We start from the raw sequence: 56,505 nt of genomic DNA, 5'->3' as shown, positions 1-56,505 counted from the left end.
GCCGTTCTGCCGGCAGATGCCAGGTCTGGGCCTCGTCTTCCTCTATACGCCAATGGATTACTGCGCTCGCTCCCCTCCTTTCGATCTCTGCTGCCAGATGTCTTGCCGGATCCGAAAAGCTGCGCGGCCCGTCGCCCCTTGCATGCAGGACACTCCCCACGGCTCGTGCCGGATCGCCGGTTCCCTCTGCGACCGGTTCACCCAGATCTACCCAGTCTTCGGCCAGGGTCCGGGCAGACGGTTCGAAACCGGCGCCGGCTATGACGCTGTGCAGCCGCCGGTCCGGAGGGGCGGTGCCTGTCAGGAGGCAAATGGGGCGGACCGTTTCGGGGGCTTTCAAGGCGCGTTGGCGGTTGTTCCGCACGATTGCTTCTTCAAGAGCATCCTCAGTCACTTCGAGGAACCGCATCAATTCGCGCACCTGCGTTACCGTCCGGTCCAGGCTGGCAGGGCGCGGAATCTTCGCGATGTCGAAGATCAGCGGCCGTGGTCCGCCGAGTAGGCCCCGCCGCTGCAGTTCGCAACAATAGTAATACAGCCGCTGCGACGTATCTTCCGCTCTGCTGAACAGGACATGGTCGAGATGATCATATTCGCCGCCCAGCCAGGCTTCGAGCACAGGGGGTGCCCAAGGCGCGAATTTCGTTTCGAGCCACTGCCGTGCCCGCGGCGAATCCCGATCGGGATCGAAGCCAAGCGGCCCGGCCCCGCGCTGCGAGGCAGTGATGACATCATGTGGAAGGTTGGGTCCGGCTAGTGCGATCACGGTATCAGTTCCCAAGAAGTCGTGGCAGCCACAGAACCATGGCCGGGAAGAGGATCAGCAGGAGGAGATGCAGCACGTCGCTGGCCAGGAACGGCATCACGCCGCGAAAGATATTGGCGATGGAAATATCCTTGGCCACGCCCTGCATGACATAGAGATTGATGCCGAGCGGCGGAGTGAGAAAACCCACCTCCATCGCCCTGACGAGGAAGATTCCGAACCAGATCGCCGTCATCCCGCTTGCTTCGACAATCGGCAGCAGGATCGGCGTCATGAGCAGCATCAGCCCCAGCCCGTCGAGAACGGTGCCGAGCAGCAGAAGTACGAGGCCGATAAGGAGCAGGGTCACGAATGTGCCCGCCCCCAATCCCAGCACCACCTCCCCGATGGCATCGGACAGCCCGGTAACCCCCACGAAGACGGAAAATATCAATGCGCCGATCACGATCAGGAAGATCAGCCCCGTGGTGCGAAGCGTTTCGGCAAAGGCAGTGAACAGGGTTTCGCGGCTTAGCTTGCCGCGTATCGCCGCAATGGCCAGCGCCCCGGCTGCCCCTACGGCGGCGGCTTCCGGCGGACTGATCCAGCCCAGGGCTATGCCGCCGATCACCAGCAGCATCAGCAGGCCGATTTCCCAGATGCGGCCAAGCGCCTGCCAGCGCTCTGCCCACGAAACCCGGTCACCGGCCGGCGCAAATTGCGGACGCGCCCGAACCAGCAGGAAGACAACCGCAGCATAGAGAAGCGCCTGGGTAATCCCGGGGATGATCGCGGCGGTGAACAGCCGGCCGATCGATTGTTCGGCGATGATGCCATAGACGATCAGCGCGCCCGATGGCGGGATCATTTGCCCCAGCGTGCCGCCTGCCGCGATGGTGGCAGTGGAAAGGCGATCATCATATCCGCGCTGCTTCATCTCCGGATAGGCGACGAGGCCGACCGTGGCCGTGGTGGCGAGGCTCGACCCGTTGATCGCGCCGAAGCCCGCGCAACCGGCAATCGAGGCGTAGGCGAGCCCGCCGCGCCGATGCCCGACCAGCTTCGCCGCCGCATCGAAAAGATCCCGGCTGACATCGACCGAAAAGAAGATATGCGCCATGAAGAGGAACAGGGGCAGCGTTCCCAGTTCATATTTGGTGAGCGTGTCCACCACCACCACGCCACCCTTTATCAGCGCAGCCTCCGGGCCGAGGACCAGGGCCAGGCCGCCCAGCCCCACAATGCCCAGAACAGCGCCGATCCGCCCTCCTGCAAACAGCAGGGCGAAGAGGACAAGAAGGCCGATCAGCCCGGTGCCGGGAGTATCGATCATGACCGGCCTTTCCGGAAAATTCGTCCGGCCAGGGTCAGGCAGACCACCAGCAGGGCACCATTCGCAAACAGGCGCAGGACGCGCCATGGAACGCCCAGGATTTCGCTTGTTTCATGCGCATCCCAGAGATCGATGGAAAGCCAGACCGACCCGGCCAGCAATGACGCGCAGAACAGCAAAGTTATCGTGTCGGAGAGGCGATCGGCCATCTGGCGTAGTGGGCCGCCCAGCCGCTCCACCAGAAGGTGCACCCGCGCATGTGCTTGTGCCGCCGTGGCGACAATGATGCCGATGGAACCAGACACGAGAACGGCCGCCTGCATCAGTTCGATCGAACCGGTCAGCGGCACGCCTATATGGCGGCCGATCACTGCGGCTGTATCAATGGCGGTCGCGAACAGGAGGGCAATCCCGCCGACCCAGACGGCAAGCTTGGTAGCGCGGTTCATGAGATCGCTTCGATCCGCCCGTCGTCCTGAATCCGGATCGGCGGCAGGCCAGCCTTGAGAGTGATCCCTTCCACATAATCCGCAATTTCCCGCGCGCGCCGGCCCTTTGCCAGCACCGGGCGGCCAGGTGGCAACACATCCACGGGGATCAGGCCGGCTGCGATGTCCCCGTCCGGCCCTATGGCAAGAGTGCCGATAAAGGCGTTGACCGCCTCCGGATGGAAAGGAGCCAGAGTGTAGCGCGGATCGGGCTCGAACCCGAACATCTCGCGGCGCTTTTGCGCCCATTCGCGGCGTTGCGGGTGATCCTGCGAAGGGCTGAGCGCCCGTGTCACCACGCATCCATTGCCGAGCCCGTGAAATATCGGCTTGCCGGCATGAAATTCGATGCCGCGAACGATATGCGCGTGATGGGACAGGACGGCATCAGCCCCCGCCTCTATCGCGGCGTGGGCTATTGGCCGCTCGTAAGGTGCAAGCTTTGCGGGCGTGTGAACGACGCCCTTGTGCAAGGCCACCAGCACCACCTCCGCCGCTTCACGCGCCTGGCCCATATCTTCCTCCAAGATCTCGAGAGCGGATGGGAGTACGCTCTCGAGATCTGCCCGGGGAGAAACGGGTGACCCGTCCCTGGTCCCGAGTGGGAGGAAGGCGCAGCCCGCGGAACGTTCATCCGCCCAGGCAAATTCCGGCCCGACGCAATTGTAACTGAGCATCGCGATCGTGACGCCCCGCACTTCCATTATGGCTGGCGCCCGCGCCTGCCGCAGATTGGCGCCGCACCCGGCCTGACGGATGCCGTGCAGCCGCAGGCCTTCCAGCGTATCATCTATGCCCTCGGCGCCGCAGTCGCCGATATGATTACCGGCAGTGCTCACCAATCCTATGCCAGCACGCGCGATCGCACCCAGATTTTCCGGCGGCGCACCGGGAGCCGGGACATCGCCGGCCCGTTCCTGCGAACAGGCCGTGTGGGGAACCTCCAGATGGCCAATCGCCAGATCCGCCGACTGCAATGCAGGTGCAATCCCCGCCAGCCAGTAATCCGCGTCCGGTTCGTCCAGAACCAGATCCCCCACCAGGGCTATGCTGACTTTGTTATTCTTCATGCGACCCCTCGTACCCCGCGATCAAAAGCGAATACGCGCTCCGATCGCGAACTGGCGGCCGACCGGATTGGCAGCAGTAGCGTCATAGCCGCCGCTGCCATTGCCGTTTGGCGCCAGATTGACATAGGGCGGGTCGGCATCGAACAGATTGCGCACTTCCCCGATCAGTTCGAGCCCTTCCATCAGCGAACCGTCAAAAGTTTCGCCCACGCGCCAGGTCAGCGTCAGGTCCACGGGGGTGAAGGATTCAACGTCTTCCACCGGCGTCACGAGATTGTTCTTGTACCCGCCAACATGCGTTGCAAGCACGCGCGCGGTCAACGGGCCGTGGTCCCACGATACCGAAGCCCGTGCCTTGAAGCGCAGGGGCTGGAAGATGATGTTGAGCTGGTCGAGCACCGGCGCCGCAGGGGCGACGGAAACCTTATATTCGGTGAGATAGGTGCCGGAAGCGTTCAGGGTCAGGCTGTCATTCGGCCCGAGATCCATGAAATAACCGACATTGAAATCTATCCCCCGCGTTATCGATTTTCCAAGGTTGAGCGATCGGCCGTCGATGAACAATGTCACATTGTCCACGCTGCCGCCGGGCAGCACGCCCAGCACCCGCTTGCCATCGGCAATCAGTTCCGCCACGCGATCGCGCGCCGCCGTCCCGCGCAGTATCACGCCCGTTCCGGCATATTGGTCTTCCTGTCCCAGGATCGTCAGGTTCGACAGGTTGCCGGCGATCTGATCGTCATATTCGACATCGAAATATGTGATCGAAAGGCGCAGGTTCTCTGTGGGTTCAAGATCGGCCCCGACAGACCATGTGGTTGCCGTTTCCGGACCCAGATCCAGGTTCGGTCCCGACCCATAGGCCACGCCGATAATGGGCGCTCCGCCTTGCGGGTTCTGATAGTTCTGGACGTAGAGATTGGAGCCGTTGCCATAGATTTCGGGGATGGTCGGCGCGCGGAAGGAAGTGCCGTAACTCCCGCGAAGCTTCACCCCTTCCACCGGCGTCCAGTTGACGCCGAATTGCGGATTGGTCGTCTTGCCGGCGTCGCTGTAGCTATCGTGACGGACTGCCGCAGTCAGTTCCAGCGCCTGAAATCCGGGCATCGCATTGCCTGGGCCGAAGATGGGTAGCAGCAATTCGGCATAGACTGAATCCACGCTGCGGTCGAACGACCGGAACGACATCGGCGTATCCGGCGCGCCTCTGGCCACACCGAGATCGACATCGAATTCCTGCCGTTCATAGCCTGCAGCCATCCGCACCTCGCCGCCGGGCAGGTCGAAAAGCGGACCGCTGGCCCCCGCTTCGTAGAAGGTAAGCTGGCCATCCGTCGGAGCGAGGAATATCTGGTTGAAGATACCATCGATCACGCCCTGCTGCGTTCGCCCGAGGCCGTAGGGATCGAAGGCGGCGGAGGGATCGCTGCTGGCAAGTGCCGCGTTGAGCGCGGCATTGTTCACGCCGTCATAGGCCCCCGAAAAATCATGGGTTTCGCCATAGGCTGCCAGAGCTTCCAGCTCCCAGCCGAATGGCAGTTGAAAACGCACACCCGGCGATATCTGCCAACTTTCGGCATAGCCATTCGTGCCGGTAAGCGGGATCTCGTTCTCGAAGCTGTAATCGATCTGGTAACTGCTTCCCGTGAAGCCCGAAGGACGAACGAAGAAGGCGTTGGTTTCGGGCACGGTCAGCCGGGCGGACGGCTGGGCGCTCAACCTCCTGAACTTCCGTTTGGAATAGAAACCGTCGACAAACAGTTCGGCCCAGTCGGTAATCTCGAATGACCCGGTGGCGTTGACCGAATTGTATTTCTGTTCGGGAAACAGATCCTGACCGGTCAGATTGTCGCACAGATTGGCTGTTCCGGCAGTGATCGCATCCGCGTTTGCCTGCGTGTATTCGGCAGGCAATGCGTAGTTCACGCCATCGATTACCAGCGTGCCCGGCGCGCATCGGGCCGTCCGGTAATCCTCGCCGCCAAACGGGCGCTGATCGGAAACGAAGAAATCCCGGTCATCCCCGCTGAGATTGGACCGTTCGACATGCTCGAACGCCACCATTACCTGGCCGCGGCTGAATGTCTTGCCGATGGCAGCGCCCGCTGACCATTCATCGAACGCGCCGTCTTCGGCAAAGCCGTAGCGGGCAAAGGCCTCCACGCCGTCAAGATTGCGGCGGGGGATGAGATTCACCACGCCCGCCACAGCATCCGACCCGTAAATGGCGGAGGCGCCGTTGGCCACGATTTCCACCCGTTCGACGCCCAGTGTAGGCAGAACGGACGGGTCGGTTGAGCGGCTGTTGTTCACTACCCGATGCCCGTCGATCAGCACCAGCGTGGCATAAGGCCCGATACCGCGAAGGTTGACGCTGTTGCCGTAAGTGATGTTGCCGGAACCGCCTGCCTGGCCGCGCGAATTCTCCGATACGCCCAGGTCGAAATTCTGCGGCAGTTCCTTGATCACCCTGTCGATGGTGACGGCGCCTGATTCAACGATCTCGTCCCGGCCGAGCACGGTTGCGGTGGCGCCCACTGGCGCCTCGCCCATGCTCACCCGGCTGCCGGTGACGATAATGGTATTCCGGGTGCCGGTTTCTTCTTCGGCATTGTCCTGCGCCATCGCAGGTTGAAACATGACCATGCTGGCCGCCGCCATGGCGGAGGCTGAACCGGTACGCAGAAGCTTCGCGGATTGCTTCGAAATCGCTGTACGCGACATAGGTGACCTCTCCCCTCGCCGGCCTTTGTGGCCGTTCTCCGCAGGGAGGCATCCTGCAAGCGATACAGCTCCGCAACCAAAAACTCGATAACGATATTGTTGACGATTTTGCTGTTCACCTTCACACTCATGAAATGACCGATGCAGCTGATGAACTGGCCCGCAGGGGGCCGAGCGGGACCGAAATTGCGGACTGGATACGCGCCCAGATCCGGAACAGCCGCCTTGTCCCGGGCCAACGGCTGGTAGAGGTGGACATCATCAGGCAGACCGGGGGCAGCCGCTTCAAGGTCCGCGAAGCCTTTCAGCGGCTCGCCGCAGAAGGCCTCGTCGATATAGAGGAATATCGCGGCGCTTCCGTTCGCGAAGCCTCAATGGAAGAAGTGCGCCAGCTTTATCGCGCGCGCGCCGCTCTTGAAGGCCTATGCGCGGCGGATTTCACGCTTCATGCAAGCGAAGCGGACAAGCAGAAATTGCAGGAAATCGAACAGGAGATGGAAAATTGCGTCGATAGCGGCGCGTCGGAGCGGTTCGGACAGTTGAACCACACGTGGCACACTCTGCTGATGAGAGGTGCCAGCAACAATGTGATCGAGGGGCTGGTCAAGCGGTTGAATACTCCGGTCCATCACCTCCTGTTCGAAACCTTTTACAGGAGCGACCGCTTGCGAGAAGCGATCGCAGACCATCGTGCGATCCTCGATGCAGTCATGTGCGGCGATGCGCCCGGCGCGGAGGCCGCCATGCGCCGCCATGTGGAGAACGGGCACAGGTTCCTCTCTGAACTCGACCGGGCGATGCATTATCGGGAATAGGCGGACACTATCCGCCGCTGAACAGGCTGGGCAGACAACCAGGCAGCAGGGCTACACACGGATCTTCCAGCCCCCACGCCCGATGACCGGCCCTTTCATTCCCTCCTTCCATGCCGCCTGAATGCCGGTGTGATTCACCTGCCCCCCTCTCAAGCACCTCCCCAGGTGGAACGATTTGCCGCCTCGCGTTATTGGACCCAGCATGTTGCACGCCGCAATCAGTGTAAGAAGCCTGCTTGTCGCCATCCTCCTGATGATGACCGGGGCGGGCTATCTGGCGACACTGATCACCTTGCGGTTGCAGGATTCCGGCGCCGGCGCGCTGATGATCGCACTGGTCACGACCGCCTATTTCGGCGGGCTCACCATCGGTTCGCTGCGGGCGCCGCGGATCATCAACCGGGTCGGGCATATCCGGGCCTTTTCCGCCTTCGTGTCGCTCTTTTCCGCCACGGCGCTGATATATACCCTGGTGGATGAACCTGTTTTCTGGGTCCTGCTACGTTTCATTGACGGGCTCAGCGTCGCCGCCGTTTTCATCTGCCTGGAAAGCTGGCTTAACGAACGGGCGGAAGACCGGACGCGTGGCACGGTTCTGTCCGCCTACATGATCGCGCTCTATCTGGGCCAGGCAGCGGGCCAGCAATTGCTGAACCTCTCGCCCGGGGCCCCGGCCCTGCCTTTCCTGATCGCCTCGATTCCGATTTCGCTGGCGGTCATCCCTATCGCGCTTACCCGTCTGACAGGCCCCACCGTGCAGGAACACCTGCCGATCTCGCTAAGACGGCTCTATCATGTCTCGCCGCTGGGATCGGTCGGTGCCGTCGCCAGCGGGGTGATGCTCGGCTCCTTCTACGGGCTGGGCGCCGCATATGGCCGCCGACTTGGCATGTCGGTCAGCGATACGGCCGCATTCATGAGCGTAGTGATCGTGGGCGGCGTGGCGCTGCAATGGCCGCTGGGCCTGCTGTCGGACCGTTTCGATCGGCGCCGGGTGATCGTGGCCACGGCGGCCGGCTGCGTTGTTGCCACGCTGCTTCTCGGCTTCTTCACTGAACATGCCATCGTCTATCCGATCGGCGCGCTGTTCGGGGGGCTGAGCTTCGCGCTCTACCCCCTGTCGGTTGCTCATACGAATGACCATCTGGATGCCGCCGGACGCCTTTCCGCAAGCGGCGGGCTTATTCTCATCTATTCCGTCGGTGCCGCATGCGGGCCATTGGTGGCCGGGGTTGCGATGGAGGCGGTGGGACCGGGCGGACTGTTCCTGTGGCTGGCCGTCTGCAGCCTGGGCGTCCTGGGTTTCGCCTTGTGGAGGCAGATCACCAGCGAGCCGGTTCCGGCCGACCAGCAGCAATCCTATCAGATCCTTCCCCGCACGACACCGGCCACGGCGAAGCTGGATGTTGCCGCCGCAGCGGAACAACTGGACGAGGCAGGCAGCGACCCGGCCTGACCGGGCCGCCGCCCCACCCTGCCCGGTCAGAACCGGGCGCGCGCCCCGAAGGTGTAGTAACGCCCGATCGTGTCAAAATAGACCGGGTTCGTCGGGAACTGGAATTCCGGCACGATCGGCGGATCCTTGTCGAGCAGATTGTTGATCCTGAAGAACAGTTCGAAGCCATTGCCGTTTTCCCAGTCCGGGCCGATCTTCATCGTGCCGAACAGGTTGAGGTAGAAGCGGCTGGGCACGCTGTTGTCGTTGATGCTGTTCGGCAATGTCGGATCATATCCTGGATCGCTCGGATCGCTGTAAAGCGCATCCAGAACCCCGCTATCGATATACCGGCCCTGCAACGTCGCGGTGAAGCGCGGATTGACGAAGGTCAGGAAGCCATTGGCGCTCCATTTCGGGGCGGAGATGCTGCCGGCAATGCCGGTCTGCCCGGCCCGGTCGATCTCCTGCCCGAAGGCAACTGTCGTCAGTTCGTCAGTATAGGTGGCAAGGCCGCGCAGCAGCAGCTGGTTCTCACCGCCAAGCTCGAAGCGATAATCGGCTTCAAAATCTATCCCGCTGGTGCGCAATTCTTCCAGATTGAGCGAAACACTGCGGATTTCGGTGATATCCTCTCCCGCAGCGATCGATCCGTCATTGATCAGATCGCAGGCGGCCTGGCGCCCGCCGTAACATTCGTTGATGATGTTCTGGAACCCGCCCGGCGGCGTGCCGATATAGTCCTTCACCTTGATGTCGTAATAATCGACCGAGAGGCGGAATCCGTCGAGGAAACCGCTAGGCTGCAGGATCATCCCCACACCCCATGTATCCGCCTTTTCCGGATCGATGAACGGGCTGCCGCCATTCCGCAGATCCGGATTTTCAGTCTGGCCGGGATTGAAGGGATTGGCCACAGTGGTGAAGGAGCTGGCGGAGGACAGGAACAATTCGGCGAAGTTGGGCGCGCGAATATCGCGGGACCGGCTGACGCGGAAACGCAGCCAGTCGGTCGGTTCCCAATTGGCGCTCAGTTTCCAGGCGGTCGCGTCGAAGGAATTTTCCACCTGCGTGCGCAGATAACTGCCGAAACCCGTGACCTTGTAATGGGTTTGCCGGATCGCACCATTGACCGTCAGCGCCTGGGCGAAGGGCTGGTCCGACAGAAGCGGCACCTCCACTTCGGCATAGCCTTCCACCACTTCGGTCTTGCCGTTGTAGTCGGCGCCGAAATTCTGGAAATAGGCATAGAGGTTGGAAAGATCGTCATGCACGACATCGATCTTGTCCACGCGATATTCAGCGCCGAATGCCAGGCCCACCGGGCCGCCGGGAGCATCGAACAGATCGCCGGCGAGATTGGCCGCAAGGACATGCTGCTCCAGCTTGATGTCCTCGATCAGCGTACCGTAGATGTAATCCTTGGCGGCGGGATCGTAATTATTCTCGCCAAACAGATTGACCGGCACGCATCCCTGCGCGGCGGCGACCAGCGCGGGATCGTCGCTCAGCAAAGCGCGACAGGTGGGCTGGCCGGTGGACGGATCCACGACAGCATCGGCCGCGAAATAGAAATAGGCGTTGCTCTGCGCGATCGTGGCAGGGTTGCTGACCGGATATATCGCGGCGCCGACAACAAGGTTGTCCTCCACCCTCTGGAGGCGGTCGGTCCGGCTATATTGGTAGTAACCATCCCAATTCCAGTTCGAACCGAGCTTGCCCTCTATCCCCGCCGAAGCGCGATAGGTATCCGCCGCGGATGTGCTGTATCCCCGGCCGAAATCGTCAAACATGCGGGCGAGAGAGAATGCCGGTGCGCCCGGCCTTACCAGCGTATCGGGCCCGGCGGGCTGCGCCTGCTGCCCCGCCGGCAAGGTGGCGCGCACTTCCGCTGGAATGAACGGATTATCCGCATAGATCGGGATGCCGAGGCTGAAGAACGATGTCTGCAGCAACTGGCCATCGACATGGCCATAAGTGCCTTCCACAAACACGGTCACATCGTCCGCAATCTCGTAATCGGCAAAGGCGTTGACTGAATAGCGTTCCACCGGGACGGTGATATTCGCGTTGATATAGGCCGGTAGGATATCACCGCCCCGCTGGAACAGGGCAAAGGCGGGATTGCCAACCTCGAACGGTTGCGGATTACCATCACTGTCAAAGGTGATGCCGCCCGTCCCCAACAATGATCCCACGCCATTCGGATCGGTCGGTCCGGCATAGACAACGCCGGCATTGTTGAAGCGCAGGCCGGCATTGTCATTGCTGCGGACATAGTTCGGCAGACCATTACCCGTGCCGTGGAACAGGTTGGTCACCACGGCACCCGGCGTGCACCAATCGCGGGTGAAGCAATTGCCGATGCCGTTCTGGTCGGACCATTCGCCGCCAATCACGAAATGCCCGCGATCGCCGATCGAAGTGCCGAAAGCGGCAGCCGCATGATAACGATCGCCGTCGCCCTCCTCCGAAACGCCGTAATCGGCCTGAACCTTCAACCCTTCCAGGTTCTTGTCGAGGATCACATTGACCACGCCGGTAATCGCGTCGGAGCCATAGGCCGCCGATGCGCCGCCGGTGACGATTTCGGTCCGGTCTATCAGGATCGAGGGGATGAAATTGAGATCGACCGACCCTTCGCGTGTACTGGGCGCGAAACGGCGGCCATCGACAAGGATCAGGTTCCGCGTCACGCCAAGACCGCGCAGGTTCACGATACGCGCGCCGACATTGAAACTGCCGAAACCCTGGGTCTGGGGCCCGGTACTGTCACGGAAGCTGGGTAGTTCAGTGATCGCTTCCGCAATATTGGTGACGCCACGCCGGGCCAGATCGTCCCCGCCCAGCGTCGTGACCGGCGAAGGGGCATCGAAAGTGGTGCGCTGAAGCCGGGAGCCCGTGACCACTATGGGTTCATTGCCGGCCCCCTGACCGCCATCGCTGCCGCCATCCTGCGCATGGGCAGGCAGGGCCGACAAAGCAGCAAGCGCGCTTCCTGCGAGAAAGAATGCCCTGCTTCCAGTTATTTGACGAGCGTTCATGCTAATCCCCCTTCCATAGCCTGCCGCACAAGGCGCACGGGGGATTGGAAGAGCGACAAACTCTTGGACTGGATTTTGCCCACAATCCGGCAAACGCGGAAACCCTGTTCCGTCGTGTCAGACATCCTCACCCCGTCAGTGCCTTAGAGCACTTGTAATGTTGCTAGTTGCTCATTTGACTTCGTCAAAGTCAAGGCGGAAAAGGAGGTCGGTCCACGAAATCTGGATTTCCTCCATATCCTGCTGTTTTACAGGGACTTAAATTCCATCTTAAAATGCAATTCCGCAGATGCAGGGAAATTATTGTCACGGATCAGCAATGCGGCGGCAAAACAGTGATTGACCTTATCAATCCCGTTGACTGTGTCCGAGAGCAGCTTCTTCCCGAACGGAGAGCGCGCAGGGCGTTTGCATGATTCCCTCCGGATGCGGGATCGACGCGCCGGGAAGCGCTGGCTATCACGCCCGCGAAAGGGACTTTGCGCCATATGACCGAAACGGATTTCATCGTGGTGGGGGCCGGTAGCGCCGGATGCGTCCTCGCCTCACGGCTCAGCAATGCGAACAGCACCAGCGTCACGCTGCTGGAGGCCGGCGGATCGGACCGGAATCTGCTCGTCGACATGCCGCTTGCCTGGATGCAGGTCGCAGCATCGCCGCGTTTTGGCTGGGGCGACATGAGCGAGCCCGATCCCAATCTCGACGGCAGGCAACAACCGCTACCCCGCGGCAAGATGCTGGGCGGGTGCAGTTCGATCAACGGCACGATGTATATTCGCGGTGCAGCCGCCGATTATGACGCCTGGGCCGAAGCCGGCCTGAAGGGGTGGAGCTATTCCGATGTGCTGCCCTATTTCAAACGGGCGGAAAGCAATTGGCGCGGCGCAGGCCCCGAACATGGCGGATCCGGCCCGCTCAGCGTCACACCCATGAAGACGCATCCTGAACTGTTCCCGGCATTTCTGAACACGGCGAAAAGGCTGGGCTACAAGGCGAGCGAGGATTTCAACGTGGCGGAGCCGGAAGACTTCGGCATTCCCGATTGCACGATCCGCGCGGGAAAACGGCACAGCACATCCCGCGCCTATCTCGATCAGGTGGCGGATAAAAGAAATCTGCATATCGAACAGAACGCACAGGTCCGCCGGATCCTGTTTGAAGGAAAGCGCGCTGTGGGCGTGGAATTCGAACAGGGCGAGCAGGTCCGCCAGCTGCGCGCCCGGCGGGAGGTGATTGTCTGCGCCGGTGCATTCAATTCGCCGCAATTGCTGATGCTGTCGGGTATTGGCCCGGCAGCGCATCTCGGGGAGATGGGCGTGGATCCGGTGATCGACCTGCCTGGCGTCGGCCAGAACCTGCAGGATCACCCGATCGCCCTCACCTTCTGGGAAGCAGCGCAGGCAAACACCTTCGATGCGCAATTGCGGCTCGACCGGCTGGCCATGAACGTAATCCGCTGGAAATTGCTGGGCACCGGCACGCCGGCACAGAGCCCGCTTTCCATCCAGGGATTCCTGCGGTCCGATGAAAAGCAGGATCGGCCCGATATCCAGTTCCAGGTGAGCCACGTATCCTATGAAGCCCGCATCTGGTTCCCCGGCTGGCGCAAGGGCGCGGGGCACCAGATTTCTTCCGGCACTATCCTCCTCAACCCGGCCAGCAGGGGCGAGGTGAGGCTGAAAAGCTCCGACCCGAAAGAGCGGTCTTCGATCCAGCTCAATTTCATGTCAGCAGAAAGCGACCGGCAAACCCTGCGCGAAACAATCCGCTTCCAGCGCAAATTCTTCGCCACCGCTCCAGCCAGCAACTTCGTGGGCAAGGAACTGGCGCCGGGTGCCGGAGCCGACAGCGATGATGCCATTGACGGCTGGCTGCGCGCCACACTGATGAGCGCGGGTCACCCGACTTCCACCTGCGCCATGGGCACGGGGGACGAGGCCGTGCTCGATGCGGAGCTGAAGGTTCGCGGCGTCGAAAACCTGCGCGTGGTCGATGCATCCGCCATGCCGAATGTCATTCGCGGCAACACCAATGCCCCCGTCATCATGATGGCCGAAAAGGCAGCCGATCTGTTGCTGGGACGCGCCCTTCCCTGACCTTGCCAGCTTTTCGTTAGGGCACATGAGTTCTCTCTGATAACCTTCACGAAGATCTGAGGCTTCGGAGTATTCCCCATGCAAGCTGAAGAAGCGCGCAATCGCCGGATCGCCAGCGAACGCGATTTCCACAATGACCGGTTCAGCGAGGAAGTGCGCGACGCGCAGGGCAAATATTATGCAAGCATCAAACACGGTTCCCGGTTGTTTTCCGATCGGGTGGCGGAGCGTGTTCGAGGCGCCGATGCGCTGGAATATGGATGCGGCGCAGCCATTCAGGGCCCTCATCTCGCCAGGATCGCGCGCACCCTGACAGGGATCGACATTTCCGACGTCGCCATTGCCGATGCCAAGGCGGCCGCAGCAAGTGCCGGATTGGCCAATACGACCTATTGCACGATGAATGCGGAAGACATGACCTTCGCGGACAACTCATTCGATTTTGTTTTCGGGCGGGGCATCATTCATCACCTCGACCTCGAAAGCTCTTTCGCCAGTATCGCACGCGTCCTGCGGCCGGGTGGAACCGCACTGTTCTGGGAACCGCTAGGCCACAACCCGGTGCTCAATCGCTATCGCGACAAGACGCCCGAAGCACGCACGCCTGACGAACACCCGTTGTTGCGCTCCGATTTCGACCTGGCGGAAAACTATTTCGAAATTGCCGAACTGCGCTTCTATGGTCTCACGACCATCCTTTCCGTACCCGTCCGCGATACACCGCTTGGCGATGCCGTGCTGAAGTTGACCTCGGTAATTGACGAAGCCTTGTTCAAGTCTCCCTTGCGCTGGTTTGCCTGGTACACGCTAATGGAATTCCACAAGCCAGCAGCAAGCCTCAACTGATCCTTCCGGCGCCCGATTTGATGGTTTCGCTTCCCGGTCCGCTTGGCTAAGCCATCGGCCGAAAACCAAGTTCAAGGGGATGTCAGTTGAGTATTCTGGAAGGACGCGTTGCCGTCGTCACTGGTGCGAGTTCGGGCATCGGGGAAGCTTGCGCACTGGTCTTTGTCGAAAAGGGGGCGAAAGTCGTGCTTGCCGCCCGCCGGGCCGACCGGTTGGCAAAGCTGGTTGAAAAGATCGAGGGTATGGGCGGCGAAGCTCTGGCCGTTGCCACCGACGTGACGGACGAGGCAGCAGTCCAGAACCTGTTCGATTCCGCCATGGAACGGTTCGGATCGGTCGACGTGCTGATCAACAATGCCGGTATTGCGGACAGCACCCCGGTGGACGAAATGGAGCTGGATCTGTGGCACAAGGTCATTGAAACCAACCTGACTTCCGCCTTCCTGTGCAGCCGTGCGGCATTCCGCGTGATGAAGGGCCAGGGCCGTGGCCGCATCATCAATATCGGCTCGATATCCGCACGCGTTCCGCGCCAGGACAGTCCCGCCTATGCGGCCAGCAAATGGGGCCTGGACGGGCTGACCCGTTCGCTGGCAATCGACGGGCGGGAACATAATATCGCGGCATCCATCTTTCATCCGGGCATCGTCGCGACCGAGATCGCACCGGGCGCCGTCAAACTGCCGGACGATCTCACCGCCGACCCGATGGATATCGCAGCCGTCATCGTCCACATGGCCGATATTCCGGATCATCTGAACTTTTATGAAGGGATGGTCGTCCAGAACAAGATACCCTTCCTTGGCCGCGGATAGGGCAGCCAAGTTGGCTGGCGATCTCGCCTGTTACAACATTGCCGACCTGCGCGAACGGGCCCGCCGGAGATTGCCAAAAGGCATCTGGGAATATCTTGAACGCGGGGTGGAGGACGAGACGGGAATGGCGCGCAATCGCGCGTCATTCGACGCCATTACCTTTCGTCCGCGCATTTTACGCAATGTTGAGAAAGTCGATCCCGACACCAGCATTTTCGGCCGGGAAACACCTCTGCCAATGGCGCTTGCTCCGACCGGGGCGGCAGGGCTGCTGTGGTATCGCGGCGATCTCGCATTGGCTCGTGCCGCCGCGAAGGCCGGCCTGCCCTTCACGATTTCCAGCGCCAGCACGATGGATCTGGAAGATATCGCGAAGGCCGGGGGGCGTTTGTGGTTCCAGCTTTACATGTGGGAAGACCGATCGCTGTCTCACGCTGTGGTCGACCGGGCATGGGCCGCAGGTTGCGAAGCATTATTCGTAACGCTGGACATGGCCGTGCCGCCCAACCGCGAATATATCCACCGTAGCGGCTTCGGCACGCCGTTCCGGCTTAACGCGCGCAATACGCTGGACGTGCTGGCGCATCCGCGCTGGCTCGCCGGGACGATGGGCCGCTATGCGCTGGATGGCGGCGTGCCTAGCCAGGCGAACCTGCCTGATCGGCTCCGATCAAGGATCACCAAAGGCGCCCCGCCCGGCGCCCTGTTCAAGCAAGACAATCTCGACTGGGACGGCATTGCCGAATTGCGCAGCCGCTGGCCCGGAAAGCTGGTGTTGAAGGGAATGCTGCATCCCGCCGATGCGGAACGGGCGCTGGCCATCGGCGCAGACGGCATCGTGGTTTCAAACCACGGCGCACGGGCGCTGGATTCCTCCGTCGCCGCTATCGATGCCCTGCCCGATATCGTCTCTGCAGTGGGCGGGAAAATGACCATCTTCCTCGACAGCGGAATCCGGCGCGGGAGTGACATTGTCAAAGCGGTGGAACGGGGCGCCGATGCCGTACTTGTGGGGCGGGCCCCGCTATATGGACTGTCCGCTGCGGGCGAAGCGGGCGTTCTCCGCGCGCTGGATCTGCTGGGGAGCGAAACGCGGCGCAGCATGGCTCTGTTGGGAGCACGGAACATCGATGAACTGCGCACTCTCGATCTGATGTGAGAGCACGCCCCTATCGCCGGTACAAACAAAAACGGCGAGGCAATGCCCCGCCGTTTCGTTAATCGGTGATACCGTAAAAAAGCTTACGGGCTGACCGGATCTTCGTCGCTGTCCGAAGCGATCACGCCGATCGTGCCGCCGGCAATCAGCAGCGCAACGATGATCGCGAACGGGCCGATGCCTTCCGCGTCAGCAACCGGCGAACCGGAACGCGCGCTGTCAACAGCCGGAGCGGCGACTGCAGCAGTGGAGCCGAACACGGCGCCAGCCGCAGCGAGGCCAACAAGTGCTTTACGAATAATCATTTAGCTACCCTTCCGTTACCTTGCCTATTCAAATATCACGGCATTTGAACACGTCAACCCGTGCTCCCAGCCTTTTAACACCTTGCGATCCCGGCCTGTTGGGCCACGTTCCACAAGGCAAATGACTACCCGTGATACGCTTCCCGTCTTTTTTCTCCGGCAATGCGATAGACGGAACCGCGTTACCGTTCCCTTAAGCTTATGGATGGCTTAACAGCCCGACCGATGACTCGTTCCGCATTAATGGTATTTGCCCTCGCTTCTGCGACATTTTCGCAACAGGCGCTGGCTCAAAGCCCGCAGGAAATTACGGCAATAGACGCCTTGCGCACGCAGGATGTCCGACTCGCGGCGATCGCCGACCAGATGCTGTCTGCGAATGATGCGCTCTGCCGCGATCATATGCCGATCACAGGCATGATACTGCACAGCCGCGACCAGTATGGCGGGGCGGATACCGGCAATGCCTTCGCGGGGGGCGATCTCGCCGTTTCCACCACAGTGCCGGGTTCCCCCGCTGCCGAAGTCCTGCGGGACAATGATGCCATCATCGCGATCGGCTCCGAACTGGTGGCCGATCTGGAACCCGAAGAAGATGCCCCGCTGCGCGATGCGGGGTTCGATGCGCTTGCCCGCCAGCCGGCCGATGCCCCGGTCAACCTGCGGATCGCCCGCGACGGGGAGACGATGCAGATATCGGTGCCTGGCAGTTCAGGGTGCCGCGCCCTGGTGGAAATCCGGGCACGAAACAATCTCGCCGCCCGATCCAACGGCCGCGTCATCCAGGTGAATTACGGCCTGGCGGAAGACGCAGATGACGAACAGCTGGCCATCATATTCGCGCATGAAATGGCGCATCTGGTGCTTGAACATCGTCGCCGCCTGTCCAGCGCCGGTGTCGACAAAGGCTTTTTCGGCGAATTCGGACGGAACCAGAAATATAACCGTCAGGTGGAAGTCGAGGCGGACCGCATGTCCGTTCACCTGCTGGCGAATGCCGGATATGATCCGGCGATCGCGCCTGCATTCTGGCGTTCCGAGCTCGGGGGCCGCCTTGGCGGTGGCTTGCTGAAAATCAGCGCCACTTACCCGCCCCCGGAATCGCGGGCGCAGATAATGGAACGCGAGATCGCCGATTATCTGGGCGCCGGAGCCGCGCCGAGCTGGCCCGGCCACATGCTCCCCCGGCGGGACGAGGAATTCTAGCCGGCGCTTTCGGGTGCTTCGCTGATATCGATGAAGTGCCTGTCGTAATAAGTCAGCGGGGCAGCGTTCTTGCTGTGCTTCGCCGCCAGCAATTCGCCGATGAAGATCGTATGCGTGCCGAATTCATGGCGGTGCACGCAGCGGCAGACGAAGCTCGATTGTGCACTGGCGAGGACCGGCACGCCGTGAACTTCCTCCCAGTCACCGACGCCGAAACGCCCTTCCCCGCGCTCTCTGGTGAACTGATCGGCCACATCGCGATTGGCCATTCCCAGCACATTCACGGCGAACTGGTCGGTACAGTTCATCGGTTCATGCAGCGAAGCCGACTGGTTGATGCACACCAGCAGGGACGGAGGATCGAAGCTGAGCGAGTTCACGGCTGTTGCCAGAATGCCGTGTCGTTCCCCTGCATGGCCCGTCGTTACCGCATAGACGGTGGCCGCGACATGGCGCATCGCCTCCCGGTAGGCTTCCAGCAGGTCTTCGTAATTCGTCTGAGTGGGTTCGGTCATGCCTCTTCCATGCTGTTCACCAGCCTGCTTCGCAAGGATGATCTCTGAATCAAGTTGTTATCCAACGAACCCTTTCTTGATCACATTATAATGTGATACCAGCGAATGCGTGCAGACATCCACTATTGATCGAGTCCGCGAACTGATTGCGAGCGGAAGAATGAGCCGGGCCGGGCTGGCCCGTGCGGCCGGCCTCCATGCCAATACGCTGCGGGATTGCGCCGATCCGGGCTGGAACCCGACGGCGGAGACGCTTGGCAAGCTGGCGCGGTTCCTGGCTGAGAATAACGATCAGCGCGTTCTGGTGCCGATCGAGGAAATCATCGACGAAGCCCGAAACGGCCGCATGTTCATCCTCGTGGACGATGAAGATCGTGAGAATGAAGGCGATCTGGTGATCCCGGCCCAGATGGCGACGCCGGACGCGATCAATTTCATGGCCACTTACGGCCGTGGCCTGATCTGCCTTGCCTTGACCGGGGAGCGGGTGAAGACGCTTGGCCTGCCGCCGATGAGCCGCAAGAACCGCACACGGCACGAAACCGCCTTCACCATTTCCATCGAAGCCCGCGAAGGCGTTACCACCGGAATCAGCGCGGCGGACCGGGCGCGTACGATTTCCGTGGCCGTCGATTCCTCCAAATCGGCGGACGATATCGTGACGCCCGGCCATGTATTCCCCCTTGTCGCCCGTGAAGGCGGGGTTCTGGTCCGCGCCGGCCATACGGAAGCATCGGTCGATATCTCCCGCCTTGCCGGCCTGAATCCCTCCGGCGTGATCTGCGAGATCATGAACGAGGACGGGACGATGGCCCGCCTGCCCGACCTGGTGCGCTTCGGCAGGATGCATGGGCTGAAGATCGGCACGATCCGCGACCTGATCGCCTATCGCCGCCGCCACGATCATCTGGTCGAACGCCGAAGCGAAGCCCGTTTTACCAGCCGCTGGGGCGGTGAATGGACCGCCATCAGCTTCTGGAACAAGGCAACAAAGGCCGAGACAATGGCGCTGGTGAAGGGTCAGATCGATCCGGCGAGCCCAACCCTCGTGCGGATGCACGCCCTGTCATTCTTCGAGGATGTGTTCGCGCAGGCGAGTGAGCGCAACGGCTTGCTTGAACGGGCGATGCGGGCAATTGGAGAGGAAGGTTCGGGCGTCGTCGTGCTGATCAGCCACCCCGCTGCAGACTATGCCAGCAATGCGATACGCCGGCTTGATACACCGCCACCCGGCGAGCATAGCGCGAGCGCGAATGAGCAGCGCGATTATGGCGTGGGCGCCCAGATCCTGGCTGAACTGGGCGTACGCGACATGGTTCTGCTGACCAATACAAGCCATTCGCTTGTCGGACTTGAAGGCTACGGCCTCTCGATCCTGGGCGAACGCCCGATTACTCAGGAGGATTAATGGCCCGTTTTCTCATCGTGGAAGCCCGCTTCTACGACCATTTGAACGACATGCTGATTGCCGGCGCACGTGCTGCGCTGGAGGCAAAGGGGCATTCGGTAAGTGTGCTGACCGTACCCGGCGCGCTGGAGATCCCCGGTGCGATTTCAGCCGCCAGCGAAAGTGGCATGTATGACGGATTCGTCGCCATCGGCGTGGTAATCCGCGGAGAAACCTACCATTTCGAGATCGTGGCCGGCGAAAGTGCACGCGGAATCATGGCGCTGACCATGGACGGTTTCGCCATCGGCAATGGTATTCTCACTACCGAAAATGAAGAGCAGGCCATCGTCCGGGCCGATCCTGCACAGGCGAACAAGGGCGCCGGTGCCGCCGAAGCGGCGATGGCGCTGCTGGCGATTCAGGAGAAATATGCATGAGCGCCCACCCCTCCATCTCCGGCCTGCCACTGGTCCTTGGCGGCAATGTCTTCGGCTTTACCGCAGACGAAGATACCAGCTTCGCGATCCTCGATCGCTTTTATGAAGCAGGCGGGCGCATGGTCGATACGGCGCAAGGCTATTCCGACTGGGTGCCGGGCCATGTCGGCGGCGAGAGCGAGACGGTGATCGGCAAGTGGCTGGCCGCGCGTGGTGTGCGGGCGGATATGCGCATCGCGACCAAGACAGGGATGCACGCCAATCCCGGCGATCTGGACCCGGTGAAAGTATCGGACGAGCTACACAAATCGCTGGAACGGCTGCAGACCGACTATGTCGATCTCTATTATGCCCATCGGGACGACAAGGTTACGCCGCTGGAGGAAGTCGCCACCGGTTTCGATGCCCTGGTCAAGACCGGGCTGGTCCGCGAACTGGGCGCATCCAATTATGATGCCGGGCGGCTGGCGGCGATCCACACGATCGCACATTCCAGTGGGATGACACCGTTCACCGTCCTGCAGAACGAATATAATGTCGTGGTGCGCGACAGCTATGGCCCGACCTTGCAACGGCTCTGCACCGGGCGCGATATTGCCATGCTTCCATGGTTCGGACTGGCTGGCGGTTTCCTTACCGGCAAGTATCGCACGCGCGATGACCTGGCCAGGCACAATCGCGGTTCCAGCGTGGAACGCTTTTTCGAACAGGGGCTGAAAGTGCTGCCGGTGCTGGATGCGATCGTGGAGGAAACCGGCGCCAGCATGGCGGCGATCTCGCTCGCCTGGCTGATGCGTCAGCCCGGAATTGCCGCCCCCATCGCCAGTGCCAGCAAGCCGGAACAGCTCGATGTCCAGTTCGAAGCGCTGAAGCTGGAACTGACGGAAGATCAGCTGGCCCGGATCACCGAAGCCGGAAAATAGAAAGAGGCCGGGCGAGGCGGCAATGCCCCCTCGCCCCAATTCGCCGGATCAGCCGGCGAGGCGGCCGAAACAGCCCTTGCCGGCATAGAGCGCACTGTCGCCCAGTTCTTCCTCGATACGGATCAGCTGGTTGTATTTGGCCAGCCGGTCCGAACGGGCGAGCGAGCCGGTCTTGATCTGACCGCAATTGGTGGCCACCGCGAGGTCGGCAATCGTCGCGTCCTCGGTTTCGCCCGAGCGATGGCTCATCACGCTGGTATAGCCGGCGCGGTGCGCAACTTCGACAGCCTGCAGCGTTTCGCTGAGCGAGCCGATCTGGTTGACCTTCACCAGCAGGGAGTTGGCCAAGCCCTGTTCGATCCCCATTTCCAGGCGGCGCGGATTGGTGACGAACAGATCGTCCCCCACTAGCTGGACCTTGTTGCCGATCAGATCGGTCAGCGCCTTCCAGCCTTCGAAATCATCTTCCGCCATGCCGTCTTCGATCGAACGGATCGGATAGGCATCGCACAATTCAGCGAGATAGGCGGCCATTTCCTGCGGGCTGAGCGACAGCCCCTCTCCCGCCATGTCGTAACGGCCATCGGCGAAGAATTCGGTGGAGGCACAGTCCAGCGCAAGCGCCACATCCTCGCCCGGCTTGAACCCGGCCTTGGCGATGGATTCCATGATGAAATCCAGCGCATCGCGAGTGCTGGCAAGGCTCGGCGCGAAGCCGCCTTCATCACCCACGGCAGTGGACAGCCCCTTGTCGGACAGCCCCTTCTTCAAGGTGTGGAAGATTTCCGATCCCCAACGGACGCCTTCGGCAATGCTCTCCGCGCCGACCGGCATGATCATGAATTCCTGGAAATCGATCGGGTTATCCGCATGTTCGCCGCCATTGATGATGTTCATCATAGGAACGGGAAGGACATGGGCGGACACACCGCCAATATAGGCATAGAGCGGCAGGCCCCGCGCATTGGCCGCCGCCTTGGCCGCAGCCATGCTGACGCCCAGTATCGCATTGGCGCCCAGCCGGCCCTTGTTCTCCGTCCCGTCCAGGGCGATCATCGCCAGGTCCAGTTCGCGCTGGTCTTCCGCATCAAGGCCCAGCAGGGTTTCGGCGATTTCCCCGTTCACGAAATCAACCGCCTTGAGCACGCCCTTGCCCAGATAGCGGGACTTGTCGCCATCGCGCAGTTCCACCGCCTCATGCGCGCCGGTGGAAGCGCCAGAGGGAACGGCGGCGCGGCCGAAGCTGCCGTCTTCCAGCAGAATGTCCACTTCCACGGTCGGATTACCGCGGCTGTCGAGGATTTGCCGTCCGTGAATATCGATGATCGCGGTCATGCTGCGCTCCTGTTCAGGCAGGTGTTGTAATCGGGTAAGACACTACCCATGTCCAAGGGAAGCCGCCTGTTATGCGGCGGAACCAACTGACGCAAGTCGCGTTCGATTCTCGAAGTTGGCGGGTGCAATATTGGAACATTTGGTTGTAATATGCCGCCTGCAAAACGCCGAAAGGGGAAATCATGGCCGAAACAACAGCAAAGACCACCGCCCCCGGGAAAGATACCGCGAACAAGCCCGCCGGGGGCGATGCCAAGGCCGAGGCGAAGAGCCATTTCAACGCCGCGATCGAGGAAGCAAAAGCCGCCGCCACCGCGCTGACCGAAGACGCCAAGGGCCGTGCCAATACCTATCGTGACCAGGCGAAAGCCAAGGGCGAAGACTGGACCGGCGAAGCGAAGGTGAAGGCTGGTGAACTTGCCAGGGAAGGCAAGGCGAAGGCCAGCAGCGCGCTTTCCAGCCTGGGCAAGATCGTGTCCGAGAATGCCGGTTCGATCGATGAGAAATTCGGCTCAAAATATGGCGACTATGCCCGCAACGCTTCCAGGTCGATCCAGTCCACCGCGGACAAGCTCGACAGCAAGAGCGTGGAGGAACTTGGGGAGGACGCGCGGCAATTCGTGCGCGAAAAACCTGCCACGGCGGTGGGTATCGCGGCGCTGGCCGGTTTCCTGATCGCCCGCATTTTCCGCAAGTAAGGCCTTGTCTGCCGGAAAGGCTGAGGACGGCCTCGACCTGCCCGAAGATGGCCCCATGTCAGCGGACGAGAAGGCGGCCCACGCCGATCGTTCGCTGCTGGAGGATGTCGAGGCGCTCGTCGAAGACGGCCGTACCTATCTTGAAGCCGAACTCAATTTCCAGAAAACCCGCGCTGCCTTTGCCGCGGATCGCGCCAAGAAGATCGCCGCCCTGGGAATCGGGGCGGCGATTGTGGTGTTCCTTGCCCTGATCGGGCTGACAGTCGGGCTGATCATCGCCTTCATGCCGATGCTGACTCCCTGGGGAGCCACTGCGCTGATCGTCGGACTTTGGCTTCTCGCCGCATTTCTTATGCTGCGAAAGGCGGCCTCCCATTGGGAGGAACTGATGAGCGCCTTCGACAATGGCGAAGGGGAGGACGAATAGTGAGGAGCATTGACGAGCAGCTCGCCGAAGATCGTGCGCTGCGCGATTCCGCATTGCGCCTTTTCAAATCCGACCTTCAATTCGTGAAAGCCGATGCACAGGCACGCAATGTCGGTTTGCGCCTGGCCGATCGTCTGGGCGAAGGATCGGCGGACATGGTCGATGATGCGCTTGCCTATGCCGATGCACATCGCGGCAAGGTGGGCCTGGGGCTGTTGCTGGCCGGCGCCTTTTTCGCCCGTAACAGGCTGATCGACGCCGTGTTCGCCCTGCTTTCGGAAAATGCCGGGGAGAACGCTGGTGAGCGTGGCGATCCCGCCGCGGAACCCGAAGCGCCAGCCGTTAGTTCCGAAGAACAAAGCCAATTCTAGCGGAGATATCCACATGAGCGAGGCGAAACGCCAGGAAATCAAGGAAAAGATCGACGCCGCCGAGGCCCGGAACCAGAACCGGTACGAAGCGACTTTCCTTGAGCGCGCCGGCGAGAGAGCAATCGAGACCAAGGACAAGTTCACCGCCTTTGCGAAGGAACATCCGGTCACGGTGATTGCTGGCGGTCTTGCCGCTGGCGTCCTGGTAAGCGCGCTGTTCCGGCGCTCACCCACGCGCAAGCTGGCAAGAAAGGGCTTCTCCGAAGCATCCGGGCTCGCTGCTATCGGCGCTGAAATAGCCCTCGCCTATGCGCAGCAGGCCATGAGCACGGCCGATGAAGCGCGCAGGGTCGGGGCCGACAAGCTTGGCGATCTGGGCGATACGATCGGCGACAAGGCCCGCCGGATGAAGCGCGACGCGGCCTATATGGCGGAAGAAGCCGGGGACAATGCCCGCATGGCCAAGCGCAACACCAGGAAAGCCATCGCCCGCGCCATCCGCAACCGCCTACATTAAGCTTCGCACTTGCGGCACGGCCGCAATTCCTTAAGGGATCTCGTGAAATCAAATTTTCGCGAGAAAGGGCATTCGCAATGGGCAAACAACTCCTGCACCTGGTTATGGGCGGACGTGTGACCGATCCTCAGGGGCTAGAGTTCCAGGATTTGTCCGATATCGATATCGTGGGCGTATTCCCCGACTATGCCTCTGCTGAAGAGGCGTGGCGGAGCTATGCGCAACGCACTGTGGACGATGCGGAAATGAAATATGTGATCGTCCACCTGCACCGGCTGCTCGAACCTGAACTGCCGGGCGATTGAATACGGCCGGGGCCGATGGTCCCGTGACAGAACTGGATATGAAAAACGCCGGGCATTGACCCGGCGTTTTTGCGTCAGATGAATTCTACCTTGTCGACAAGGTAGAAGCGTTCCCCGGAAGGAACGATGACTTCAACCTCATCACCCACCTGCTTGCCGATCAAGGCACGGCCGAGCGGGGAATCATAGGAGATGCGGCCTATCTTGGCATCGCTCTCCGCCTGGCCCACGATCTGGTAGCGGGCAGGCTTGTCATTATCGTCGAGCACAGTCACCGTCGCACCGAATACGATGCGGTCCCCGCTCAACGTCGTCGGATCGATAATCTGCGCCCGGCTGACCCGGTCTTCCAGATCGGCAATCTGTGCCTCTACCTGGCCCTGGCGTTCCTTGGCCGCGTGATATTCGGCATTTTCCGAAAGATCGCCATGGGCGCGCGCTTCCTCGATCGCCTCGACGATGCGCGGACGCTCCTCCCTCAAAGCCTGGAGATCTGCGGTAAGCTTTTCATAGCCTTCCGCGAGCATCGGCACTTTTTCCATCGGTAATTCCTGCCTTCAAGGCGTTTCCCGTCAAGGAACTCTGCCCCGTCCGGCGTGGACGGTTCGGCAGCGTTCAATTGTAGGGAGAGCGCGTGTGTTTCAGCTATAATAGTCTTGCAATGAACGCACTTCAAGCTCGCTCGCCCGAACGGACCCTATTGCACATGCGGCGGCCGCGCTGGCAGCGGCCGTAGTGTAATAAGGAACCTTCATTTCGAGCGCCGATGCACGGATGGACTGGCTGTCCTTGTGGCTTTGCCAACCCTCCGTCGTATTGAAGATCAGCGCGATCTTTCCGTCGATGATACTGTCCACGATATGCGGTCGCCCTTCGGCCACCTTGTTCACGCGCGCCACCGGCAATCCGGCATCGGCAAGATATTGCTGCGTGCCGCCCGTGGCGACGATTTCGAAGCCAAGATCGATCAGCTGGCGTACCGGCTCCAGGATATGCGGCTTGTCGCTGTCCTTGACCGAGACAAAGGCGGTGCCACCCTGCTGGGGCAATGCAGAGCCGGCCCCCATCTGGGCCTTGAAGAAAGCGGTCGGGAAATCCTTGTCGATCCCCATGACTTCGCCCGTGCTCTTCATTTCCGGCGTCAGTGCCGGGTCCGACCCGGGGAACCGGCTGAAGGGGAACACCGCCTCCTTCACCGCCATATAATCGATCTCGCGCTTGATCTTCGGCAGATTGGCGAGTTTTTCGCCTGCCATGACCCGGGCGGCGATCTTGGCAATCGGATCGCCAATCGCCTTGGCCACGAAGGGCACGGTGCGGCTGGCGCGCGGATTCACCTCGATCAGATAGACGATGCCATCCTTCACCGCGAACTGGACATTCATCAACCCGCGCACACCCAGCGCCATGGCCAGCGCCTCTGCCTGGCGTTCCATCTCGGCGATGATTTCGGGCGGCAGGCTGTAAGGCGGCAAGGTGCAGGCGCTGTCGCCCGAATGGACGCCGGCTTCTTCGATATGCTGCATGACACCTGCGATCACGACCTGTTCGCCATCGCACAACGCGTCGACATCGCATTCCACGGCATCGCGCAGATACTGGTCGATCAGCACCGGGCTTTCACCCGACACATTCACCGCGGTCGCAATGTAATCATCCAGCTGGGCTTCGGAATCGACGATCTCCATTGCGCGGCCACCCAGAACATAGCTGGGGCGCAGCAGCACGGGATAGCCGATGCGCGCCGCGACGGCCGCGGCTTCATCCCGGCTGCGGGCAATGCCATTGGCCGGCTGTTCCAGATCGAGCCTGGCGACCAGCTTGGCAAAGCGTTCACGGTCTTCCGCCAGGTCGATGGCGTCGGGCGAAGTGCCGAGAATGGGAATGCCCGCATCTTCCAGCGCCTGCGCCAGTTTCAGCGGCGTCTGCCCGCCAAACTGCACGATCACGCCCACCAGTTCCCCGCGCGAATGTTCGACGCGGAGGATTTCCAGCACATCTTCCGCTGTCAGCGGTTCGAAATAGAGGCGGTCGGACGTGTCGTAATCGGTCGAAACCGTTTCCGGATTGCAGTTGACCATGATCGTTTCATATCCGGCTTCAGACAGTGCGAAGCAGGCATGGACACAGCAATAATCGAATTCGATGCCCTGCCCGATCCGGTTCGGCCCGCCGCCAAGAATGACGATCTTCTTCCGGTCGGAGGGCCATGCCTCGTTCTCCGGCTCGCCAAAGGTCGGGGCCTCGTAGGTCGAATACATGTAAGGCGTGATCGCCTCGAACTCGGCCGCGCAGCTATCGATCCGCTTGAAGACGGGCAGCACGCCCAGCTTCTGGCGCAATTCGCGAACCTCGTCCTCGCTCGTGGCGCCGGCCATGGCGCGCAACGTATCGTGCAGCAGCCCCGACCGCTTGGCCTGGGTTTCCGCCAGCCCGCCGGCAACACCCACCGAACGAACGGCGAGCGTGGCCAGCCGGCGGTCCGAAAAGCCCATGCTCTTCAGGCGGCGCAACCCCGCGGCATCGTTGGGAATGCCGTTCTGGCCGATCATCGCCTCTTCGTAGATGATCTCCTCGATATGGCGCAGGAACCAGGGATCGTAATGGGTGATCGCCTGGATTTCCTCCAGCGAGAAGCCTTCGCGGAACGCCTGGCCCACCTTCAGCAGCCGGTCCGGCGTTGCCCGCGATAGCGCGGCAGTAATCACGTCACGGCTGGCGCCTTCCAGTTCCGTCACGCGGTTGAAACCGTCGAGCCCCGTTTCCAGCCCGCGCAGCGCCTTTTGCAGGCTTTCCTTGAAATTGCGGCCGATCGCCATGACTTCGCCGACCGATTTCATCGCGGTCGAAAGCTCCGCCTTGGCGCCCTTGAACTTTTCAAAGGCGAAGCGCGGAATCTTGGTGACGACATAGTCTATCGTCGGTTCGAAGCTGGCGGGGGTAGCGCCGGTAATCTCGTTGGTGATTTCATCCAGCGTATAGCCCACGGCCAGCTTGGCGGCGACGCGCGCAATCGGGAAGCCGGTGGCCTTGGACGCCAATGCAGAACTGCGCGATACGCGCGGGTTCATTTCGATCACGATCAGGCGGCCGTCAGCCGGATTGACGGCGAATTGCACGTTCGATCCGCCGGTTTCGACACCGATCTCACGCAGCACGGCAATACTGGCCGAGCGCATGATCTGATATTCCTTGTCGGTCAGGGTCAGCGCGGGGGCGACAGTAATGGAATCGCCCGTATGGACGCCCATCGGATCGACATTCTCGATGGCGCAGATGATGATGGCATTGTCCGCCTTGTCGCGGACGACCTCCATCTCATACTCTTTCCAGCCGAGCAGGCTTTCCTCGATCAGCACTTCGGTGGTCGGGCTGGCATCGAGGCCGGAGCGGACGATCTGTTCGAACTCGGCCCGGTTATAGGCCACGCCGCCCCCGGTGCCGCCAAGGGTGAAGCTCGGCCGGATGATCGCAGGAAGGCCGGTCCGTTCCAGTACCGCATAGGCCTCGTCCAGAGAATGCGCGGTGCCCGAACGCGCGCTTTCCAGCCCGATCTTGTCCATCGCCTCGCGGAAACGGTTGCGGTTTTCCGCCTTGTCGATCGCATCGGCATCCGCACCGATCATCTGCACGCCGAACTTGTCCAGCGTGCCGTCCTGCTGCAGCGCCAGCGCGCAGTTCAGCGCCGTCTGCCCGCCCATTGTCGGCAGCAGGGCATCGGGCCGTTCCTTGTCGATGATCTTGGCGACGATTTCCGGCGTGATCGGTTCGACATAAGTCGCATCTGCCATGTCCGGATCGGTCATGATCGTGGCAGGGTTGGAATTGACCAGAATGACCCGATAGCCCTCTTCCTTGAGAGCCTTGATTGCCTGGGTACCCGAATAATCGAATTCGCAGGCCTGACCGATGATGATCGGACCTGCGCCGATGACGAGGATGGAGGAGATGTCGGTGCGTTTGGGCATTACTGGCCTTGCTGCTGAGTAGTTGAGGCGGCGATGCCGGGCACCTCTATATCGACATAGCGGTGCATGATCGCGGCATAATCTGTGTCGCCAGGTTCCTGGAAATGCATGAATTCGTAATTCATGCGCAGATCGTAAAGCTGCTGCCCTGCCTGCATTGCGAGATGGGGCAGCACGTAATGGCGGGGCCCGCCAATCGGCTTGTCCGCCAGACCGGGCTGAAATGGCCGCCAGAGGCTCGTGCTCGCCTGTTCGGCGGTGCGTTTGTCAATCGTCACGCCAACATCGCCGCGAAACAGCAGCGCTCCGTCGAAAAGGGGGAGCCGGAAAGCTTCCTGGGCGCTTGCGGAATCCGCAAACAGCACGAGAATCGGAACAGATAGAGAGGCAAGGTGAAGCTTCCGCCTCACCTGAGCATCCCCGCGAACTTCTGGAACAGATAGAAACTGTCCTGCGGGCCGGGGCTCGCTTCGGGGTGATACTGCACGCCGAACGCCTTCTTGCCCTTGATCGCAATGCCGCAATTGGATCCGTCGAACAGCGAGACATGCGTTTCGATCACATTGTCCGGCAGTGTGGCATTATCGACCGCGAAACCGTGGTTCATGCTGGTGATTTCCACCAGCCCTTCACTTTCCGCCCATTCACCGCCCTTGCGCTGCACCGGGTGGTTCGCGCCGCGATGGCCCTGATGCATCTTGGATGTCCTGGCGCCGGCAGCGATAGCCAGCAACTGATGGCCAAGGCAGATCCCGAACAACGGGATATCGCGGTCCAGCAATGCGCGGATCACCGGCACGGCATATTCGCCGGTCGCCGCCGGATCGCCCGGCCCGTTGGACAGGAAAACGCCGTCAGGTTTCAGCGCCAGCACATCTTCCACCGATGTCTTTGCCGGCACCACAGTCACCCGCGCCCCGGCCTTCACCAGATTGCGGAAGATATTATCCTTCGATCCGTAATCGATCGCCACCACATGCGGGCGGTCATCATCCTGGCTGCCCGCATAGCCTGCGCCCAGGCTCCATGGGCCGCCCTGCCATTTTTCCTGCTTTTCGCGGCTGACGCGCTGGGCAAGGTCCATCCCTTCCAGCCCGGGCCAGTCCTGCGCCTTCTGCAGCAGGGCGGGAATATCGAAATTGCCTTCCGGATCGTGCGCGATCACGGCGTTGGGCGCGCCTTGCAGCCGGATGCGGCGCGTAAGGGCCCGCGTGTCCACGCCGGACAGACCGATCTTGCCCTGATCGGCCATCCAGTCGACAAATTCGCGAGTGGCGCGGAAATTGGAATGGTGCGTCACTTCTTCGCGAACGACGCAACCGATCGCGCCTTCCACCTTCGATTCGAAATCTTCCTCATTCGCGCCGACATTGCCGATATGCGGGAAAGTGAAGGTCACGATCTGCGCCGCATAGGACGGGTCAGTCAGCACTTCCTGATAGCCTGTCATCGAGGTGTTGAAGCAGACTTCCCCGACTGCGCTGCCAATTGCGCCAAAGCCCTTGCCCCAGATGACAGTACCGTCGGCAAGAACGAGGACTCCCGTCGCGCCTTTGGGTTGCGCAGACGAAGAGGCGGGGTCGGCCATAGGGGGCGCTCCGTTAACAGGGTTTCGGCGATGGGTGCTAAGAGGTGGCGGCTAGACCTGACCCCGCGTTCCGTCAAGCTGTCGCTTCATCTAAGTCTCCGCTAAGGGGATCGCTTCCCGCCGCAAGGCGCAAACCATCCACAGGAAAGAATCCGAGAATGCTCAGGGAGACGATCAAGCAGGCCACGGTCACGGCGATGAAGGCCGGCGACAAGGAACGAACTGCCGCGCTCCGACTCATATCCGCAAAGATCAAGGATCGCGACATCGAACAGCGCACCGCCGCCAAGCCCATGGAAGACGATGCGCTGGTGATCGACACCCTGCAGAAAATGGCCAAGCAACGCCGCGAATCGATCCAGATGTACGAGGAGGGCGGTCGTGACGAGCTGGCGGCCAAGGAAAAGGCCGAGCTGGAAGTAATCGAGGAATTCCTGCCCACCCAGATGAGCGAGGAGGAAACCCGCGCCGCCATCGAATCGATCAAGGCGGAGCTGGGTGCCGATTCGATGAAGGACATGGGCCGCGTGATGGGGGAACTGAAAGCCCGCCACGCCGCCGTGCTCGACATGGGCAAGGCCAGCGGCTGGGTGAAGGACAGCCTTTCCTGAACGCCCCGCAAGGGGAAATCGAGGCTCGGCGCATGTCAGTCGCGCTGGTCTAAACGGCCTGCGCGAAGTACAATAAACTTTCTATGGCGCTTTCACCTCAATGGCTGGACGAATTGCGCGCGCGAATCACGCTTTCCAGTGTGATTCAGCGCACGACCAAGCTTCAGCGCGCCGGGGGCGAATGGAAGGCATGTTGCCCCTTCCATAACGAGAAGACGCCGAGCTTCACTGTTTCCGACCAGAAGGGCTTCTATCACTGCTTCGGTTGCGGCGCCCATGGCGACGCGATTCGCTGGATGACCGACCAGCGCGGCCTGTCCTTCATGGATGCAGTGAAGGAACTGGCGGCAGAAGCAGGCATGGAAGTGCCCGCACCCGATCCGCGCGCCGCCCGGGCGGCAGAACAACGCGCCGGCCTGCATGACGTGATGCAGGCGGCGCAGGACTGGTTCGTGGCCAATCTGCGCGGGGCTGATGGCGCGAAGGCCCGGGACTATCTCGAAACCCGCGGTTTCGATGCGCATACGCTGGAACGATTCGGATTCGGCTATGCGCCGGACAATCGCAACGCCCTGAAACAGGCGCTGAGCCAGTTTGAAGAGCGTATGCTGATCGAAGGGGGCCTTCGCATCGACGTTGAAGGGCGCGATCCCTATGATCGCTTCCGCGACAGGTTGATGCTGCCCATCCAGGATACGCGCGGGCGGGTAATCGGCTTTGGCGGTCGCATTCTCGACAAGACGAAGACGGATGCGCCCAAATATCTGAATTCTCCCGATACGCCCCTGTTCGACAAGGGGCGCACGCTGTTCAATTTGCACCGCGCCGCCCAGCCCGCGCGGCAATCCGGGCGAATTGTCGTCGTCGAAGGCTATATGGATGTCATCGCGCTGGCCGCCGCCGGTATCGGCGAAGCGGTGGCACCGATGGGCACGGCCCTGACGGAACGCCAGCTGGAACTGCTGTGGCGCGTGACCGACAAGCCTGTCCTCTGTTTCGACGGGGATGCAGCCGGACAACGGGCGGCCATGCGGGCCATTACCCGTGCCCTGCCCCTTCTGCAGCCGGGCCGGACACTGCAATTCCTCCAACTGCCCCCCGGCCTGGACCCTGACGACCTGATCAGGCGCGACGGCAAACAGGCGATGGAACGCTTGCTATCCGAACCGCAAGGCCTGCTGGACACGCTGTGGCGGCAGGAACGCGACGCATCCCCCCTCAACTCTCCCGAAGAGAAAGCGGGGCTGAAAGCCCGGTTGATGGATCACGTCGATTCGATCGCCCATCCGGATATTGCAGCACTCTATCGCCGGGAATTGCTGGACAGGTTCTCCGCCTTTGCCTTCCCCCCGCGCGAACGGAAACCGTTCCAGCCCCGGCAGGGCGGCGGCACCTTCCCAAAGGGGAAAGGCAATCGCTGGGGGCAATTGACCATCGGGCAGCTCTCGCCGGAAAATGCGGCGCGGCTCAAACGGGCGGCATCGGGCGGCAGCCGGGACTTGCTGACCCAGGCGGTTCTGGCCGGGCTGCTGCGCCATCCAGGCGAAATCCCCCGCCATGCAGAAGCGCTTCTGGCCCTCGCGCCGACTGATGCGAAGCTGGCACAGGAAATAGAACAACTGATCGATTGGGCGGAAGAGCTTGAAGCGAACGGGGGAAATCCCATATCAGCGCCAGGCAATCTTGCGCCGCCGCCGGATAACACCCGATTTTCCTTCCTCATGGAAGGCTCCGATCCGCAGGCCGCGCGCGATGATTTGGCGGAAGCCGTTTCACTGCTGGTCGAAAGGCCGGCATTGGAGGCAGCTATCGCCGCAGCCACGGCACGCTTCGAGACGGATCCCGAAGGGGCTTTCGAAGAGCAGCAGGCGCTGCGTAAACGAAAGCTGGCATTCGAGTCGCGACTCGGGCAAATGGCGAGGAAACGTGCCTCTTTTGTGGCACAAAAAGATGATCCGCCCTCCCCGGATACGGCGGATTGGGGCGAACAGGAAGCGGGTTAAACGATAGATGGCGTCCGAAGCCAAGACCAAGCAAAACGAAGATGCGCCGCTGATTGATCTCAACGAAGCATCGATCAAGAAGCTCATCGCGAAGGCGAAACGCCGCGGCTACGTCACTTATGATGAGCTGAACGAAGCGCTGCCTTCGGACCAGATGAGCCCGGATCAGATCGAGGACATCCAGACCGCTCTTTCCGAAATGGGCGTGCAGATCGTCGAAAATGACGAGGACGCGCAGGAAGACGAAGACGGCGGCGTCGAGGAAATCGCGTCGCAGGACAGCGGCACGGACGATGCCGAACAGAAGAACGTCCCCGAAAAGAAAAAGAAGGAAACCACCGAGCGTACGGACGATCCCGTGCGCATGTATCTGCGCGAAATGGGCGCGGTGGAACTCCTCAGCCGCGAAGGCGAAATCGCGATCGCCAAGCGTATCGAGGCTGGTCGCGACACGATGATCATGGGCCTTTGCGAAAGCCCGATCACCTTTCACGCCATCATCATGTGGTCGGAAGCGCTCAATAACGAGGAAATGCAGCTGCGCGAGATCCTCGATCTCGACGCGATGCTTTCGAAAGAGCCTCCCGTCGACAAGATGGAAGAAGGCGAAGACGACGATAGCGGCGAAATCAGCGAGGAAACCGCCGGTCCCACCATCCGCGAAGATGATGACGAGGATGAGGAAGAAGCCTCGGGAGACGACGAGGATGGCGAAGGTTCCGGCCGTCGCCGCGAAGAGGACGACGAGGACGACAACACGCTGAGCCTCGCCCAGATGGAAGCGGCGCTGAAGCCCGATGCCATCGAACGCTTTGCCCGCATCACCGACCTGTTCAAGAAATTCGAGAAGATCCAGGCCGAGCGGGTCGAGATTCTCGGCCGGGGCGAAGATTTCCCGGCCTCGCGCGAAGCGAAGTATGAAAAGCTGCGCGAAGACCTCACCGCCGAAGTCGAAAGCGTGCAGTTCCACGCGACCAAGATCGAATATCTGGTCGACAATCTCTATGCCTTCAATCGCCGCCTGACCGCACTTGGCGGCCAGATGCTGCGTCTGGCAGAACGTCACAAGGTCAAACGGAAGGACTTCCTCGACGCCTATATCGGCAACGAGCTGGACGATGGCTGGCTCAAATCCGTGGCGAAGAAGGACAAGAAATGGGCCGCCTTCGCGGAGAAGGAAGGCGAAGCTGTCGAGCGCATTCGTGCCGAGATTGCTGACATCGCCAGCCAGACCGGCATGAGCCTGGATGAATTCCGCCGCATCGTGAACATGGTGCAGAAGGGCGAACGCGAAGCGCGCATCGCGAAGAAGGAGATGGTGGAAGCCAATCTCCGCCTCGTGATCTCCATCGCCAAGAAATACACCAATCGCGGCCTGCAATTCCTGGACCTGATCCAGGAAGGCAATATCGGCCTGATGAAGGCGGTCGACAAGTTCGAGTACCGCCGCGGCTACAAGTTCAGCACCTATGCGACCTGGTGGATCCGGCAGGCGATCACCCGTTCGATCGCCGATCAGGCGCGGACCATCCGTATCCCGGTCCACATGATCGAGACGATCAACAAGCTGGTCCGCACCAGCCGCCAGTTCCTGCATGAACAGGGCCGCGAACCGACGCCGGAAGAAATGGCCGAGCGTCTTTCCATGCCGCTGGAAAAAGTGCGCAAGGTGATGAAGATCGCCAAGGAGCCTATCTCCCTCGAAACGCCCATCGGCGACGAGGAAGACAGCCATCTGGGCGATTTCATCGAGGACAAGAACGCCGTCATCCCGGTGGATGCTGCGATCCAGGCCAACCTCAAGGAAACGGTTACCCGCGTTCTGGCATCGCTGACGCCGCGCGAGGAACGCGTTCTCCGCATGCGTTTCGGCATCGGCATGAACACGGACCACACGCTGGAGGAAGTCGGCCAGCAGTTCTCGGTTACCCGTGAACGTATTCGCCAGATCGAAGCGAAGGCGCTGCGCAAGCTCAAGCATCCCAGCCGCAGCAGGAAGATGCGTTCCTTCCTCGATCAATAGGATCACTTTAGGGGGGAGTAGAATGAGAAGACTGGCACCGGCAATCTTCGCCGGATTGATCGGCATCGCCATGCCGAACGCGGTTCTCGCTCAGAATGCTCCCCCTCCTGCAAACGCCGATCCCGCCGAATTGGCGGAAGCGCGGGCGATCATGGAAATCATGTTCCCGCCGGCTGAACGGGAAGAAACTTTCAACACGCTGATTGCACAGGTGGCCAGCCAGTTCCGGCAGGCCCTACCCCAGGACGCGATCGCTGATCCAGGGCTAAGAGCCATCGTCGAGTCCTATCTCGACGACATACCGGACCGGCTGATGCCGCTGGTCCGCAAACATCTGCCGAATATCATCGATGGAACGGCTATCGCCTATACCAACGAATTTTCCCTGGAAGAGCTGCGCAGGATTCACGAATTTGCGAAAACGCCTGCCGGTGAACATTATCTTGTGAAATCGGCCTCTCTTATGGGCGATCCGGCGGTGGCTGCCGCCAACACGGCCTATTTTGCCGATCTGCAGCAGGCGCAGCGCAGCTTGCAGCAGGAACTGTCAGTGAAGCTGGGCGAATATCTGAAAAACAATCCGGAAGTGGCGGAACAGCTCAACGCGAATTGAGCGCCCGAATTCTGGCATCTGAACAGTAACGCTCGTTACTCCGGGCTGGTGGCCCGGCCAATGCGCTTTGCCGGAAACAAAGAAAATTCCAGCCGTTGATATTCGGAAAGGTGATGTCGCCGCAGGGAGCGCTGCCTTCATCAATGTTGATAATCTTTACAGGCGACAAATATTCCGTAAATTAACCATAATAAGCAGATGAGATAGGAGAGGTAGGTTGCAGGACTTGTCCGGAACGGTGGCTGGATCTTACGCAGCCGAAGTCGGCAGGCTTAACCTCCTGCGTGCCTCCGTGGTTTCTGTATTGTTATGGGGCATTTTACTCTCCATGGTTTTCCGCATCGCAAGCTGACCCTATCGCCCCGGCGCCAGAAGGCGACGGGAGTGGATTGGCTCTGCAAGATCGGATTTCACGGCTTGGTGAAGCGTCCCGCGACGATCCGCCCGGCACGTATAGTGAAGCGCTGCCGGCGCTGCGGCCTCGTGCGCGTCGGCGCGGTGCGGGGATGGACAAGGCCAACCCCCAAGAGCCTCGAACGGCCCTTCACGGCTCCTCCGCCCATTGCCGTAACTACTGAACCGCCCGATCAGGAGCGGCAGCGGGAACCCACACCGCACCTTTGATAAAGTCGATCAGCCCGGCCGGGTTGACGCGGTAATGAATCAGGAATTCCACATCGACGCTTTCCCCCCGTGGAACCGGCGTCATGCCCTGGAAACCTCTTTCCTCAAGAATTTCGGGCGACAGGTCCCGCAGGCCGGTGAAACGGATGATGACATTGGCCACGAATCCGTCCGCCCCCGGGTAAAACCCCTTGAAGATCACCTCTTCACGGCAAAACTCATGGAAAAAGGCGTAAAATTCGCGGAACGCCTTCTTCCCTTCGACGCGGAAGCCGGCATTCTCAAGCACGAAATCGTCGGTGAAGAACGTCTCCAGCGTGCCGTAATCCCGCGCGTTGAACGCCTCGACATAACGGAGATAGTCGTTTTCGGTCACCCAATTTTCCCTTTTGGCGCATCCTATAGAAGCACTGCTGGGGGACAAAGCCCATTTGCGGTGGCTATACACGCCGCGAGTGCTTATGTGCGCCCGCATGAAAATCGCCATCGCATCCGACCACGCAGCATTCGACCTGAAGCAGGAGCTTGGCAAATGGCTGCGTGAATGCGGGCACGAGGTCGCCGACCTTGGTCCGGAAAACGATTCTCGAGTCGATTATCCGGACTTCGGCTATCGCCTCGCGCAGCATGTTGCGGATGGCCAAGCGGAACGTGGAATTGCGCTTTGCGGCAGCGGCATAGGCATCTCGATTGCCGTCAATCGCCACCCTGCCCTGCGCTGCGCCCTCGTGTCCGAACCGCTTTCGGCCAGACTCTGCCGCGAACATAACGACGCCAATGCCATCGCCATCGGGGCGCGGCTGACCGGCGTGGACATGGCCAAGGCCTGCATCGAAACCTTCCTCGCCACATCCTTTGCCGGCGACCGTCATACCGGCCGCGTCGCCAAACTTTCCCAAATACCGCAGGACGTATCTTGATGAGTACCAATCCCGCCCAGGGCGAACCGCTTCAGCATTTCTGGCAGGACAGCCTGGAAGACGCAGATCCCGCCGTTGCCGACATCATCGGCCGCGAGCTCAATCGTCAGCGTGACCGTATTGAACTGATCGCCAGCGAGAACATCGTCAGCCGCGCCGTGCTGGAAGCCACCGGATCGGTGCTGACCAACAAATATGCCGAAGGTTATCCGGGCCGCCGCTATTATGGCGGGTGCGAGATCGTGGACGAAGTGGAAACACTGGCCATCGAACGCGCCAAGGCCCTGTTTGGCTGCGAATTCGCCAATGTGCAGCCCAATTCCGGCAGCCAGATGAACCAGGCGGTGTTTCTCGCCCTGCTTCAGCCCGGCGACACTTTCATGGGGCTGGACCTCGCCGCCGGTGGCCATCTGACCCACGGATCGCCCGTGAACATGAGCGGGAAGTGGTTCAACGCCGTGCCTTATGGCGTGCGCGAGGAAGACCAGTTGCTCGACATGGACGAAATTGTCCGGCTGGCGCGCGAACACAAGCCGAAGCTGATCATTGCCGGCGGCACTGCCTATCCCCGCCATTGGGATTTCGCCCGTTTCCGCGAGATCGCGGACGAAGTCGGCGCCTGGTTGCTGGTGGACATGTCGCACTTCTCCGGGCTGGTTGCCGGCGGGGCCCATCCCTCGCCCTTCCCCCATGCCCATGTGGTAACCAGCACCACCCACAAGAGCCTGCGCGGCCCGCGTTCAGGCATCATCCTGACCAATGACGAGAAGCTGGCGAAGAAGTTCAATTCCGCCGTCTTCCCGGGGATGCAGGGTGGCCCGCTGATGCATGTGATCGCAGCCAAGGCAGTAGCTTTCGGCGAGGCATTGCGTCCCGAATTCAAGACCTATGCGGCGTCGGTGGTGGAGAATGCCAAGGCGCTTGCAGCCAGCCTGGAAGAACAGGGCCTGCGCATCATTTCCGGCGGTACGGATAACCACCTTATGCTGGTGGACCTGACCCCCAAGGAAGTGACCGGCAAGGCCGCTGAAACCGGCCTCGACCGCGCATTCCTTACCTGTAACAAGAACGCGATCCCCTTCGATCCGCTGCCGCCGACCAAGACCTCAGGCATCCGCCTTGGCTCGCCCGCCGGCACGACGCGCGGCTTCGGCCCGGCTGAATTCCGCAAGGTCGGGGGCCTTCTGGCCGAAGTGCTGGAAGGTATGCGCCGGAATGGAGACGAGGGCGACGCCCAGGTGGAGGAAAGCGTGCGTCGCCGGGTCGGCGAATTGTGCGAAGCCTTCCCCGTCTATCCGAGGCGTTGACCTGTGCGATGTCCCTTTTGCGCGCATGAGGACAGCCAGGTAAAGGATTCGCGCCCGACCGAGGACAACAGCGCCATTCGCAGGCGCCGCCAATGCACGAGTTGCGGCGCCCGCTTCACGACTTTCGAACGCGTGCAATTGCGCGAAGTGACGATCGTGAAGAATGGCGACAGACGCGAATCTTTCGATCGCCGGAAGATCGAACAATCGGTGTCGCTGGCCTGTCGCAAGCGCGGGGTCGAACAGGAGAGAATTGACCAGCTCGTTTCGGGAATCCAGCGCCAGGTGGAAACCTCGGGCGAAAGCGAAGTGCCATCATCGCGTCTGGGCGAGATGGTGATGGAAGGGCTGCGCCAATTGGACAGCGTTGCCTATATTCGCTTCGCCAGCGTCTATCGCGACTTCTCCGAAGCACGCGATTTTGAAGAATTTGCGAGTACCGTGCGCGATGTCGGAACGGAGTGAAATGCCCGCCATCGTGCTGGTCCGCCCCCAGCTTGGCGAAAATATCGGCAAGGCGGCCCGGGCGATGCTCAATTTCGGGCTGACCGAGATGCGACTGGTCGCCCCGCGTGACGGATGGCCCAATCCTTCCGCCGGGCCCGCCGCAGCCGGTGCAGACCGGGTGCTGGAAGAAGCGCGCGTTTTCGATAGCGTGGCCGAAGCAGTGGCCGATTGCGCGCATGTCTATGCCACTACCGTGCGCAAGCGTGGTGTGACCAAGCCCGTATTCACGCCGGAAGCGGCGGCGAAAAATATCGCAACGGCCGTCGGACGGAGCGCAATCCTGTTCGGCCCGGAAAGATCCGGCCTGGAAACGGAAGATGTCGCCCTCGCCCGTGCCATCGTCACCGTGCCGATCAACCCGGAATTCGGCTCGCTCAACCTTGCCCAGGCGGTGATCCTCTGCGCCTATGAATGGTCCAAGCATCAGGACCTTGTTGCCCCCACGGAAGAGGAATTGCTGCCTCCCGCACCGCAGGAGGAGCTGGAAGGCCTTATCGCGCATCTCGGCCATATGCTGGAGCCGAAAGGCTATTTTCTGCCCGAAAGCAGGGCAGCCGCCACCCGGCGCACATTGCGGTCCATGCTGACCAAGCCGGGCTGGAACCATCTGGAAATCCGCACCCTGCGCGGAATCCTGAGTTCGCTGGAGAAGCGGGACCGCACGTGAAGGCGCCGCCCGTTTTCCTTCAATTGGACCCTGCAACTGAAATACGTTAGTCTCGCCGGACAAGAACAATATTGCACAATGCAACCGACGGGAGCGGATTGATGAATAAGGCTTGCCTCACGGCAATCGCAGCATTTCTTGTTTCAGGCACAGCCATGGCCTCTTCTCCGGAAGACGGGCAGGAAGATTCCGAAAAGGCTGAACAGGTCGCAGATGCCAATGTCGATAAGGACAAGAAGATCTGCCGGACCGAAAAGGTCACAGGCTCGCGCACACGGGTCAATCGCATCTGCCTGACCCGCGCCCAGTGGGATGAACTTCACCGTAATACCAAGATGGGACTGGATGAAATGGGCCGCGCCGCCAATCATCCGAACTCGGCCAATCCCAACTCAGGCATGTAATCACCGAACAACTTGACTTTTCCGGCGCGAACGGCCAATGGCGCCGCTCGCGAATTGGCCCCGCATCCCGGTGAAGCGGTGGCCGCGCATGGCTTCTGGTCATGCGGTGCGACGCCGGGTTGAAGCGCCGCCAAACGGGCGGTGACAGCAAATCGAAGGAAGTGACTTATGTCGAAGCGCAAGAGCGCCAAGTACAAACTCGACCGCCGGATGGGCGAAAACATCTGGGGTCGTCCGAATTCTCCGGTAAACCGCCGTTCCTACGGCCCGGGCCAGCATGGCCAGCGCCGCAAGGGCAAGATGTCCGATTACGGTCTGCAGCTTCGCGCCAAGCAGAAGCTGAAGGGCTATTACGGCGATGTGACCGAAAAGCAGTTCCGCCGCACCTACAAGGAAGCGGCTAGCCTGAAGGGCGATACCGGCCAGAACCTGATCGGTCTTCTGGAACAGCGCCTGGACATGGTCGTCTATCGCGCCAAGTTCGCGCCGACCATCTTCGCCGCTCGCCAGATCGTGAGCCACGGCCACATCCTCGTCAACGGCGTGAAGTGCAATGTCGCCAGCCGCCGCGTGCTTCCGGGTGACGTGATCAGCCTGGGCAGCAAGGCCAAGGAAATGGCGCTGGTTATCGAAGCCCAGAGCCTGCCGGAACGCGAGATCCCGGAATATGTCGCGCCCGACGGCACCGACAAGGTCACCTTCACCCGCGTACCCAAGCTGGATGAAGTCCCCTATCCGGTGACGATGGAACCGAACCTGGTGGTCGAGTTCTACTCGCGCTGATCCGGTTTCGTACCGACACGGAAAAGGGCGGCTCCGCGGAGCCGCCCTTTTTGTATCTGGTGCCCGGTATTTCTCCTGCGGGAAGCGGTTCGCTACTCCCTGCAGGTTGCCGCCTTCACTTCCTGAGATAGTCCCGGCGGAATTCCGCGGCGAAGGAAGAGAACCGCCCTTCGGCAATCGCCAGCCGCATCGCCTGCATCAATTGCTGGTAGAATGACAAATTATGTTCAGTCACCAGCATGGCGCCCAGAATCTCGCCACTTTTCTGCAAATGGTGGAGATAAGCGCGTGAATATGTGCCGCAGGTCGGGCATGTGCATTTTTCGTCCAGCGGACCGGTATCTTCGGCGTGCCGGGCGTTGCGCAGGTTCAGCGGCCCACTCCAGGTGAAGGCCTGCCCATTGCGGCCAGACCTGGTCGGCAGAACGCAATCGAACATGTCCACGCCGCGCTCCACCGCGCCGACCAGATCATCCGGTTTGCCGACACCCATGAGATAACGCGGGCGGTCATCCGGAAGCTGGCCCGGCGCGAAATCCAGCGTGGCGAACATCGCCTCCTGCCCTTCACCCACGGCAAGGCCGCCGATCGCATAACCATCGAAGCCGATCTCCGTGAGGGCCTGCGCCGATGCCTGGCGCAAGTCTTCCGACAAGGCGCCCTGCTGAATGCCAAACAATGCCGCCCCTTCGGCATGTTCGCCCCCGGCATCGAACGCATCCCGGCTGCGCCGCGCCCAGCGCATGGAAAGTTCCATTGATTTCGCGATGACATCGGGGGGCTGATCCGCCCGCGGGCATTCATCGAAAGCCATCACGATATCGGAGCCCAGAAGCCGCTGGATTTCCATCGACCGTTCGGGGCTCAACATATGCCGTGAACCGTCCAGATGGCTGCGAAATTCGACGCCCTGTTCGGTCAGCTTGCGCAGATCGGACAGGCTCATCACCTGATAGCCGCCGCTATCGGTCAGGATCGGCCGTTCCCAGTTCATGAATTTGTGCAATCCGCCGAGCCTGGCCACGCGCTCCGCCCCCGGACGCAGCATCAGGTGGTAGGTATTGCCGAGAATGATGTCGGCACCCGTGCGCCGGACATCTTCGGGCTTCATTGCCTTTACGGTCGCGGCAGTGCCGACAGGCATGAAGGCCGGCGTCCGGATTTCGCCCCGACGCATGGTGATCTGCCCGGTCCGCGCCTTGCCGTCGCGCGCGTGAATTGAGAAGGAAAAGCGTGTCATCGCCCGGCGCGCTAGACCGAGTGGCTGTGGCGGGCAATGCGCGATTGCTGCCCGTACTGCCTTCAGAAGCCGTAGACGAGCGTGAAACGGCTCAAAGTATCGGTAGAGACCTTACCTTCGGGCGGAGTGCTGTCGTAATCGATCGTGTAGGACAGCCTGGTGCTCAGCCGATTACTGATCCTGGCCTCCAGCCCCGTGGTCAGCAAGACACTGGTGGAGGTGGAGTCGACCACCAGCGTGGCCGCACCGCTGCTGTCGGCAACCATATTGGCATCCTGCGTCAGCGTAAGTGCATCGGTGATGTTCCAGTCGAAATCCAGCCCGACCAGTCCGCCCAGCCCGCTCTCGCTCGTACCTTCCGTATAATCGACCTGCCGCCAGGACGGGCCGGCCTTGACTGACAGTTTCAGGTCATTGCTGTTGAATACCTTGTAGCCGAGGCCGCCCGATACGGAATATCGCGAGGAAAAGCCCTGAAAGCGATCCCGTTCATATTGTGCCAGCGCATAGGAAAACAGCTTGCTGTTGATCTGGTATCGTGGCTCGTAAGCGAAAAGATATTGTTCGCGCGAAGTCACGCCGTTGCTGCGCTGATAATCGGCAGTGGCATTCATCCGGTGCTGCCAGTCGATCCCCGTCCGCTCCAGCGAGAGGGCGAGCGAGACGCCGACATTGTCGCTATTTCCGGTATTGCGGAAGGCACCGACCTGCCCCTTGCCGCTCCAACGTTCAAAAACGCCGGCTTCGCGGATTTCCTGTTCCTTGCGCTTCGCCTCTGCCGCGGCGAGTTCACGCCGTTTCTTGCGGAAATCCTGGAACATTTCGTCCAGCGCGTCCGCTTCGTCCGGATTGGTCTGCTTGGCCAGTTCGATGACCGTCCTGACCTTCGCTTCATCTCCCGTGGCGATCGCGGCTTCGACCATTGCCCGCACCGGATCGGGAATTTCCGCAAGTGCCGGCTGGGTGATGCAGGCGGCCGCAAACAGGCCAAGTGCGACATGAAGGGCAGATTTCGGCTGAATCATGGGCGCAATAGCTAGCGCCTCAATCGCGAAGCCGCCACCCGGTAACGAAGATCACACTGATGATCGCGACACAAAGTGCCAGAAAACCGATCGTCATGCCGAAGGACAGCCAGATATCGAAATCCGACGTGCCGGTGAATGTCCAGCGCAAGCCGTTCACGAGGTAAACGATGGGATTGAACATGGCGATGGTGCGCCACGGTTCGCCCAGCATTTCCAGCGAATAGAACGTGCCGCCAAGAAAAGTCAGCGGTGTCAGGATCAACAGGGGCACGATCTGCAACCGTTCCCAGCCATCGGCCCAGATGCCAAGGATAAACCCGAAGAGGGAGAAACTGGCGGATACGAGCAGGATATAACCAATCGCCAGCAGCGGATGGGCAATCTCGTAATCCACGAACAGCTTGGCTGTCAGCAGGATGATGGAGGCAAGGATCAGCGATTTGGCAGCCGCTGCCCCGACAAATCCGATCAGCGTTTCAACCACACCGACAGGGGCGGACAGCAACTCATATATCGCGCCGGTGAAGCGCGGCATATAGATTCCGAAACTCGCATTGGAGGTGCTTTCCGACAGGAGCGTCAGCATCAGCAGGCCAGGAACGATGAAGGCGCCGTAGGACACGCCGCCAATCTCGTTGATCCGCCCGCCAATCGCCGCACCGAATACGATGAAATAGAGCGAGGTCGTGAGCACGGGCGAAATGATCGACCCATAGATCGTCCGGAAAGCCCGCATCACCTCATTATTGAAGATCGCGATCGCGCCGCGCAGATTCATGCCGCGCTCTCCCCGCGATGTTCGAGCAGGTTGACAAAGATCTCCTCCAGGCTCGATTCCGCCGTTTCCAGCCCTTCAAAATCGATGCCTTCGCGGACCAGAGTCTTTACCAGTTCGGCAGTTTCCTGCTTGCCCTTCCCGGTCCCGTCTCCGCCGCGATAGACCAGGCTGCGCCCTTCATCCTCCAGCGTCACGGAATATCCGGACAGGGCGGGCGGCAGACTGGCCATGGGATTGGTGAGCGCGATACGCGCCTCCGTGCGGCCGAGCTGCGCCATGATGGCGTCCTTTTCGTCCACCAGCAGGATCCGGCCCTTGTTTATCACCCCCACGCGATCGGCCATTTCCTCGGCCTCTTCGATATAGTGGGTGGTCAGGATAATGGTGGTGCCACGCGCGCGCAGCGCGTCGATCTGCTGCCACATGTCCCGCCGCAATTCGACATCGACGCCGGCCGTGGGTTCATCGAGAAAAAGCAGTTCGGGATCGTGGGCGAGCGCCTTGGCAATCAGCACACGGCGTTTCATGCCGCCGGAAAGTTCGCGGATCTTGGCGTCGCGCTTGTCCCACAGGCTGAGGCTCCGCAGGACTTCCTCGATCCGCGCGGCATCAGGCGCACAGCCGAACATGCCGCGGGAATAGCGGACCGAACGGATCACCGTGTCGAACATGTCGAAGCCGAGTTCCTGCGGCACGAGGCCGATCCGCCCGCGCAGGCCGCGCCAATGCTTCGCCATATCTTCGCCGAAAGCGTGGATCGTCCCGCCGGTCGGTCGCACCAGGCCGCAAACCGCGCCGATCAGCGTCGTCTTTCCCGCGCCATTCGGCCCGAGCAAGGCGAAGATTTCCCCTTTGCGAATCTGAAGGTCCACACCGGCAAGAGCGGTAACGCCGCCCTTATAGGTCTTGGAAAGACCGCGAATGTCGAGAATGGGGTCGGCCACGGGGCATACATGGATCAAGCGCAGAGGATTGCAAGCGCGCCTTGCCGGTTAATGAACAAGCCGGGCTTGCTTGACCGAGCGCAAGGTGCCCTAAGCCAGATTGCAGCTATGAAAGATGCGAAAAGGAGACGCGCATGAAGGGTTATTTCGACAATATCGAGAAGGCCACCGAGGATAACGAGCTGTTCCGCAAGGTGCTTTATACCGGCCACAACCTGCAGCTCGTGCTGATGACCATTCAGCCCGGTGAGGAAATCGGCGCCGAAGTGCATGACGACCGCGACCAGTTTTTCCGCTTCGAAGCAGGCGAAGGCGAAGTGACGGTGGACGATAATGTCTATGCCGTGAAAGCGGACGACGCCGTGATCGTACCGCAGGGCGCGCGCCACAATGTCGTCTGCACCGGCAAGGAACCGCTCAAGCTTTACACCGTCTATGGGCCGCCCGAACATATTGACGGAACGATCCACAAGACTTGCGAGGAAGCGAGTGCTTCCCACGAACATTTCGACGGCAAGACCACCGAATAGGGGTCAGTCAGGCAGGAGCAGGCTCGCATCCCCGTATGAATAGAAGCGATATCCCGCTTCGATCGCATGGGCATATGCAGCCTGCATCCGTTCCAACCCCATCAGCGCGCTGACCAGCATGAACAGCGTCGATTTGGGCAGGTGGAAATTGGTCATCAGCCCATCAATCGCCCGGAATCGATAGCCGGGCGTGATGAAGATCGCCGTATCGCCGGCGAAGGGACGGATCACTCCGTCTTCGCCGGTGGCGCTTTCCAGCAGGCGCAGGCTGGTAGTGCCGACCGCGATGACCCGGTTGCCAGCCTTGCGCGCGGCGTTGAGCCGGTCGGCCGTCGCCTGTTCGATGCGGCCCCATTCGGAATGCATGGCATGGTCTGCCGTATCTTCCGCCTTCACCGGAAGGAAGGTTCCCGCCCCCACATGCAGGGTAAGCGTTTCCCGCTTCACACCGGCTTCGTCCAGCGCGGCCAGCAGTTGAGGCGTGAAATGCAGCGCAGCCGTGGGTGCAGCCACCGCCCCTTCCTCCCGCGCGAAGATCGTCTGATAATCCTCGCGATCGGCCTCGTCCATTTCGCGCTTTCCGGCGATATAGGGCGGCAGAGGCATCCGCCCTGCCCGTTCCAGCAACACCTCCACCGGCTCTTCACCCTGGAAGGCGAGCGTCCAGCTGCCATCATCGTGCCGCTGTTCGGCCAGAGCGGTGACGTCGGCCCCGAAGTCAATAATATCCTCTGGCCGCAGCCGCTTGGCGTTGCGGATGAAGGCCTGCCAGCGTCGCAAATCCAGCCGCTTGTGCAAGGTTGCGCCAATCCGCGCCTCGCCGCGCCGCCCTTCCAGTTGCGCGGGAATGACCTTGGTATCGTTGAAGACCAGCACATCCCCCGGCCGCAGCATGGCAGGCAGGTCGCGCGCGATCCGGTCTTCAAAGGCACCTTCTGCGCGAACCACCAGCATACGCGACGCATCCCGCGGGCGTGCCGGGCGCAGGGCGATCCGTTCAGGCGGAAGGTCGAAATCGAACAGATCAACACGCATGGCGTGCGAACCCATTATCCAAATCTGTTGCAAAGGCGTGCATGACAGCGCGGTTAGGCGCGCAAACGCCGCTTGGGAAGACTAGCTGCCCGTCGCCTGGCTGCCGGCGACCTGGTCCAGTTCCTCCGACGTCAGGACAGGATTGCCCGCCGCGCCCGTTTCGGGGAATTTCTGCGGCTTGCCGTCCGATGCGATCGAGGCCTGGACGATATAGGTCGGATCAGCCGGCGGTTCACCGCGATGGATTTCATCCACCGCGTCCATCCCGCCGATGACACGGCCGAAATTGGTATATTTCCGGTCCAGCGTGAAACGCGGATAGAAGACGATGAAGAACTGGCTGTTCGCGCTGTTTTCATCCGCCGCGCGCGCCATGGATACCGTGCCGCGCACATGCGGGAACATGTTGAATTCTTCCTCCAGATCGGGAAGTTCCGATCCGCCGCGGCCCGTACCCGTCGGATCCCCGGTCTGCGCCATGAAGCCATCGATCACGCGGTGGAAGATCACCCCGTCATAGAAACCCTGGCGGGTCAGCGTCTTGATCCGTTCCACATGGTTGGGGGCCCAGTCCGGCATCAGGCGGATGGCCACCCGCTTGCCATTGGACAGATCGAGATAAAGCAGATTGTCGAGATCCTGCGTCTGGTCAGGATCGACAGCCGCGCGAATACGCTGCGGTGCCGGCTCCCCTGTTTCCTGCGCAAGGGCGAAACCCGGCGTCAGGCCGACAATAAGCGCAAGCGCAGCAACGAATAGGCGTTTGATCATGGGGTCTCGAGACATCTGCGAAATTTCAGTGAAGCCCCTACCGGCGATGCGCTGACAGTTCAATGAACGGAGCGATTCAATCCCCGCGCCGACCGATCTTCTCCACCCGGGAAACGACGAGGTCCCGCACATCCCTGCTGACAAAAGGAGAAATATCGCCGCCGAACAGGGCGATTTCCTTAACCAGCTTGGACGCGATGGGTTGCAGGGATACGTCAGCCATCAGGAACACGGTTTCGATATTGGCATTGAGCTGCTGATTCATGCCCGCCATCTGATATTCATATTCGAAATCGGCCACGGCACGCAGGCCGCGCACGATCACGCTGGCGCCTTCGCGTTCGGCAAAGGTCATCAACAGCGCGTTGAAACTTTTCACCTCGACATTGGAAAGACCCTGGCGAGCCACTTCCGCACGAACCATTTCCATCCGCTCATCCGGGGTGAACATCGGATCCTTCGACGGGTTCGTCGTAACGCCGATAATCAGCCGGTCGACCAGCTTGGCCCCGCGGCGAATAATATCCGCATGGCCGAGCGTCACGGGATCGAAGGTGCCGGGATAAAGGCCGACCCGTTCGTTCACCTGTCCCGCTCCACCACGAATCGCGCCAGTGCGCGCAGCAGATCCGCTTCGCTGCCATGGCCGCAGAGATGGCCCACGGCCTGCTCGCTAAGCGCCCTTGCCTGTTCGCGCGCCTTTTCCGGCCCCATCAGCGACACGAAAGTGGCCTTGCCTTGTTCCGCATCCTTGCGCAGCGCCTTGCCCGCCTTTTCCTCGTCCCCTTCATGGTCCAGCAGGTCGTCGGCGATCTGGAAGGCCAGGCCGATATCGCGGGCGTAATTGCGCAGATGCGCCCTGCCCTCATTCGGCACGCGGCCCAGTATGGCGCCCATCTCAACCGCCGCACCCAGCAAGGCCCCGGTCTTCAATTGCTGGAGCCGGGTAACGCTGTGAAGATCGAATTCGGTCGTCTCCGCCGCCATGTCCATCACCTGCCCGCCGGCCATGCCCTTGTGCCCACTGGCAATTGCCAGCGTATGCACCAGCTCGGCACGGATGAAGGGATCGCTACTGGTCGCCGGATCGGACAGCAGGTCGAAAGCCAACGCATGCAAGGCATCGCCGGCCAATACCGCCGTCGCCTCTCCGAAAACCTTGTGCACGGTCGGCTTGCCATGACGCATGTCGTCATCATCCATGCAGGGCAGATCGTCGTGGATCAGCGAATAGCAATGGATGGCTTCCAGCGCGCAGCCGGCGCGAACAGCGGAAGCGCGCGAACAGCCATAGATTTCGCCAACGGTCACCAGCAATAACGGCCGCACACGCTTGCCGCCGCCGATCACCGCGTGGCGCATCGCATCGACCAGCGGTGCGCGGCTGTCCTCAGGCACTTCGAGAATCGCGTCAAAAGTCGCGTCTATCTCTCGCTGGATACGCTGCAGGCCGCGGCCAAGCAGATCATCGGCCAGAACCAGTCCCATCCGTCAGTCCGCGTCGAAAGCTTGCACGGCGGCGGGCTTGCCGTCCGGACCGGCCACGATCTTTTCGATCCGGGCCTGCGCCGAATCGAGCCGCGCCTGGCAATGCTGCCGCAATTTTTCGCCACGCTCGTAAAGGCTGATCGATTCGTCGAGCGGAACTTCCCCGCCTTCGAGCTTGCGCACGACCTCTTCCAGCGCGCGAAGCGCCTGTTCGAAGCTCATCGCGGCGATTTCGTTCCCCTGATCCTCCATTCCACGAGCATTGGCGGTCCTTGCATGGCCGGTCAAGCTCGGTGGAATGTTCGCGCTTTCGCGGGGAAGATTGGCGGTGGACAGTTTACCAGGATAAGAAGCCGCACTAAGGCCCAGCCCATGTCAGAAATCACGCCCGAAGTCGTCGAAGCCCATGGCCTCAGCCCCGAAGAATATGAACGCGTATTGCACGCGCTCGGCCGCGAACCCAATCTCGTGGAACTGGGCATATTCTCGGTCATGTGGAGCGAACATTGCTCCTATAAATCGAGCCGTCTGCATCTGAAGAAGCTGCCGACCGAAGCACCGTGGGTCATCTGCGGCCCGGGTGAGAATGCAGGTGTTATCGACATTGGCGACGGCCAGGCCGCCATCTTCAAGATGGAGAGCCATAACCACCCCAGCTATATCGAACCCTATCAGGGTGCGGCGACGGGTGTCGGGGGCATTCTGCGCGACGTCTTCACCATGGGCGCGCGCCCGGTGGCCAATTGCAACGCGCTGCGTTTCGGGCGGCCCGACCATCCCAAGATGAAGCATCTGGTGCAAGGCGTGGTCGCGGGCATTGGCGGCTATGGCAATTGCGTCGGCGTGCCGACCGTGGCGGGAGAGACGAATTTCCACCCTGCCTATGACGGCAATATCCTGGTCAATGCGATGACCGTGGGCGTCGCCGATACGGACAAGATCTTCTATTCCGCCGCCACGGGCGTGGGCAATCCGATCGTTTATGTCGGGTCCAAGACCGGGCGTGACGGCATCCATGGCGCGACCATGGCCAGCGCCGATTTTGGCGAGGATTCGGAAGAAAAGCGCCCGACCGTGCAGGTTGGCGATCCCTTCACCGAAAAGCTGCTGATCGAAGCCTGCCTGGAATTGATGGCAACCGATGCGATCGTGGCGATTCAGGACATGGGCGCCGCTGGCCTCACATCATCCAGCGTCGAAATGGCGACCAATGGCAAGGCCGGCATCCGGCTGAACATGAACAAGGTGCCGTGCCGCGAAGACGGCATGACGCCCTATGAAATGATGCTCAGCGAAAGCCAGGAGCGGATGCTCATGGTGCTGAAGCCGGGCAAGGAAGCAATGGCCGAAGCCATTTTCCGCAAATGGGAGCTCGATTTCGCGATTATCGGCGAAGTCACGGATACGCAGCACATGGTGCTGGAATTCGATGGCGAAGTGGTCTGCGATATTCCGCTGGGCCCGCTCGCCGCGGATGCCCCGCTTTACGACCGCCCCCATGTCTCGCGCGAGGAATACAGGAACTGGGCGGGGATCAAGGGCCTGCAGGACGCGCCGGATACGGCGGATGTGGGCGGGGATCTGCTCAAGCTGATGGCCTCGCCCGATCTCGCCAGCCGTCGCTGGATCTGGGAACAATATGACAGCCAGGTCGGCGGCGATACGATGCAGCTTTCGGGCGGCGATGCCGGTGTCGTGCGCGTGCATGGAACCGGGAAGGCGCTGGCCGTGACCACCGATTGCACGCCGCGTTATTGTTATGCCGATCCTTATGAAGGCGGAAAGCAGGCGATTGCAGAGGCTTACCGCAATCTCTGCGCGGTCGGTGCGAAGCCGCTGGCAGTGACGAATTGCCTGAACTTCGCCAATCCGCAGCGCCCGGAAATCATGGCCCAGTTCGTCGGCTGCCTCGAAGGCATGGGCAATGCCTGCCGTGCGCTGGATTTCCCGATCGTGAGCGGCAATGTCAGCCTCTATAATGAAAGCAAGGCCACCGGCGGCGGCAGCGCCATCCTGCCCACGCCCGCGATTGGCGGTGTGGGTCTGCTCGCCGATTACACGAAGATGGCGACAATCGGCTTCAAGGCGGAAGGCGAAGCGATCTACCTGATCGGTTCGGAAAGCTGGGCCACGCCGGACAGGACACGCGGCCATCTGGGCCAGTCGCTCTGGCTGCGGGAAATCCATGGCCGCGAGGAAGGCAACGCCCCGCCGGTCGACCTGACCGCGGAAAAGTACTCCGGCGAATTCATCCGCGAACTGATCGAAGCCGGACTCGTCAGTGCCGTGCATGACGTTTCGGATGGCGGCCTTGCCGTGGCGCTGGCCGAAATGGCGCTGGCTGGCGGCTTCGGGGCCGATGTCAGCGGACACGAATCATACGCCCAGGCCAATTGGTGGTTTGGCGAAGATCAGGGCCGGTATCTGGTGACAGTGCCCGACATGGCGGCATTCCAGCAACAGATCGCCAAGGGCACGCGCGATGCGGATACCGCCTCTTCCGGCATCCGCCGGATCGGCACCGTGACCGGCGATAGCCTGTTCGGCGTTTCGCTGGCCGATCTGCGCGAAGCCAGCGAAAGCTTCTTCCGCGACTGGATGGAAAGCTGATCCGGCAGGAAAGCGTTTTCGGGCGGCCCGATGCGCTTTCCGTAGAAACCGCCTGTCATACTGTGTGGTTGATGTATAACACCTTCTCACCCGGTTTCGGGTGAGAAGAGGGCAATGCATGGCAACGACTTCGCCCGATCGGATTCTTGTGCTCGATATCATTCGCGGTATCGCGGTGATGGGCATTTTTTCGGTCAATGTCGTGGGCATGGCCATGATCGAACAGGCCTATTTCTATCCGCCCGGCTATGGCTTCGGCAGCCTGGGCGACCGGATCATGTGGGCGGCCAACTTCATCCTGGTCGATGGCAAGTTCCGCAGCCTCTTCTCGATCCTGTTCGGCGCCTCCACCATCCTGGTGATCGAACGCGGCATCGCGGCGGGCAAGGATCCGTGGCGGGTCCATTATCCGCGCATGGCCGTGCTGCTGCTGTTCGGCCTCGCCCATTTCTATTTCCTGTGGTGGGGAGACATCCTGGCCAATTACGCGCTGGTCGGCATGATCGCCTTCATCTTCTGGCGCTTGCCGGTGAAATGGCTGCTGGTGGCGGCGGCCATCGCCCTTTCGGCCGGCTATTTGCCCAACATGGTCATGGGCGGGCAGCAGATCGCGCAATATCAAGCGAAGGCCGCGCCGGGCGCGAGTGACGAGCAGCGCGCGGCCCTGCAGGAACTCCTCGCCGGACTGAAACCAAGCGAGGAAGCACTGGCGAACGACAAGGCCGCCCACGCATCCATCCCGGCCCATTTCGATTCGATAATGGAGGCGCAGCCGCTCCGCCCCTTCATGTCGGTTTTTGGCTATGGCATCGAAACGCTCGGGCTGATGCTGATCGGCATGGCCGGCTACAAGTCTGGCTTCCTGACCGGCAGCTGGAAGCGGCGGCGCTATATCGAAATTGCCGTGCCCTTCATCGGGGCAAGCCTGATCTATTTCGGGATCGGCGCGCGCGAGGTGCTCCGCGCAGATTTCAGCCCGTTCATATTCTTTCCCTGGAACCAGATATATTCCGGGCCGCTGCACCCGGTGGCGGCAATTGGATATGCCGCGCTGATCATCCTGATATTTCCGAAACGCGGTGCGATTGCAGACCGGCTGGCGGCCGTAGGGCGGACGGCCTTCACCAATTATCTGGGCGCCACGATCATCGGCACCATCCTGTTCTTCGGCTTCGGTCTGGGCCTTTACGGCCAGCTATCGCGCGGACAGGCCTGGCTTTTCGCGCCGGGTGTCTGGCTGATCATGCTGCTCTGGTCCAAACCATGGCTGGACCGCTATCGTTACGGCCCGTTTGAATGGGCCTGGAGAAGCCTCTCCCGCTGGCAATGGGAACCGATGCTGCGGACAAAAACGCCCGGACCGCCCGCCTAGGCGACCCAGCTATGTTCGGGGATATTCAATAGTTTCAGAATCGCGGTCAGGTCGCCGCGATCCACCCAGCCATTCGCCGCTGCCCGCGCCTTCGGCTTGGCGCGATAAGCGATACCGTAACCGGCGGCCTTCAGCATGGGGATGTCGTTTGCGCCATCGCCTGCGGCCATGCTCAGCGCGTCGTCGCCCAGCTTGCCTGCCTCATCGCGCAGCACCGCTTCCTTCACCGACGAATCGGTGATGGCGCCGACCAGCTCGCCCGAAAGCTTGCCCCCGGAAACCGCCAGACGGTTGCCGACAACATGTTCAAAGCCGATCCAATCCGCCACTGCATCGGCGAAATGATGAAAACCGCCAGTGACCAGCACCGTGCGGCAGCCATGATTCTTCAATGTCGCAACCAATGTGCGCGCACCGTCCGTCGGCACGATACGCTCCGCCAGGCAGCGATCGATTGCGCCTTCATCCAGGCCGGACAGCAGCGCCACTCGTTCGCGCAGGGCCTGTTCGAAATCCAGTTCTCCCTGCATCGCCCGCTCGGTGATGGCGGCAATCTGCGGCTTGATCCCGGCGAAATCGGCCAGTTCATCGATGCATTCCTGCCCGATCATGGTCGAATCCATGTCGGACACGAACAGGTCCGGCACGCGAAAGGCATCGCGGGCGATGATTGCGTCTGACGGGTTGAAATGCACGTCCAGCACGCGCTGCAGAGTCGCGGCATCGTCTCCGGGCAGTTCAAGCTGCAGCACATCGCCGCAATGGTCGAGCATCTGCGCATTGGCGAGCGCCAACCCTTCCGCCTCGAGCGCGCGCGTCGCGGCATCGAGCCGTGTTTCCAGAGTGGCGGGGTCTGCTATCAGACGCGCGATGAGCAACGCATATTCTCCAGGTCCTCGAAAAGCGGTGGCGCTCATTGCAGGGCCGACGGCCAGCGGCAAGAGCGATCTCGCCATCGACCTCGCGCTCGCACTGCAACATCGGGGGCGCCCCGGTGTGGTGATCAATGCCGACAGTGCGCAAGTTTATCATGATCTGCGTGTTCTCAGCGCCCGGCCGAGCGTGGATGAAATGAGCGGAGTGCCGCATCACCTGTTCGGCGCCTGGGACGGCGCGACGGCCTGTTCCGCCGCAGATTGGGCAGCGGCGGCAAAACGAGAGATAGAAAATGCCCATCTGGCCGGACAAGTGCCCATCCTTGTCGGCGGCACCGGCCTTTATATCCGCACATTGCTGGAAGGAATCGCCCCGATACCGCCGATCGACCCTGCAATACGCGCGGCTGTGCGCGCCCTGCACACCACGGATGCTTATGCGGCGCTAAAGACCGAAGACCCCGAACGCGCCGATGCGCTGAACCCCGGAGACACGACGCGGATTGCCCGCGCCCTGGAAGTTGTCCGTTCCACCGGGCGTCCGCTTGCCCATTGGCAGGCGCGAAAAGCTGGCGGCATCGGTTCTGCAATCGAACTGTTTCCAGCCATTCTCCTGCCCGATCGCGAATGGCTCTACCCACGTTGCGATCTGCGTTTTACGCAAATGCTGGACCAGGGCGCGGTGGAAGAAGTGGAAACTTTGCTTGCGCGTAATCTCGATCCGGACCTGCCGGTCATGCGCGCCATCGGCGTGCCGGAAATCGCAGCCTGGCTGAAAGGCGAATGCAGCCGCGAGGAAATGATCTCGCGCGGACAGCAGGCGACCCGAAATTACGCGAAACGCCAGTTCACCTGGTTTCGCAGGCAACCGCCGGAAGATTGGAAGCGCATCAGTGCGAAAAATATCTCCGCAGAAGGCATATTTGAAACATTATTACTACATCTGGGGTTGACATGACATATAATGTCTTTTAGCAGCTCCTCTCCAATGCGGAGCGTTTTCCGCATTGGAGAGGAGCGACCCGGCGCGAACCATCGTGCCGGGTCCGTCTTTTTGAAGAAAGGGTCGAACGTGAGCGAGGAACGCAGCGGCGCTGCGATATTATGCGAAAGCCTGGTTCGCCAGGGTGTCGAATTCGTCTTCGGGTATCCCGGCGGCGCAGTACTGCCGATTTACGACGAACTATTTTCCGACGATCGCATCCGGCACATCCTCGTGCGGCATGAAGCGGGTGCCGCTCATGCAGCGGAAGGTTATGCCCGCTCCACCGGCAAGCCCGGCGTCGTGCTCGTCACCTCCGGCCCCGGCGCGACCAATGCCATCACCGGCATTGCCGATGCCTTTCTCGATTCCATCCCCCTGGTTGTCATCACCGGGCAGGTTGCCACCAATCTGATCGGCACCGACGCCTTCCAGGAAGCGGATACGATCGGCCTGACGCGCCACTGCACCAAGCATAATTACCTGGTGAAGGATCCCGATCACCTGGCCGCCACGATCGACGAGGCATTCGAGATCGCAACCACCGGCCGGCCCGGCCCGGTCGTGATCGACATTCCCAAGAATGTGCAGGTTGCCACCGCACTGCTGGAAGATCGCGCGCCGCAACGGCCCAAGCGATATCAGCCGCGCATGGTCGCCTCGGTCGAGGAAGTGGCTGAGGCAGTCGAAATGATCGTCAATGCAAAGCGGCCCGTCTTCTATACAGGCGGCGGGGTCATCAATTCCGGCCCCCGCGCGACTGAATTGCTGCGTCAGCTGCAAGAGCTCACCGGCGCGCCGGTCACTTCGACACTGATGGGTCTTGGCGCTTTCCCCGCAGACCATGCCGACTGGCTTGGAATGCTGGGCATGCACGGCACCTACGAAGCCAATATGGCGATGAACCAGTGCGACGTGATGGTGAATATCGGTGCGCGTTTCGACGACCGGGTTACCGGCCGGCTCGATGCGTTTTCGCCGGGCTCCAGGAAGATTCACATCGATATCGACCGTGCTTCGATCAACAAGGTCGTTCCCGTCGATCTCGGCATCGTTGGCGACTGCGCCACCGTACTGGAACAGCTGATCTCCGCATGGGACAATCGCCAGCCGGCCGATCTGGGCGAATGGAAGGCAAAGATCGAGGATTGGCGCGGCCGCGACAGCCTCGCCTTCCCGCTTCGCGAGGATTCCATCATGCCGCAGCTCGCTGTCCAGCGACTGTTTGAAAAGACGCGCGATCGCGATCCCATCATCACCACCGAAGTCGGCCAGCACCAGATGTGGGCCGCGCAATATTTCGGTTTCATGGGCCCGAACAAATGGCTCACCAGCGGCGGCCTTGGCACGATGGGCTATGGCCTGCCGGCGGCTATCGGCGCGCAGCTCGGCAATCCGGGCAGCCTCGTGATCGACATTGCGGGCGAAGCATCGATCCAGATGAACATCCAGGAACTGGGCACGGCCAGCCAGTTCCGCCTTCCGGTGAAGATCTTCATCCTCAACAATGAATATATGGGCATGGTCCGCCAGTGGCAGGAACTGACCTATGAAAGCCGCTATTCCAATTCCTATTCGGACAGCCTGCCCGATTTCGTGCGCCTTGCCGAAGCCTATGGCTGGAAAGGCATCCGCATTCATGACGAAAGCGAGCTGGACGCCGGGATCGACGCCATGCTCGCTCATGACGGCCCTGTGATCGTCGATTGCCAGGTTTCGAAGGAGGCAAACTGCTTCCCGATGATCCCCAGCGGCGCCGCCCATACCGAAATGCTGCTTTATGGTGACGTTCATGCCGGCACCATGGAAGACGAAGCGAAGGCCCTGGTCTGATG

General features: G+C 61.2%; 55 protein-coding genes (2 of these 55 cut by a window edge). 31 read left to right on the top strand and 24 right to left on the bottom strand.

What is annotated here, in order from left to right; translation table 11 throughout:
* The 5 genes in view from WYH_RS02210 to WYH_RS02190 are tightly spaced (at most 21 nt apart) and all read right to left on the bottom strand, a layout consistent with a single transcriptional unit that may run on beyond the window.
* Window positions 1-766, bottom strand: partial view of a 2-hydroxyacyl-CoA dehydratase family protein gene (locus tag WYH_RS02210; RefSeq protein ID WP_244877946.1) — the 5' portion only. 113 nt of this gene lie to the left of the window's left edge; the window shows 766 of its 879 coding nt (coding positions 1-766); the start codon lies at window positions 764-766; its stop codon lies beyond the left edge, outside the window.
* A 4-nt stretch (window positions 767-770) separates the two neighbouring features.
* Entirely contained in the window at window positions 771-2,078 is a 1,308-nt protein-coding gene (locus WYH_RS02205; protein ID WP_046902530.1) for a TRAP transporter large permease, read from the bottom strand.
* On the bottom strand, window positions 2,075-2,527 hold the full coding sequence (locus WYH_RS02200) for a TRAP transporter small permease (protein ID WP_046902529.1): 453 nt from the start codon (window positions 2,525-2,527) through the stop codon (window positions 2,075-2,077). Before WYH_RS02200 ends, WYH_RS02205 begins: the two co-directional genes overlap by 4 nt.
* Window positions 2,524-3,636, bottom strand: a complete 1,113-nt coding sequence (locus tag WYH_RS02195) for a CapA family protein (protein ID WP_046902528.1) — start codon at window positions 3,634-3,636, stop codon at window positions 2,524-2,526. Before WYH_RS02195 ends, WYH_RS02200 begins: the two co-directional genes overlap by 4 nt.
* 21 nt (window positions 3,637-3,657) lie before the next feature.
* Window positions 3,658-6,360 carry a TonB-dependent receptor plug domain-containing protein gene (locus tag WYH_RS02190; protein ID WP_082347754.1) on the bottom strand — a complete coding sequence of 901 codons (2,703 nt, stop codon included), beginning with the start codon at window positions 6,358-6,360 and terminating at the stop codon, window positions 3,658-3,660.
* A gap of 134 nt (window positions 6,361-6,494) precedes the next feature.
* Between WYH_RS02190 and WYH_RS02185 the strand changes: the two genes are divergently transcribed.
* Window positions 6,495-7,175 carry a GntR family transcriptional regulator gene (locus tag WYH_RS02185; protein ID WP_053833352.1) on the top strand — a complete coding sequence of 227 codons (681 nt, stop codon included), beginning with the start codon at window positions 6,495-6,497 and terminating at the stop codon, window positions 7,173-7,175.
* Between the two features lie 202 nt (window positions 7,176-7,377).
* Entirely contained in the window at window positions 7,378-8,631 is a 1,254-nt protein-coding gene (locus tag WYH_RS02180) for an MFS transporter (RefSeq protein ID WP_046902526.1), read from the top strand.
* Window positions 8,632-8,657: 26 nt separating this feature from the next.
* Here the strand turns inward: WYH_RS02180 and WYH_RS02175 are convergent, their stop codons facing one another.
* Entirely contained in the window at window positions 8,658-11,654 is a 2,997-nt protein-coding gene (locus WYH_RS02175; protein ID WP_082347752.1) for a TonB-dependent receptor plug domain-containing protein, read from the bottom strand.
* Between the two features lie 488 nt (window positions 11,655-12,142).
* Here WYH_RS02175 and WYH_RS02165 point away from each other — a divergent pair, with 488 nt between their 5' ends.
* The 4 genes from WYH_RS02165 to WYH_RS02150 all read left to right on the top strand — a co-directional run bounded on the left by WYH_RS02165 (window position 12,143) and on the right by WYH_RS02150 (window position 16,570).
* Entirely contained in the window at window positions 12,143-13,750 is a 1,608-nt protein-coding gene (locus tag WYH_RS02165) for a GMC family oxidoreductase (RefSeq protein ID WP_053833350.1), read from the top strand.
* Window positions 13,751-13,828: 78 nt separating this feature from the next.
* The gene (locus WYH_RS02160) at window positions 13,829-14,596 is read left to right on the top strand and encodes a class I SAM-dependent methyltransferase (RefSeq protein ID WP_046902523.1); all 768 of its coding nucleotides are present in this window, start codon (window positions 13,829-13,831) and stop codon (window positions 14,594-14,596) included.
* Between the two features lie 86 nt (window positions 14,597-14,682).
* Entirely contained in the window at window positions 14,683-15,411 is a 729-nt protein-coding gene (locus tag WYH_RS02155; protein WP_046902522.1) for an SDR family oxidoreductase, read from the top strand.
* Window positions 15,398-16,570 (top strand): alpha-hydroxy acid oxidase, encoded by a 1,173-nt coding sequence (locus tag WYH_RS02150; protein WP_218917151.1) that lies wholly within the window; start codon window positions 15,398-15,400, stop codon window positions 16,568-16,570. The genes WYH_RS02155 and WYH_RS02150 overlap by 14 nt, the downstream gene beginning before the upstream one ends.
* Before the next feature lie 83 nt (window positions 16,571-16,653).
* Here the strand turns inward: WYH_RS02150 and WYH_RS02145 are convergent, their stop codons facing one another.
* Window positions 16,654-16,875, bottom strand: a complete 222-nt coding sequence (locus WYH_RS02145; protein ID WP_046902521.1) for a hypothetical protein — start codon at window positions 16,873-16,875, stop codon at window positions 16,654-16,656.
* Between the two features lie 225 nt (window positions 16,876-17,100).
* Between WYH_RS02145 and WYH_RS02140 the strand changes: the two genes are divergently transcribed.
* On the top strand, window positions 17,101-18,081 hold the full coding sequence (locus tag WYH_RS02140) for a M48 family metalloprotease (protein WP_169780682.1): 981 nt from the start codon (window positions 17,101-17,103) through the stop codon (window positions 18,079-18,081).
* Here WYH_RS02140 and WYH_RS02135 read toward each other — a convergent pair.
* Window positions 18,078-18,596, bottom strand: coding sequence for a flavin reductase family protein (locus tag WYH_RS02135; RefSeq protein WP_046902520.1), 519 nt, complete (start codon window positions 18,594-18,596; stop codon window positions 18,078-18,080). The two genes, WYH_RS02140 and WYH_RS02135, sit on opposite strands and share 4 nt — an antisense overlap.
* Before the next feature lie 109 nt (window positions 18,597-18,705).
* Here WYH_RS02135 and ribB point away from each other — a divergent pair, with 109 nt between their 5' ends.
* From ribB to WYH_RS02120, 3 genes are read left to right on the top strand one after another with little or no spacing between them, the layout of a single operon-like run.
* A complete protein-coding gene (ribB, locus tag WYH_RS02130) occupies window positions 18,706-20,004 on the top strand; it encodes a 3,4-dihydroxy-2-butanone-4-phosphate synthase (RefSeq protein WP_046902519.1) in 1,299 nt (432 codons plus the stop codon).
* Complete coding sequence (ribH, locus tag WYH_RS02125; protein WP_046902518.1) at window positions 20,004-20,423, top strand: 6,7-dimethyl-8-ribityllumazine synthase; 420 nt, start codon at window positions 20,004-20,006, stop codon at window positions 20,421-20,423. Before ribB ends, ribH begins: the two co-directional genes overlap by 1 nt.
* Entirely contained in the window at window positions 20,420-21,346 is a 927-nt protein-coding gene (locus WYH_RS02120; RefSeq protein WP_046902517.1) for an aldo/keto reductase, read from the top strand. The genes ribH and WYH_RS02120 overlap by 4 nt, the downstream gene beginning before the upstream one ends.
* Before the next feature lie 48 nt (window positions 21,347-21,394).
* On the opposite strand, the gene eno is transcribed toward WYH_RS02120, so the two are convergent.
* The gene (eno, locus tag WYH_RS02115) at window positions 21,395-22,681 is read right to left on the bottom strand and encodes a phosphopyruvate hydratase (RefSeq protein WP_046902516.1); all 1,287 of its coding nucleotides are present in this window, start codon (window positions 22,679-22,681) and stop codon (window positions 21,395-21,397) included.
* A 182-nt stretch (window positions 22,682-22,863) separates the two neighbouring features.
* Here eno and WYH_RS02110 point away from each other — a divergent pair, with 182 nt between their 5' ends.
* From WYH_RS02110 to WYH_RS02090, 5 genes are all read left to right on the top strand, one after another.
* Window positions 22,864-23,379 carry a DUF883 C-terminal domain-containing protein gene (locus WYH_RS02110; protein WP_046902515.1) on the top strand — a complete coding sequence of 172 codons (516 nt, stop codon included), beginning with the start codon at window positions 22,864-22,866 and terminating at the stop codon, window positions 23,377-23,379.
* 4 nt (window positions 23,380-23,383) lie between these two features.
* A complete protein-coding gene (locus WYH_RS02105) occupies window positions 23,384-23,806 on the top strand; it encodes a phage holin family protein (protein ID WP_053833348.1) in 423 nt (140 codons plus the stop codon).
* Window positions 23,806-24,177, top strand: a complete 372-nt coding sequence (locus WYH_RS02100) for a hypothetical protein (protein ID WP_046902514.1) — start codon at window positions 23,806-23,808, stop codon at window positions 24,175-24,177. The genes WYH_RS02105 and WYH_RS02100 overlap by 1 nt, the downstream gene beginning before the upstream one ends.
* A 13-nt stretch (window positions 24,178-24,190) precedes the next feature.
* A complete protein-coding gene (locus WYH_RS02095; protein WP_046902513.1) occupies window positions 24,191-24,694 on the top strand; it encodes a hypothetical protein in 504 nt (167 codons plus the stop codon).
* 77 nt (window positions 24,695-24,771) lie between these two features.
* A complete protein-coding gene (locus WYH_RS02090) occupies window positions 24,772-24,999 on the top strand; it encodes a DUF4170 domain-containing protein (protein WP_046902512.1) in 228 nt (75 codons plus the stop codon).
* A gap of 74 nt (window positions 25,000-25,073) precedes the next feature.
* Here WYH_RS02090 and greA read toward each other — a convergent pair whose 3' ends face one another.
* From greA to carA, 4 genes are all read right to left on the bottom strand, one after another.
* Window positions 25,074-25,541, bottom strand: a complete 468-nt coding sequence (gene greA / locus WYH_RS02085) for a transcription elongation factor GreA (protein ID WP_046902511.1) — start codon at window positions 25,539-25,541, stop codon at window positions 25,074-25,076.
* Between the two features lie 99 nt (window positions 25,542-25,640).
* The gene (gene carB / locus WYH_RS02080) at window positions 25,641-28,967 is read right to left on the bottom strand and encodes a carbamoyl-phosphate synthase large subunit (protein WP_046902510.1); all 3,327 of its coding nucleotides are present in this window, start codon (window positions 28,965-28,967) and stop codon (window positions 25,641-25,643) included.
* Window positions 28,967-29,377 (bottom strand): hypothetical protein, encoded by a 411-nt coding sequence (locus WYH_RS02075; RefSeq protein WP_169780680.1) that lies wholly within the window; start codon window positions 29,375-29,377, stop codon window positions 28,967-28,969. Before WYH_RS02075 ends, carB begins: the two co-directional genes overlap by 1 nt.
* Window positions 29,374-30,555, bottom strand: a complete 1,182-nt coding sequence (gene carA, locus WYH_RS02070) for a glutamine-hydrolyzing carbamoyl-phosphate synthase small subunit (RefSeq protein WP_046902508.1) — start codon at window positions 30,553-30,555, stop codon at window positions 29,374-29,376. The genes WYH_RS02075 and carA overlap by 4 nt, the downstream gene beginning before the upstream one ends.
* A gap of 158 nt (window positions 30,556-30,713) precedes the next feature.
* Here carA and WYH_RS02065 point away from each other — a divergent pair, with 158 nt between their 5' ends.
* From WYH_RS02065 to WYH_RS02050, 4 genes are all read left to right on the top strand, one after another.
* Entirely contained in the window at window positions 30,714-31,166 is a 453-nt protein-coding gene (locus tag WYH_RS02065; protein ID WP_046902507.1) for a GatB/YqeY domain-containing protein, read from the top strand.
* 83 nt (window positions 31,167-31,249) lie between these two features.
* Complete coding sequence (gene dnaG / locus WYH_RS02060; RefSeq protein ID WP_046902506.1) at window positions 31,250-33,169, top strand: DNA primase; 1,920 nt, start codon at window positions 31,250-31,252, stop codon at window positions 33,167-33,169.
* A 7-nt stretch (window positions 33,170-33,176) separates the two neighbouring features.
* Window positions 33,177-35,192 (top strand): RNA polymerase sigma factor RpoD, encoded by a 2,016-nt coding sequence (rpoD, locus tag WYH_RS02055; protein ID WP_046902505.1) that lies wholly within the window; start codon window positions 33,177-33,179, stop codon window positions 35,190-35,192.
* Between the two features lie 22 nt (window positions 35,193-35,214).
* A complete protein-coding gene (locus WYH_RS02050) occupies window positions 35,215-35,805 on the top strand; it encodes a DUF2059 domain-containing protein (RefSeq protein WP_046902504.1) in 591 nt (196 codons plus the stop codon).
* A gap of 571 nt (window positions 35,806-36,376) precedes the next feature.
* Here the strand turns inward: WYH_RS02050 and WYH_RS02045 are convergent.
* Entirely contained in the window at window positions 36,377-36,916 is a 540-nt protein-coding gene (locus tag WYH_RS02045) for a nuclear transport factor 2 family protein (protein WP_235979763.1), read from the bottom strand.
* Between WYH_RS02045 and rpiB the strand changes: the two genes are divergently transcribed.
* From rpiB to rpsD, 6 genes are all read left to right on the top strand, one after another.
* Window positions 36,903-37,349: a ribose 5-phosphate isomerase B gene (gene rpiB / locus WYH_RS02040; protein ID WP_046904716.1), complete on the top strand. Its 447-nt coding sequence runs from the start codon at window positions 36,903-36,905 to the stop codon at window positions 37,347-37,349. The genes WYH_RS02045 and rpiB overlap by 14 nt on opposite strands.
* Window positions 37,349-38,656, top strand: a complete 1,308-nt coding sequence (glyA, locus tag WYH_RS02035) for a serine hydroxymethyltransferase (RefSeq protein WP_046902502.1) — start codon at window positions 37,349-37,351, stop codon at window positions 38,654-38,656. Before rpiB ends, glyA begins: the two co-directional genes overlap by 1 nt.
* 3 nt (window positions 38,657-38,659) lie before the next feature.
* The gene (gene nrdR / locus WYH_RS02030) at window positions 38,660-39,121 is read left to right on the top strand and encodes a transcriptional regulator NrdR (RefSeq protein ID WP_046902501.1); all 462 of its coding nucleotides are present in this window, start codon (window positions 38,660-38,662) and stop codon (window positions 39,119-39,121) included.
* 1 nt (window position 39,122) lies between these two features.
* On the top strand, window positions 39,123-39,830 hold the full coding sequence (locus WYH_RS02025; protein WP_413226746.1) for an RNA methyltransferase: 708 nt from the start codon (window positions 39,123-39,125) through the stop codon (window positions 39,828-39,830).
* A gap of 101 nt (window positions 39,831-39,931) precedes the next feature.
* Window positions 39,932-40,234, top strand: coding sequence for a hypothetical protein (locus tag WYH_RS02020; protein ID WP_156320047.1), 303 nt, complete (start codon window positions 39,932-39,934; stop codon window positions 40,232-40,234).
* 168 nt (window positions 40,235-40,402) lie between these two features.
* The gene (gene rpsD, locus WYH_RS02015; RefSeq protein WP_046902498.1) at window positions 40,403-41,017 is read left to right on the top strand and encodes a 30S ribosomal protein S4; all 615 of its coding nucleotides are present in this window, start codon (window positions 40,403-40,405) and stop codon (window positions 41,015-41,017) included.
* A 115-nt stretch (window positions 41,018-41,132) separates the two neighbouring features.
* Here rpsD and tgt read toward each other — a convergent pair whose 3' ends face one another.
* The 4 genes from tgt to WYH_RS01995 all read right to left on the bottom strand — a co-directional run bounded on the left by tgt (window position 41,133) and on the right by WYH_RS01995 (window position 45,007).
* The gene (tgt, locus tag WYH_RS02010; RefSeq protein ID WP_046902497.1) at window positions 41,133-42,257 is read right to left on the bottom strand and encodes a tRNA guanosine(34) transglycosylase Tgt; all 1,125 of its coding nucleotides are present in this window, start codon (window positions 42,255-42,257) and stop codon (window positions 41,133-41,135) included.
* A 62-nt stretch (window positions 42,258-42,319) separates the two neighbouring features.
* Window positions 42,320-43,282, bottom strand: coding sequence for a DUF481 domain-containing protein (locus tag WYH_RS02005; protein WP_046902496.1), 963 nt, complete (start codon window positions 43,280-43,282; stop codon window positions 42,320-42,322).
* Window positions 43,283-43,301: 19 nt separating this feature from the next.
* Complete coding sequence (locus WYH_RS02000; protein WP_046902495.1) at window positions 43,302-44,063, bottom strand: ABC transporter permease; 762 nt, start codon at window positions 44,061-44,063, stop codon at window positions 43,302-43,304.
* A complete protein-coding gene (locus WYH_RS01995) occupies window positions 44,060-45,007 on the bottom strand; it encodes an ABC transporter ATP-binding protein (protein WP_046902494.1) in 948 nt (315 codons plus the stop codon). The genes WYH_RS02000 and WYH_RS01995 overlap by 4 nt, the downstream gene beginning before the upstream one ends.
* A 134-nt stretch (window positions 45,008-45,141) precedes the next feature.
* Between WYH_RS01995 and WYH_RS01990 the strand changes: the two genes are divergently transcribed.
* Window positions 45,142-45,537 carry a cupin domain-containing protein gene (locus WYH_RS01990; RefSeq protein ID WP_046902493.1) on the top strand — a complete coding sequence of 132 codons (396 nt, stop codon included), beginning with the start codon at window positions 45,142-45,144 and terminating at the stop codon, window positions 45,535-45,537.
* Window positions 45,538-45,540: 3 nt separating this feature from the next.
* Here the strand turns inward: WYH_RS01990 and queA are convergent, their stop codons facing one another.
* From queA to WYH_RS01965, 5 genes are all read right to left on the bottom strand, one after another.
* Window positions 45,541-46,572: a tRNA preQ1(34) S-adenosylmethionine ribosyltransferase-isomerase QueA gene (gene queA, locus WYH_RS01985; RefSeq protein ID WP_046904715.1), complete on the bottom strand. Its 1,032-nt coding sequence runs from the start codon at window positions 46,570-46,572 to the stop codon at window positions 45,541-45,543.
* An 81-nt stretch (window positions 46,573-46,653) separates the two neighbouring features.
* The gene (locus WYH_RS01980; RefSeq protein ID WP_046902492.1) at window positions 46,654-47,343 is read right to left on the bottom strand and encodes a peptidylprolyl isomerase; all 690 of its coding nucleotides are present in this window, start codon (window positions 47,341-47,343) and stop codon (window positions 46,654-46,656) included.
* Window positions 47,344-47,419: 76 nt separating this feature from the next.
* The gene (coaD, locus tag WYH_RS01975; protein WP_046902491.1) at window positions 47,420-47,929 is read right to left on the bottom strand and encodes a pantetheine-phosphate adenylyltransferase; all 510 of its coding nucleotides are present in this window, start codon (window positions 47,927-47,929) and stop codon (window positions 47,420-47,422) included.
* Window positions 47,926-48,831 carry a polyprenyl synthetase family protein gene (locus tag WYH_RS01970; protein WP_046902490.1) on the bottom strand — a complete coding sequence of 302 codons (906 nt, stop codon included), beginning with the start codon at window positions 48,829-48,831 and terminating at the stop codon, window positions 47,926-47,928. The genes coaD and WYH_RS01970 overlap by 4 nt, the downstream gene beginning before the upstream one ends.
* Before the next feature lie 3 nt (window positions 48,832-48,834).
* A complete protein-coding gene (locus WYH_RS01965) occupies window positions 48,835-49,083 on the bottom strand; it encodes an exodeoxyribonuclease VII small subunit (RefSeq protein WP_046902489.1) in 249 nt (82 codons plus the stop codon).
* A 120-nt stretch (window positions 49,084-49,203) separates the two neighbouring features.
* On the opposite strand from WYH_RS01965, the gene purL reads away from it, so the two are divergent.
* Both purL and WYH_RS01955 read left to right on the top strand, forming a co-directional pair.
* On the top strand, window positions 49,204-51,441 hold the full coding sequence (purL, locus tag WYH_RS01960) for a phosphoribosylformylglycinamidine synthase subunit PurL (protein WP_046902488.1): 2,238 nt from the start codon (window positions 49,204-49,206) through the stop codon (window positions 51,439-51,441).
* Window positions 51,442-51,559: 118 nt separating this feature from the next.
* Entirely contained in the window at window positions 51,560-52,813 is a 1,254-nt protein-coding gene (locus WYH_RS01955) for a DUF418 domain-containing protein (protein WP_046902487.1), read from the top strand.
* Here the strand turns inward: WYH_RS01955 and serB are convergent.
* The gene (serB, locus tag WYH_RS01950; RefSeq protein ID WP_046902486.1) at window positions 52,810-53,691 is read right to left on the bottom strand and encodes a phosphoserine phosphatase SerB; all 882 of its coding nucleotides are present in this window, start codon (window positions 53,689-53,691) and stop codon (window positions 52,810-52,812) included. The genes WYH_RS01955 and serB overlap by 4 nt on opposite strands.
* Between serB and miaA the strand changes: the two genes are divergently transcribed.
* The 3 genes from miaA to ilvN all read left to right on the top strand — a co-directional run.
* Entirely contained in the window at window positions 53,684-54,646 is a 963-nt protein-coding gene (gene miaA / locus WYH_RS01945; protein ID WP_046902485.1) for a tRNA (adenosine(37)-N6)-dimethylallyltransferase MiaA, read from the top strand. The two genes, serB and miaA, sit on opposite strands and share 8 nt — an antisense overlap.
* Window positions 54,647-54,760: 114 nt before the next feature.
* Window positions 54,761-56,503 (top strand): biosynthetic-type acetolactate synthase large subunit, encoded by a 1,743-nt coding sequence (gene ilvB, locus WYH_RS01940; protein WP_046902484.1) that lies wholly within the window; start codon window positions 54,761-54,763, stop codon window positions 56,501-56,503.
* Window positions 56,503-56,505, top strand: partial view of an acetolactate synthase small subunit gene (gene ilvN, locus WYH_RS01935; protein WP_046902483.1) — the start only. It continues 513 nt past the right edge of the window; only the first 3 of its 516 coding nucleotides appear in the window; the start codon lies at window positions 56,503-56,505; the stop codon falls past the right edge of the window. The genes ilvB and ilvN overlap by 1 nt, the downstream gene beginning before the upstream one ends.

It is taken from the genome of Croceibacterium atlanticum, assembly GCF_001008165.2.
Classification (GTDB): Bacteria; Pseudomonadota; Alphaproteobacteria; order Sphingomonadales; family Sphingomonadaceae; genus Croceibacterium_C; species Croceibacterium_C atlanticum.
Note: the sequence above shows the minus strand (reverse complement) of the source record. Positions and strands in the feature narration are given on the sequence as shown.

Excerpts from the sequence above, each read along its gene's own strand:
- WYH_RS02205 (WP_046902530.1), bottom strand. The coding sequence starts at position 2,078 with ATGATCGATACTCCCGGCACCGGGCTGATCGGCCTTCTTGTCCTCTTC.
- WYH_RS02200 (WP_046902529.1), bottom strand. The coding sequence starts at position 2,527 with ATGAACCGCGCTACCAAGCTTGCCGTCTGGGTCGGCGGGATTGCCCTC.
- WYH_RS02195 (WP_046902528.1), bottom strand. The coding sequence starts at position 3,636 with ATGAAGAATAACAAAGTCAGCATAGCCCTGGTGGGGGATCTGGTTCTG.
- WYH_RS02190 (WP_082347754.1), bottom strand. The coding sequence starts at position 6,360 with ATGTCGCGTACAGCGATTTCGAAGCAATCCGCGAAGCTTCTGCGTACC.
- WYH_RS02185 (WP_053833352.1), top strand. The coding sequence starts at position 6,495 with ATGACCGATGCAGCTGATGAACTGGCCCGCAGGGGGCCGAGCGGGACC.
- WYH_RS02180 (WP_046902526.1), top strand. The coding sequence starts at position 7,378 with ATGTTGCACGCCGCAATCAGTGTAAGAAGCCTGCTTGTCGCCATCCTC.
- WYH_RS02175 (WP_082347752.1), bottom strand. The coding sequence starts at position 11,654 with ATGAACGCTCGTCAAATAACTGGAAGCAGGGCATTCTTTCTCGCAGGA.
- WYH_RS02165 (WP_053833350.1), top strand. The coding sequence starts at position 12,143 with ATGACCGAAACGGATTTCATCGTGGTGGGGGCCGGTAGCGCCGGATGC.
- WYH_RS02160 (WP_046902523.1), top strand. The coding sequence starts at position 13,829 with ATGCAAGCTGAAGAAGCGCGCAATCGCCGGATCGCCAGCGAACGCGAT.
- WYH_RS02145 (WP_046902521.1), bottom strand. The coding sequence starts at position 16,875 with ATGATTATTCGTAAAGCACTTGTTGGCCTCGCTGCGGCTGGCGCCGTG.
- WYH_RS02140 (WP_169780682.1), top strand. The coding sequence starts at position 17,101 with ATGACTCGTTCCGCATTAATGGTATTTGCCCTCGCTTCTGCGACATTT.
- WYH_RS02135 (WP_046902520.1), bottom strand. The coding sequence starts at position 18,596 with ATGACCGAACCCACTCAGACGAATTACGAAGACCTGCTGGAAGCCTAC.
- ribH (WP_046902518.1), top strand. The coding sequence starts at position 20,004 with ATGGCCCGTTTTCTCATCGTGGAAGCCCGCTTCTACGACCATTTGAAC.
- WYH_RS02120 (WP_046902517.1), top strand. The coding sequence starts at position 20,420 with ATGAGCGCCCACCCCTCCATCTCCGGCCTGCCACTGGTCCTTGGCGGC.
- eno (WP_046902516.1), bottom strand. The coding sequence starts at position 22,681 with ATGACCGCGATCATCGATATTCACGGACGGCAAATCCTCGACAGCCGC.
- WYH_RS02110 (WP_046902515.1), top strand. The coding sequence starts at position 22,864 with ATGGCCGAAACAACAGCAAAGACCACCGCCCCCGGGAAAGATACCGCG.
- WYH_RS02095 (WP_046902513.1), top strand. The coding sequence starts at position 24,191 with ATGAGCGAGGCGAAACGCCAGGAAATCAAGGAAAAGATCGACGCCGCC.
- WYH_RS02090 (WP_046902512.1), top strand. The coding sequence starts at position 24,772 with ATGGGCAAACAACTCCTGCACCTGGTTATGGGCGGACGTGTGACCGAT.
- greA (WP_046902511.1), bottom strand. The coding sequence starts at position 25,541 with ATGGAAAAAGTGCCGATGCTCGCGGAAGGCTATGAAAAGCTTACCGCA.
- carB (WP_046902510.1), bottom strand. The coding sequence starts at position 28,967 with ATGCCCAAACGCACCGACATCTCCTCCATCCTCGTCATCGGCGCAGGT.
- carA (WP_046902508.1), bottom strand. The coding sequence starts at position 30,555 with ATGGCCGACCCCGCCTCTTCGTCTGCGCAACCCAAAGGCGCGACGGGA.
- WYH_RS02065 (WP_046902507.1), top strand. The coding sequence starts at position 30,714 with ATGCTCAGGGAGACGATCAAGCAGGCCACGGTCACGGCGATGAAGGCC.
- dnaG (WP_046902506.1), top strand. The coding sequence starts at position 31,250 with ATGGCGCTTTCACCTCAATGGCTGGACGAATTGCGCGCGCGAATCACG.
- rpoD (WP_046902505.1), top strand. The coding sequence starts at position 33,177 with ATGGCGTCCGAAGCCAAGACCAAGCAAAACGAAGATGCGCCGCTGATT.
- WYH_RS02050 (WP_046902504.1), top strand. The coding sequence starts at position 35,215 with ATGAGAAGACTGGCACCGGCAATCTTCGCCGGATTGATCGGCATCGCC.
- rpiB (WP_046904716.1), top strand. The coding sequence starts at position 36,903 with ATGAAAATCGCCATCGCATCCGACCACGCAGCATTCGACCTGAAGCAG.
- WYH_RS02045 (WP_235979763.1), bottom strand. The coding sequence starts at position 36,916 with ATGGCGATTTTCATGCGGGCGCACATAAGCACTCGCGGCGTGTATAGC.
- glyA (WP_046902502.1), top strand. The coding sequence starts at position 37,349 with ATGAGTACCAATCCCGCCCAGGGCGAACCGCTTCAGCATTTCTGGCAG.
- WYH_RS02025 (WP_413226746.1), top strand. The coding sequence starts at position 39,123 with ATGCCCGCCATCGTGCTGGTCCGCCCCCAGCTTGGCGAAAATATCGGC.
- WYH_RS02020 (WP_156320047.1), top strand. The coding sequence starts at position 39,932 with ATGAATAAGGCTTGCCTCACGGCAATCGCAGCATTTCTTGTTTCAGGC.
- rpsD (WP_046902498.1), top strand. The coding sequence starts at position 40,403 with ATGTCGAAGCGCAAGAGCGCCAAGTACAAACTCGACCGCCGGATGGGC.
- tgt (WP_046902497.1), bottom strand. The coding sequence starts at position 42,257 with ATGACACGCTTTTCCTTCTCAATTCACGCGCGCGACGGCAAGGCGCGG.
- WYH_RS02005 (WP_046902496.1), bottom strand. The coding sequence starts at position 43,282 with ATGATTCAGCCGAAATCTGCCCTTCATGTCGCACTTGGCCTGTTTGCG.
- WYH_RS02000 (WP_046902495.1), bottom strand. The coding sequence starts at position 44,063 with ATGAATCTGCGCGGCGCGATCGCGATCTTCAATAATGAGGTGATGCGG.
- WYH_RS01990 (WP_046902493.1), top strand. The coding sequence starts at position 45,142 with ATGAAGGGTTATTTCGACAATATCGAGAAGGCCACCGAGGATAACGAG.
- queA (WP_046904715.1), bottom strand. The coding sequence starts at position 46,572 with ATGCGTGTTGATCTGTTCGATTTCGACCTTCCGCCTGAACGGATCGCC.
- WYH_RS01980 (WP_046902492.1), bottom strand. The coding sequence starts at position 47,343 with ATGATCAAACGCCTATTCGTTGCTGCGCTTGCGCTTATTGTCGGCCTG.
- WYH_RS01970 (WP_046902490.1), bottom strand. The coding sequence starts at position 48,831 with ATGGGACTGGTTCTGGCCGATGATCTGCTTGGCCGCGGCCTGCAGCGT.
- WYH_RS01965 (WP_046902489.1), bottom strand. The coding sequence starts at position 49,083 with ATGGAGGATCAGGGGAACGAAATCGCCGCGATGAGCTTCGAACAGGCG.
- purL (WP_046902488.1), top strand. The coding sequence starts at position 49,204 with ATGTCAGAAATCACGCCCGAAGTCGTCGAAGCCCATGGCCTCAGCCCC.
- WYH_RS01955 (WP_046902487.1), top strand. The coding sequence starts at position 51,560 with ATGGCAACGACTTCGCCCGATCGGATTCTTGTGCTCGATATCATTCGC.
- miaA (WP_046902485.1), top strand. The coding sequence starts at position 53,684 with ATGAGCAACGCATATTCTCCAGGTCCTCGAAAAGCGGTGGCGCTCATT.